Origin of the sequence: Bacteroides difficilis (assembly GCF_048319815.1) — a bacterium.
In the GTDB taxonomy this organism is placed as follows: Bacteria; Bacteroidota; Bacteroidia; order Bacteroidales; family Bacteroidaceae; genus Bacteroides; species Bacteroides zhangwenhongii.
This window is the reverse complement of sequence record NZ_CP182814.1, coordinates 1,499,456-1,557,126: the sequence shown is the minus strand read 5'-3', so window position 1 is coordinate 1,557,126 and position 57,671 is coordinate 1,499,456. Positions and strand designations below refer to the sequence as shown.

Here is a 57,671-nt window from a genome sequence, read left to right as displayed (position 1 = left end):
CTTCATTGATGTAAAGTAGAAAGGGTTGGTTATCATTCGGAAAACATCTTCCGGGATGATGGCAGCTACTTCACTATCATACTCCTTTTTGGTAGCCAACTTAACACCGTTCAAATAGAACTCTGTTGCATGATTCTTTAGGCTTTCTTCCGTAGTTCCACGTGGCTTGACCCAGTTTTCCACATAGCAGCGTTGCAGTGTTACCGTCTTGCCATCCACTGATAGTACACCAGTAACGGAGTGTTCAAGGTGCAAAATAGGCTTGCCGTCCGAATCCAACGTTTTAATGTTGAAATTACTATCCGACCGTCCCGTACTGTCTTTTCCAAAAAGAAGCCAAAGGAATGAATCGAACACAGTTGTTTTGCCCGTACCATTTTCTCCAGCAACCAGCGTTTCCGCATCGGAGAAACCGATATTTAGGCTTCTGATTCCCTTAAAATTCACAAGGGATAATGATTTTAATTTGATTGTTCGCATATCACTTATTAATTATAGAGTTGATTTTCTCTGATTTATCTACTGCCATAAGTTCGGCACGTGAATACAATACTTTGGAATGTATAGAGCTACCGCCACGGATAGTAGAAACTCTGCCGTCTTTTTGCCAGCGTTTCACCCGGCACTCTTGAAACAATCTGTATGCTTCACGTTGTGAAATGAGGTCTTTTGCCGGGATAGTCTGTTTTACATAGTTGGCAGCACCCAAAGAAGCCATTTCCATACAGAGATTCTTTAACTCGTATAGTTCCATCTGAATTGCCATAAGTCAGTCCTTTTTGTAGCGGTTCTTAAAATATTCTCTAACACTTACTATCCCATACTCATTGTCGGTATAGAAAACCCATGCCAGCCAAAAACAAGCCATAGCGGTAAAGAAGTGAAATGAGGCATTACAGAACAATGCCCCAGCAAGGGCAATAATGCCAAGAAGTAGCGTAACGCCACATTGGATAAGGTTTGCTAAAGTTTCTCCTTTCATCGGTGTTGCATTTGTTATTTGAAAAGATTGTTAGTCATAGCATACCGCATAAATTCAGCCATTGAATGTACTCCAACCTTTCGGAAACTGTTTTTTCTATGGTTGTTCACGGTATTTAAAGAGATAAACAGCTTTTCGGCTATTTCTGAATCGTTTTTCCCATCATAGAGCATTCGCATAACTTCTATTTGCCTATCGGACAACTTAGAGTTGAATTTAGGAGCGCAAATAACTTTATCATGTTTGCATTCTCCACGTAATGGACAACCTACAAACTCAAAATTAAAGTTCCAATTCTCATCTACATCAATCATGTTGTCATACAGACCGAAGTTGCATTTAATGAATCTACGCACCGCTATGAAATCCCGATACCTCTTGTTGTTTGAATTTTTAGAGTATATATCCATAAGCGCATCGTATGCTTCGGGATAAAACTCCCTCAGTATAGCCAAGAAAGCTTGGATAAAGTCGGTATCAGTTTCTTTCAACTGCCTTTCGGCTTCTCCGATAGGGCGCATAGTAACTTCACCCTCCGGGGTTGTGTAGAACTCTATAGCTTTCATTCTGTAACAGGAAATAAAATATCGGCTGGAACGCCCAGTTTATCACTAATCATCTTTTGTTTGAGGGCATCCGGCTTTTGTACGCCATGAATCCACATTCGTACCGTCTTGGTACTACACATACACAGAGCCGCTATTTCCTCCACAAACTCAGTTTTTGGAGCTTTTACAGCACTCCTTTCAGGCAATCCTTTGTAAATCTGAATAAAAGACTGATAGTCTTTTGGGGTTACTTTTTTCATTTTCTCTAATTTATATGTTCTACAAACACGCTTTTTGGCTATATTTGTAATGTCATTTATTTAATTACGCAACAAATATAGGCTATATATCCGAATATAACAAAACTTTTTGGATATATTTTCTATTAAAAATATTCCATTTATATGCAACGATTTGATTTAAAGAGTTTTAGAATTGATAGAAAACTTACTCAAAAGGAGTTAGCAGAGCTATTAATGTGCAAACAGAACTATATTTCAAATATAGAAAACGGAATTAAACCAATCTCAAAAGAGAAATTGGATATATTGCAGTCTAAATTCGGTGATATTTCAAAGTATTATTCGGATATATCACCAAAGCAAAATACGATATTAAAAGAAGTCACTCCCGAAGATTTCATGTTTGCTGGTGCTGACGCTTTTTCAAGACAAGTCGTAAAGATGATGAATGACAAGCTAATTGCACCTTATGGAATGTTAGTAGAAAAAGATAAGGAAATAGAACGGTTGAATAGATTGATAGGCAGATTGCAAAACGAAATAGAGGAACTTAAAAAGGGAAGTGCCCAAACGGAGAATCCTGCCGAATGTGCCAATGCCGTATAGTGTTTGGTTTAAAGCAAAGGAAGTATTGATATGGAAAAGTATTATAGAATGGTTATAGACCTCTACAAAGAAGTCCTTTTAATTAACCGGGTAAACCCTGATAGGGTATTAGATGCGCAAAGGGAAATATCCAACGCTATTACTACGGCTATAATAACCAATGAGCCTACAGGTGAATTGGAGTTGCTAAAATCCGATATAGAGAACTTGAAGAGCCATATATCGCAATGAATACCGTCATAAGCAAGCAAATAATGGAAAGGTTCTATAGTGCGCTGGATGCCATTATAGCCATGAAGAAAATAAGAGGAGTAAATACATACTGTAGGCTCAACAACATAGATAGAAGAAATTTTATTGCGCAAAGAAAAGACTTGGAGCGTGGATGGTTTCAATTATCTTGGTTGTATCCTATGGTTAAGGAGTATGGAGTAAGTGCCAAATGGCTGCTTACTGGATTTGGAAGAATGTTTGAAGAACAAAAATAGCCCCATGCAAACATTATTAGTCTGCATGGGGCTATTTCTTACAAATATTCCATATCACAAATTAGCAAGCCATTTCTTGCCAGATTTTGTTCTTAGCCAAATCATAAATGCACCCGTCACAACTATTCCAACGGTAAAGATAGCTCCTAACATTTCCATATCTATTATTTTAAAATTGTATTTCCTACTTTAGCAAGCATTATAGTCCAAACACTCCCTGCTGTCAAAACATACCAGTTTATACCAGCTTCCACATTGGCATATATCGGAGTTATTCCACCAAGAACCAAACCCGCAAATGTGAGTTGCGCCAAGTTAAAAAAGAATCCAGCAAGTTTTTCACGCCTCACTTTATCTTTCTCCTTGACTTCTTTCTTAGCTTCTTGTTGTACGCTCCAATTACCCATATAAACTACTATTTTCTACAAAGGTACAAAATCCCCGCTTATTTGGAAACAAAAACCTATATATTTTTGATACGTCATTATAAATATAACACTGCAAGACTATTTTTATAACAAATAATACACTATATTTGCTGCTGAATTAAAATATCACTAAATAGCATTGGCTATTGTTGTAGGGATTAAGAAAACGACCAAATTTCAGAAACAGCCCTCAGACAATTTGCTAATGCCTGCGCTTTGCGTGGGCATTACTCTTGTATGGGCTGTTAGGTGCTTGGTCGTACCTCTTAATCCTCGGAGTAATCCCACGCTTTCGTGTGTATTACAGTAGCTTGCTAAGTACAACCGTTAAATACACACTTATGAAAACTTTGCTAATGCTTTGCCTGATAGCTTTGATAACAGGAAATTCCTTTGCTCAAAACACGTATAGTGAAATTGGGGCTAAAACTGAATACATAACAGAGGTTAAGGGTTCAAAAGATTATTTGTTTTTAAATGCCCAACAGTGGGCGAGTACTAACACCACAGAGTGGGATTCGTCTATTGACACAAGCGATAAAGAAAGCGGGACAACCATTCTAAAAGTATCTTCATACCTATCTAAAAAAAATGGAGTAAACAGCTACTCTAAAATCAGAGTTAACATGAATGTGAAAATTGATTGTCGGGAAAACAAATACCGCATTATATTCTCAAACTTCACATCAAGTGTACAGCCTGATAGAAATGTCGAAACTGAATATCTTCCCACAAGTTCTTTAGAAAGTATGATTGAAGAGTTAGAGATGATTACCAAATTATCTGAATATGATTTTAAAAAAGAAACTTCATGGGGTTATGATAACATCATAAGCGTACGAGAAAAATACATTAGCCAAAATAAAGAGTACAAAGAAAAGATACTGACATTTGACAGTAATTCAAAAAAGGGGAAAAAAGAAATTAAATACCGGGAGAAGTGGATAAAAGAAAATGAGATTATTATTTCTTATTTAGATTACATCCTAAAAGGATTTGGTGATAAAGTCACTGAAATAAATAGTTCCATCAACAAGGTAATGAATGTAAGTGATGATTTTTGATACATAGAGGCGGTGCAATCAGCATCGCCTTTTTTTGTTCTTCCCCCACACCCCTATTTCATATATTTACTCTTAATTAACTATATAATATTATATATTAGTATATATTATCCCTTATAACTTGCATAAAATTTTGCCTAAGCAAAAATAGGCTTGTAAATCACTGAACTATAACAGCTTACAAATTTTGCTTAGGCAAACGCAAAAAGGCTATATTTTTGCTTAGGCAAAATAACGCTTATAACACACTGTATTTCAATCATTTGCAAATTTTGCTTAGGCAAAACACTATTTTTAGGCTTAAAAACAACTATTTATTTGATTATCAGAATATTATAATTTTTGCTTAGGCAAAATCATTTTGCTTAGGCAATTTGCTTAGGCAAAATTTGCAACTATCTGATTATCAGAGATAATACAGATTTAGAGGATAGATAAACACCTATTAAAATTTTGCCTAAGCAAAAATAGGCTTGTAAATCACTGAACTATAACAGCTTACAAATTTTGCTTAGGCAAACGCAAAAAGGCTATATTTTTGCTTAGGCAAAATAACGCTTATAACACACTGTATTTCAATCATTTGCAAATTTTGCTTAGGCAAAACACTATTTTTAGGCTTAAAAACAACTATTTATTTGATTATCAGAATATTATAATTTTTGCTTAGGCAAAATCATTTTGCTTAGGCAATTTGCTTAGGCAAAATTTGCAACTATCTGATTATCAGAGATAATACAGATTTAGAGGATAGATAAACACCTATTAAAATTTTGCCTAAGCAAAAATAGGCTTGTAAATCACTGAACTATAACAGCTTACAAATTTTGCTTAGGCAAAACACGCTTATTTTTGGGTATATACTTCTTTTCTGTTACATCATCCAAAGATAGCTTGACATAATCCAATACCTTACGGTTGGCAGCATCTATGCTGTCCCACGATTTCGCAATATAAATATCCGTCACTCTCATATTTTCGTCCACGTGGTTAAGAGCTGTGTGAACGGTGTATTTATCTACTCCGGCTTCATTGCTTGCAATGGTTGCCCATGTATGGCGGGCTGCGTAAAACTCCAAATCATCTATTCCCAAATCATCACCAATCTTTTTCAAACCCTTGTTAATTGCAGCCGTAAAGCTATCCACGCTTGAATACAGCTTGTAGAAATTAAAGACCCTTTGCCCGGTATGGTCTTTATATTTTTTCATAAGGGCTTTTAGTTCCGGCTCTATCCTCACAGATATTTCCGCTTTGTCGGCTCTCCGATTCTTTGTTTTTGTCCGTTGGTATGTAATTCGTCCTTTCTTCAAATCCGTACAAGTGTACAAATCTACCGCATTCATTCCGATTAGGCAGAAACTCAAAAGAAAGACATCCTTTGCGAGATTGTACCTGTTTGTCCCCGGTTGCATAATCAAAGAATAAGGCAGCTCCGAAAATTTACGAAGTAAATCCGTAGAAATAGCCCTTTTTCTTGTAACTGGAACTTTTGGAATTTCCACCCTCTTAAAAGGAGAATAGGGAATGCGTATCAGCCCGGCATCCTCATCGTTAAACTCTTTCTTTGCTCGGTTGTGTATGGCTCTTAGCTGGGATATATATAGGCTCTGTGCCCTTTCTCCGTGATTGGCTTCGGGTTTGGAACGTGCCGGATTCTCTTTTATCCACTTTATCCAATCATTGATAAACTTAACCGTGATTTCTTTTATGCTCACGCTATCCCTGCCAACAAAGCGTACAAGGTTGTTAATAGCTACTTGGTAAGAAAGCGCATTGCCTGTATGCCCGGTTTCCTTTAAGTGCAATATGTATTGACGGGCATAAGCCACTATATCCAAATCGAAGTGTTCCCCATTGTCGTTAGTGATTGCATCTACCACCTGCTCAACGGTCATGGATTTAAGCCGTTCCCCCATGCGGTCACAAATGGAACGGTATTTCTTTATCATATCATCGGTGGCATCTATGTACTTTTGGTTTTTCAATTTGAAAGTCGTGCGTGTCAAATCATCCTTTGTCACGTAGTAAGTGGTCGGGATGTACTTTTTCCTCTTTTGGTGTATAACCCTTATCTTTATATTATATGTGCCGTCAGCCCTTTTTTGGTGAGCGTACACCTCTGCTTTGAATGTAGCCATAATCTTTGTAGAACTATAGTAGAACTTTTATCCGCAAATATACCTATTTTTTGCTGTAAATGCTGTAAAAAAAGAAGTCCACCCCGTAATGGAATGGACTTGAAAAGTAGCTCCGAGGGGAATCGAACCCCTATCTAAAATTTAGGAAATTCTTGTTCTATCCGTTGAACTACAGAGCCTTATGTAATAATTATCGTTATAACTTCCTTTTCTTATTTACTATAAATCTAAATTTTACTACCTTTGCCATTGTTTGGAAGAACATACGTTTAGGAAACTTCTATTCTATCCGTTGAACTACAAGGCCGTTCCTATTTTGATTGCAAAGATAACGGTTTCTGTTGATTTAACAAGAATAAAAATACAGGTTCCTTCCAGATATTTCAAATATTTTGCGTCAATAGGACAATAAAGTAGGTTTTATTTTGATAATTCGATTAACTTTCCGACCTTTGCGCTCACAAATTGAAAGTAAAAACAGTTTTTAAATTAAATATAGTAATTAAAGTTATGGCAGACGAAATGATGGTTAAAGAATTGGAGGAAGTAGTAGTACGTTTCTCCGGCGACTCCGGCGACGGTATGCAGTTGGCCGGCAACATCTTCTCGACCGTGTCGGCTACGATTGGCAATGACATCAGTACATTCCCCGACTATCCGGCAGACATCCGCGCACCGCAAGGTTCGCTAACCGGTGTTTCCGGTTTTCAGGTACACATCGGTGCAGAAAAAGTTTATACTCCGGGAGACAAATGCGACGTATTGGTAGCTATGAATGCCGCCGCATTGAAAACACAATATAAATTTGCAAAATCCACCGCCTGTATCATCATCGACACAGACGCCTTTCAAAAATCAGATTTAGATAAAGCGGCATTCACCACCGATAATCCTATTGAAGAAATGGGTATCAAGCAGGACGTAATCGCAGCACCTATCTCGCAGATGGTAAAAGACTGTCTGGCAGATACGGGAATGGATAATAAGTCCATGCTGAAATGCCGTAATATGTTTGCCGTAGGACTGGTATGCTGGTTGTTCAACCGCGACCTTAACATAGCGGAAGACTTTATCCGCGAGAAATTCTCCAAGAAACCGGAAATAGCGGAAGCAAATATCAAAGTAGTTCGTGCCGGATATGACTACGGACACAACACACACGCTTCCGTAGCACATACATATAAGATTGAAAGTAAAGCAGCCATTCCCGGGAAATATATGGATATCACCGGAAATAAGGCGACTGCATACGGATTCATCGCAGCTGCAGAGAAAGCCGGACTGAAACTCTATTTAGGGTCTTACCCTATTACTCCTGCAACAGATGTGTTGCATGAACTCTCAAAACATAAATCATTGGGCGTGACCACCGTGCAATGTGAAGATGAGATTGCCGGTTGTGCTTCTGCTATCGGTGCTTCATACGCCGGTGCATTAGCTGTTACTTCCACCTCAGGCCCTGGTATCTGTTTGAAATCAGAAGCCATGAACTTGGCCGTTATCATGGAATTGCCATTGGTCGTATTGGATGTACAACGTGGCGGCCCCGCTACCGGTCTACCGACCAAATCGGAACAAACAGACCTGTTGCAAGTTCTCTTCGGCCGTAACGGTGAAAGCCCTATGCCTGTCATTGCCGCGACATCACCTACGGACTGTTTTGACTCAGCCTATATGGCTGCTAAGATCGCTTTGGAACACATGACTCCGGTCGTGTTGTTGACAGACGCATTTGTTGCCAATGGTTCAGGTGCATGGAAATTACCTAAATTGGCTAATTATCCTGCTATCAACCCTCCTTACGTACGTCCGGAAATGTCGGAAACCTGGACACCGTATCAACGGGACCCGCAGACAGGCGTTCGCTATTGGGCAGTTCCGGGTACAGAAGGATTCACTCATGTATTAGGAGGTCTTGAAAAAGACAACAAGACAGGAGCTATCTCAACTGATCCGGAAAACCATGACTTGATGACGCGATTACGCCAGCAGAAAATTGCCAATATCGAAGTACCTGACGTAGAAGTTGAAGGCGACAAGGAAGATGCCGAATTGCTGATTGTAGGTTTCGGAGGTACTTACGGACATTTACATGCCGCTATGGACGAACTCCGTGCTAATGGTAAGAAAGTAGCATTAGCACACTTTAAGTTCATCAATCCTCTTCCAAAGAATACGGCAGCCTTGATGAAGAAATACAAAAAAGTGGTGGTAGCCGAGCAAAATATGGGACAGTTTGCCGGATATCTCCGTATGAAGGTGGACGGTTTCGTTCCTTATCAGTTCAACCAAGTGAAAGGACAGCCCTTTGTCGTCAATGAGCTGGTCAATGCATTCACTGAGATTATCAACAAGTAAAATCAAGAAATTATGAGCGAATATACAGCTAAAGACTTTAAAAAAGGACAGCCACGCTGGTGTCCGGGATGTGGTGACCACTTTTTCCTGGCTTCGTTACACAAGGCTATGGCAGAAATCGGTGTCGCTCCATGGGATACGGCAGTAATTTCCGGTATCGGTTGTTCCAGCCGCCTTCCTCACTATATGAATACATACGGTATGAATACAATTCACGGCCGTGCCGCCGCTATCGCGACAGGGTGCAAAGTCGCTAACCCCAAACTAACCGTATGGCAGGTAAGCGGTGACGGTGACGGTCTTGCTATCGGAGGTAACCATTTCATTCATGCCAACCGACGCAATATCGACATCAACATGATCTTGCTCAACAACCGTATCTATGGTCTGACTAAAGGACAATACTCACCCACTTCACCGCGTGGTTTTGTCAGCAAGTCTTCTCCCTACGGCACCGTAGAAGACCCGTTCAATCCGGCAGAACTATGCTTTGGCGCACGCGGACATTTTTTCGCACGTGCTGTTGCCACAGATGCTCCCGGTACGATAGACATATTGAAAGCTGCCTATAATCATAAGGGCACTGCTGTCTGCGAGATTTTACAGAACTGCGTCATCTTCAATGATGGTACACACAACTCCGTATATAACAAGGAAGGGCGTGCCAAGAACGCGATTTATCTGGAACATGGCAAACCGATGTTATTCGGTGAAAACAAGGAGTTTGGATTAATGCAGGAAGGTTTTGGGCTGAAAGTAGTGAAACTAGGCGAGAACGGTATCACAGAAAAAGATATTTTGATACATGATGCACACTGCCCGGACAACACACTCCAGTTAAAACTTGCCTTGATGGAAGGCCCTGACTTCCCCATCGCACTTGGTGTCATCCGCGATGTAGACGCTCCGACCTATAATGATGCGGTAGAAGCACAAATCGAAGAAGTAAAAAGCAAAAAGAAATACCATAATTTCGAGGAGCTTTTGATGACTAATGATATTTGGGAAGTGAAATAATCACACTATCCGTAGAAAGATAAAGGCGTAGATCGAGAAGTAATTCTCTTTCTACGCCTTTGTCATTCTCCAGGATAACCCATTTTTTTTTGGGGGGATGAGGTTCTATTATTGTCCTCTTTTGTTTTTCTTATCAAATAAGCCTGGTTTAAGACTGGTCAAATGTGACTTTACGAGGAAATTAGAACGAGTATGAACCGGAAAGTTCAACCGTAGCTTTCAAAGGTAATTGATTGGAAGCCGGGCCGACAAGAATTTCAAAAGCTCCTTTCTCTACCACAAAACGGTGCTGATTCATATCATAAAAAGAAAATGCATCCTCATTCAACACTACAGAAATCCGCTTCTTCTCACCTTTCTTCAAGAATACCTTTTCATATCCTTTCAGTTCTTTCAGAGGACGAGGTACAGAGGACTGTACATCATGCACATACACCTGCACCACTTCCGAGGCGTCCATCTTACCTGTATTCTCTATATCAAAGCTAACTGTAACTTGATGTTCACCCGTTTTCTCCGCAGACATATTGCTATAAGCAAAAGTGGTATAGGACAATCCGTAACCAAACGGATAGAAAGGTTCTTTTCCCGAACGGTCGTATCCACGATAACCGACAAAGACACCCTCGGAATAATCTACACGTTTAATCTCTGCCTTCAAGTTCTCGTAATAACTACCATACACCGGATTATCTTCCCATTTCTTTTCGATAGAAATCGGTAGCTTTCCGCTTGGAGAAATCTTGCCGGTCAGGATTTCAGCTATCGCCTGTCCGCCTTCCTGTCCCGGATACCAGGCCATAAGAATAGCTTTTGCGGCATCATGCCAGTTGGTGAAATCCACACCGCCACCGGCGTTCAGCACAACCACGACATTGGGATGCATGGAGGCAATCTTTTTGATAAACAATTCCTGATAGCGAAGCAAGGCAAACGGACGGTCAAAACCTTCGCCTTCCGTGTTACTGTTGAAGCCTGTGCAGAACACTACATTGTCCACTTTCGCCAATCCTTGACGAAGTTTCGCCTCATTAAGGCTATAAGCGTTGAAGCGGATAATTGCTGAAGATATATTATCAAAGAATTCAATCCGGAAACGATATTCCTTACCGCCCTCAACCGGAAGTTCAACTTCACGGCTGGAGTAAGAATGATTTCCCCAGTCGCCTGTAATGTGCTTGTCGTTCACAAACAAACGATAACCGTCATCACCACCTATGTGAAGTTTCAACTGACCGTCTGCCTGTGGAACATAGCAGGCCGTCCAACGGACTGAAAAGCCATCTGTGAGAAAACCATCCAACGGTGCACCATATCCCCAGTCATAATCAACAGAGGACTCCGTACGTACAACTTCCGGCTGTCCCGAAAGCGTCTTGTTCTTAAAGTATTCAGCCTTGAAGCCTTTCACCTGACGATTAGCATCTGTATAAAACTCATTGACAATATTTTCATAAATCACATCATCCGTCAATAATACCAGATTCTTTTTCTTCAGTTCTTTCAAGCCTTGAGCCACTGAAACGGTAGAAAAAGGAGTGACAAAACCACTGCCGCCACCGGTAGGAATCAAATCTGCATTAGGCCCCATTACAGCTGTTTTTCCTTTCAATGGAAGCAGGTTTGCTTCATTCTTCAACAATACCACCCCTTCGCGTGCCAGCTCCAAAGCTGTCTGGCGAGAGAATGGATTATCCTCTGCGATGCTGCTGTCTTTCTGTTCCTTATCAAGCATACCATAAGCAATCAGCGTTTGCAGGATATGCTGTACTTTAAGGTTGATGGTTTCTTCGGTCACTATACCGGTTTTGATGGCGGGGATGAGGTTATCGGCATTCATGAAACGTCCTTTCGGCATTTCAAGGTCAAGTCCGGCATTGGCAGCGCCTACGGCGGAATATACGGAAGTCCAGTCAGACATCAGGATACCTTTGAAGCCCCAAAGATTGCGCAGGACATCAATATTCAGCCATTTATGCTCGGTAGCATGAACGCCGTTCAGGAGATTGTAGCTGTTCATCACTGCACTCACATTGGCTTCCTGTACGGCCTTGCGGAAAGCCGGAAAATAAATCTCATGCAAAGTACGCTCGTCTATGTCCGAACTCGCATGGTGGCGGCTCCATTCCTGGTTGTTGGCGGCAAAGTGCTTGATGGTGGCAATCACTCCTTCCGATTGCACGCCTAGGATATATTGCTTGGCTATTTCACCCGTCAAGTAAGGGTCTTCACCAAAGTATTCAAAATTGCGGCCACACAGGGGAGCACGATAGATATTCACCCCTGGTCCCAACAGAATGCTGACTCCACGGGCTTTTGCATCTTGCCCTAATCCCTGCCCCAATTTATAAAGCAAGCTCCGATTCCAAGTAGAAGCGGAAAGAATACCAGATGGATAAAGAGTACTTTTCGGTGCATGATTGCGGATCCCCTGCGGTCCATCTGCCAGTCTTATTTCAGGGATTCCCAAACGAGGAATTGCACGCAAAGAAAAGCTCGTAAATCCGGAGATATACTCTATTTTCTCTTGCAGAGTCATTTTAGATACAATCTCCTTCGCACGTTGCTCGGCTTGGGGAGTAATGGTTTGTGCATAGGTCAGAATGCTGCAGGTGAACATACAAAGACCAATAATGCCTGTTTTCTTTTTCATGGTAATCATGTGTTTAATATGGAATGTGCAAAAAACTATATCTTTCAGTTCTACTTTAACAGTTTGGTCCTGTAGTAGAATATTCTCCGGCCTTGACAGGTTGTTTTTCAAGGTGCTTCAACTCTTCTACAGGGTACAGAACATAAGTCAGTCACTTTATACGGGTGTTTTACTGCCGCATGGGCAGCCTTTTGAGCAACAGTTTTCCGCGCCTCATCCAACCCTTCCGGTCCATAAGGGTTCCCGACTACATTGTGTTTGAAGATGCGTTCAAACCAAGTGCAAGCAGCGGTATAACGTCCAACCTTCACATCCAGATGATAGCCATCCCTATTCAGATGATCACCGATGAAAGAGGTACGCGCATTTTGTATAGCAGTGCCCGAAGGGATGATAATCTTTACCTTATTCGCCTTAGCCGCTTTCTTCACCGCGTCGACAATGGCCTGATACATGGTCAGTTGGTCACGGTTATAGTTCTTAAATCCACTATGCTTGGAAGTAGACGCATATGCCCAGGTCTGGTGCAACATCAGCTTTGTTTTCTTCGGAAGGCGTACTTTTACATATTCTATAAGTTCTGGCAGAGAGGCTTCATACGTCTCATACATTCCCGAAAAAGGACTTGCCTGTTGCAAACTGACATAATCCCAGTCTTCATCTGCCAGTACCGTTTCCAAAGACATCTTGCTCTTTTCCCGCTTCTTTCCATCCGTGCCAATTTTCCGGTAGGCATAGGCAGAAGCATTGTCACGGGCATTTTTCACATGACGTTCCAAGGAACAACCACCAATATACATATTACCGATTATGGTTGAAATGCCTTCGGCTTCTGCAAGTTCATGCAAATATTGCTCCACCGCATCTTGCGAAAAGCTATTGCCAATCGCCAATATCTTAACCACTTTCCGCTGTCCGTACGCTCCCACTGCCAAAATGAGTAGCATAAACATACAAATCGCTACAATTCTATATTTCTTCATCACAATCAACTATAACTATACTTATTGGTTATTCCTCCTTTTCATATAATAATCTCTCATCAGATACCACGCTTTCTTACGCATACCCTGATCGGATATGAGTCCCTTACGGTTCCAGCCATCCTGATTGGTAGGGTGAAAACGGAACGGAGAACGGAAATCGAACAAAATCCAGGGCGATACTCCACGCAGGTTCGGGATATTGTCGAACATACGGATATTGTCTCTATATAAACGTGCCTGATACTCTTCACTCCAAGAGCTGACTACGTTCTCATCACCGGATTGACCATACAATGCTTCACCGCCAAATTCTGAGATAATCAACGGTTTGTCTGTCACAACCTCCCATATAGCGTCTTTCGGTTCAACGGGCCACGGATGGTACCAACCCATATATTTATTGATAGCAACAACATCTAGTTGGGAAGTAAAAGAATCTTCCATCACAAAACGCTGTTTTCCGCTATCAAAGCGCACAAGATCAAAAGCGGCAACATATAGGCGGGTAGTGTCCAGCTGTTTGCCTGTTTCGAGCAAGGAAGTAAGGAATTTATTCCGCTCCTCGGAAGGCTGTGTTTCATTGGCAACACCCCAGTAACCCACCGCACAGCGGTTCTGGTCGCGCCGAATCATTTCAGAGAGCATTCTCTGCGCTTTCTTACGGGTTTCATTGTCTGTAAAGTCAATGCCTTGCCAAATGGGAATCTCCTGCCAGAGAAGGAAGCCCATCTTTTCTGCCAGGCGTACCGTGTATTCATTCTGCGGATAATGAGCCAGGCGAATCATGTTCACACCAAGCGCTTTCGCTTCGTTTAGCAGCATAGCAGCATCGGCTTCCGAGAAAGCACGCCCCATACGCTGCGGAATTTCTTCGTGGAAAGAGATACAGCACATAAATGTAGGTTTCCCGTTCAGGTAAATATCTGTACCTTTCACTGTGATGTTGCGGAAGCCTATTTGCTCTTCTACGCGGTCGGTACTTGAAGATATGGTTACTCCATAGAGTTTCGGTTCCTCCGGCGACCAGCGTTGCAGCTTCTTTGCGTTCAATACAGTTTCTGCTTTCCCTGCCGCATCGGTGGTAAGCTCCACATTGATTTTAAGTTCGGGGATGGCAACTGCTACTTTCTCACCTGCTTTTTTATCAGAAAGACGAACACGGACGATGATACGGTCGGGAACATTCTTATCCAGTTGGATGAAATAATCTTCTATAAATGTCCGGGGAGTTTTCACCAACAGCACATCTCTTGTGATACCACCATAGTTCCACCAGTCAAATGCCATAGCGGGAATGGCGTCTTTGGTACGGCGATTGTTCACTTCTACCGTCAGAAAGTTATCACCGTCTTTCACCAGGTCTGTTACTTCTACCTGAAAAGGGGTGAAACCACCTTCGTGCTCCGCTATCTCTTTTCCGTTCAAGTAGACTTTACAACGATAGCTGACAGCACTGAAATAAAGGAACTGGCGTTTGTCTACCAAACGTTTGGCAGCAAAGTGACGGCCATACCATACAGTGCCTTCGTAATATTTTAATTCGGGCAATTGGGAGTTCCAATCTCCCGGTACATTAAGACGCAATCCGCCTTCGAATGCGTATTCGTAGAAATCAGTATTTCCTTTCGGTTGCTGATTCTCATAGATTTTCATTCGTTGCCCCTGGTCGTACAGGTCGATGATAGCATTCCATTTACCATTCAATGAATGGATATCACGACCGTATACATTTGTCATCAGTTCTTGTGCCATAGCACTTCCTGCAAAAGCGGTCAGCAACAAGAGAGATAGGCTTAATTTCTTAGCTATTTTCATTTATCTATCAGTTTGTGGTATTAGTATATTATTCTTTTCTCGATTCATTCTTCAAGAAGTTCATTATCCAGTTCCAGGCTGCGCTCGACTGTTCCGCATAAGCATAATGGGCGGTTGTTTCAGCAACGAACAGTTCTTTCGGAGCATTAATCACGTTATACGCCGAGTAAGTAGTGGTAGGCGGACAAACCCTGTCATTATAACCGAAGGTATAGAATCCCGGGACTTTAACTTGACGGGCAAAGTTGACTACGTCAAAATACTGGATGGTTTTAATCTTTTCCGGTGTCCGGTTTTTCTCATCCTTAAACATATGCGGCCAACCGCCTGCACGACCGTGGGCATAACCTGCCATATCACACAAGGCGGGATAGAAAGAAACTAGTCCCTTAACACGATTGTCCAATCCTGCAATCACTATGGAAAGTGCTCCGCCCTGACTTCCGCCAAAGGTCGCCAGCTTACCATTAAACTCGGGAAGCGTATATATGAAATCAATGGCTCTCACACAACCTGTATAAACCCGTTTGTAATAATACTTATCCCGATTGTCCATATTGAATGAGTGGTAATTCTTCAAAGCTCCGTTATAAAGGCGGTGATATACCTCTCCTGTCAGGTTGACCGGAATACCGTGAATACCTATTTCCAATATGATGAAACCTTTTCCGGCACGTTCGGCTTCTCCGTTATAAGAACGTATACCTGCACCCGGCACCTTCAGAATCGCCGGATATTTCCCGGCAACCTTCGGGACACAAAGGATGCCGTACATACGGGACGCGTAGTCATTGTTCGCAAACGAGACATGATATACGTTCACTTTATCCGTACACCTTTCCGGCAATAAAGTCATTATAGGTTCCAATGCCCACTTTTCTGCGGCTTCTTTGGTACTCTTCCAAAATTCAAGAAAGTCAGCGGGCAACGGAGTAACCGGTTGCAGTTTCTCAGGAGAAAAGCCGACAGTAGCCACGCCTTCATACTCACGCCCTTGACAACTGACGAAAGCACGGCAACGCAGAAACCCTTCTTTTTGCATAGTACCTGCGTTAATCTCAAGCTTTTCATTCTTCAATGGCTGTTTGCCTGTCTGATGAGGTTTCATCATGTCTTCCGAAATCTCATAGCGTACTTCCAGATTATCTTGTGGGATATTGCATTTCAATACCGCCACTTTAAATTTCACTTTTTCTCCCGGTTTATACAGCCAATTGGTATGGTCGGGAGTGACCTGCACTTGAACCAGTCTTTCTTGTGGCTGTGCCCATACGCCTAACGGCATGGACACAAACAAGATCAGAAGAAAGATGTGTACTATCTTTATCATATTCATTCTTTTATTTGACGTATCATTGCTTTAATTCATATTCCGTTTCTCAACCATTAATGTTCCGTTTTTCAACTATTAATATCCCCTGTCTCAGCTATTAATACTTAAGTTATCAACTATTAATACCTACCGACTCAACTATTAACAGTTGACAACCTTAACTGTTAACATCCAACAACTGAGGAATTAACGCTTCTCACACTACATATTAACTACCTATATATCAACACTTAGCATATTTCGCATTGATTGGCAAGACACATACGGAAAGCCGTTTTCCCACTACTTTATCCGATATTGATAAAGTGCGAAAGAGTTCTTATCCTTCAGCTCGAAACTTACTTTGCCCTGTGCGCCGACTTTAGCGGTAGACTTCCTGCCACTTCCCATCACAGGGGTAAAGGTGACTTTCTTACCCTTCGGAAGCCAAGTGTCAATGGTTCCTTCGGCCTGTCCGTTGTCTTCGCGGTAAACGATAAGATAGCCTTCCGTGTCGGAGACAATCGATTGGAATCCGGTCCACGAGCGTCCCGAAGGTTCTTCACCAATGGGCAAAATGACGCCCTTATGAAACCGGAGTTGAAGGGATTGGTATGCTTTAAGCAGAGATGCCGTAGCATAAGCCTCTCCGGGCAGGTTTGAAGCCTCCATCCACGCCAACGGCTGTGCCGCCAAGGTAATGGCAAAGAGGTAATCGAAACTGTAACGAGCGGGGGCAAAAGGGTCGGTAGCGTCATACTTGTCAGCATTGCGCCATTTGTTAAGGAACTCTATCTGCATCTTTTCCGCCGGTACATAGCGAGACAGCATCCAAAGATTACGCAAGGTGCGATAGGGATAGTAATTGCCCCAATCAGTATAGCGGTTTTCCAGGAAGATGTTGCCGTATTCATTCATATAGTGATAACCGCCGCGACGACCGGCAGTGGCATCGAGATTGAAAATCACTTCATGGTTGGTTTGTTCCAACACGGTATCAAACAGTCGGCGCAAGTTCTGTTCGGCTGTCTTGGTAGGTATTTGCAAGCCGTCTATCTTGAAACAACAGATGCCATATTTCTTATAAAGTCCGATAATGACTTGCGCATCTTTTTGCCAATCGGCAAAATCATTCTGTATGCTGGGATTGAACCATAATCCGATGCGAATACCTAATTTCTTTCCTTTCTCTACAATAGGTTTCAGTCCGTGAGGAAATTTCATGGGGTTGGGCGTCCAATAATCGGTGTTCTTCCAAATATCCTTAAAACTACCTCCGGCGGTCTTCGAGTTAGGACTTTTTCCGCTCTGCCAGCCATCATCCAATTGAAAGAGGGTGATGCCCATGCGTGCGGCACGATCCAATTCTGCGAGACAGAAAGCCTCATCTATTTTGGCATCCTGGCTGCGGTCACCCCAAGTATTGAGCATAATCATCTCATCCTGTGCAGCGGTATGGTGGCGCAGTTGTTTCTGGTAAAGACGCAAGGCAGTAAGTGCTTCTTGCTCATCGCCGGTATAGATACCGGTAACACATCCATAGATACGAATCCAGCTATCCGGCTTTACATCATTAGACACAATGCCCAGCCCCACTACCATAAAATCGCTAAAGTCCGCCACGAAGTCAGAACCATTATAATGTAACTGGGTACTACTGCAAGGAGCTTCTTTCAAAAAAAAGAAGCCTTGACGGGTAGCCACATCGTGAGCAAAAAGCAGATTACCACGATATGTATTACGACGGTAAGGAAGCCAGGTACGCTCGGTTATCAGGTTGTCATTCCAATCAGTATAGTCGAAAAACTCTACCGTACGGGCACTCCAATGATTGCCCTTGAGTTGCAGCCTGTCCAGCGTAGGAGTTTTCACCCCCGTAGCCATATCAGCCGTGTGCTCTATATTTTTGCGATCGGCATTAGAACGATTATCCTCTTTATTCTGATAAAGTTCCACTTGTCCTTTCAGATAGGTATCACAAGCAATGGCGGGACAGTCTGCATAAATGCGATAGCGACGTTCTATATTCAGCGAACCGATAGTACAAGCCACAGTAGCCTGCAGATAACTGGCGTGAATGCCGTTCGTCAGTATCTCGCCCACGGTGAGCGTAGCATTCGTAGGGATACCTTTCACTATCGAGAAATCGGGTTGTTTACCCTGTGTCGGAATGGTTTTTCCGTGTTGCTTGTCTGTAAGGCTGACAGTAACAGGCGCACCGTTATTCCACAGCATGGTGCGTTCCATATAGTCATTGCCCATACGTAGCGTGTCACCTTTTAAAAAAGCGTAATACTGTTGTCCTCCCCAAAGCGGCAATGTCCATATTGCCGATAGAAATATCGTGATAATACTTTTTTTGCTCATAGTTTGTCTACGGTTTGATGTAAGCTCCCGGAACTTCCAACAATTCGTTGGGCTCGTTGAAACGTTGGTTATCAGGCACATTGTGTTTACCCAAGCCCACTTTCATCAGTTGCTTCAATTCGGGCAGATAATGATGATAGATGTCACGCGGCTCCACGCCATGCTTATGGCAGAGTCCGGCTGCCATGCCTACTACTTCGCCCATCATGCCGGTAGTACGCATTACACGCACCGTCCCCAAGGCTACGTGTGTACAACTCATATTACGACCAGCCATAAAGAGGTTATCCACATTGCGCGAATAAAGGCAGCGATAAGGTACAGCATAAGGATGAATCCAACGATGCACCGTAGCCGACTTAAATTCATTACCGGGAAAACGTACACTGTTCACACTATCAGGGAAATGAAGGTCTATACTCCAAGTAGTAGTAAACGAAGCATCCTCATGTGCCACATTCTTGTCTATGTCATCCTGTGCCAATACATAGTCGCCCAAGAGACGGCGTGATTCACGCCTGCCTGAGATGTAAGCCACCCAATCGAGCGAACGGTTAGCGTACTTCTTATGGTCTTTATAGTGATTCTTCAGATAGCTCCAGTTGGAATATATCACCAAAAGCCCATAATCGCGTATACGTTCAGCTTCACTGATTTGATTGCGGTTCATGCCTGTTTCCCATTTCCATTCGCCCATGGTTACGGGTTCACAGTTCTCAGCATCAAAGCGCACACCATATTCAAAGTGAGGGAAAGATGTTTTCTTCTTCATATCCTTGCTGTACCATTGTATCGAGGCACCCATCACCAATGAGTCGGGCTGTTCGGGAGCAAGACTTTCGCCATATTCATCGCGACCTTCACGCCCCATAGTCCAATCAGCACCGGCTAAATAGCCTATGGTAGCATCGCCTGTACAATCACTAAAAAGAGGAGCGATAAGTTCGGTTCGTTCGCCCGTCTCGATATGCTGGATAGTGACTGATGCAATGCGGTCTCCTTCCATCTTCACGGCTACTGCACGCTGAGAGGCATAAAGGGTAATATTCTTTTCATCAACTATAAAATCTTCTTTCTTCCAGTCTTCATAGTAGTCACCCGGTTGGGCATTGCCGGAACGTTCATGACCGAACTCACGTATCATACGACCCAATCCTTTGTTGGGGGCCATTTCGATGATACCGCCAAGGTGCACACGAATTTCCGACGAGTTATTGCCCCCCAGCACAGGACGGTCGTTCACTAACGCTACCTTACAGCCCAATCGGGAAGCAGATGCAGCGGCACACATACCGGCTATTCCCCCTCCTACTACCACAAAATCGTATTGATGCGTGGGCACCGTCTGTTGTTGTCGCAAGCGAGTACGAAGTGCGGCTGTCTCTGCCTCACTCCAAGTAGCGGGTTGCGTATTGGCATCAGTCGTAAGGTAAATGGCATCACAACGGCCGTCGAAACCGGTGAGGTCTTTCAATGCAAGGGTGGTAATCCCTGCTTTCAATACTACCTTTCCGGCAAATTGCCATTGCCAGGAATTACCTGTATGACCCAATGTCGTTTTCAGCAATTTATCGCCTAAAGCCAGGCGGAATCTTCCGGGACCTTCCGCACCAGTCCACGGTGAAGTCCAGTTATAGGTACGAGCATATACATAATATGTACCTGCCTGAGAAATGTTAATCTCTGCCGTAGCGTCCGCCACAGGGATACCCATGCCATGTGCCATGAGATAAGGCGACCCCATTTGATCCATGAACTGCTGGTCGAGCACCCAACCACCTCTCCGGCTGAAGCTTTCTGCTTCGATAAGCAGTTCCTCGGCTACAGCCATAAGACTACAGGCTACGGCTATGCATATCAATAAGATTTTTTTCATCACAACACAGCGTTTTTAGGATTATTGAATACTAATAGCATTCTTTTTAATAGTAGTCAACAAACACATTGACAAAACTTTGATATCAGTTTTTATTATTTTGTTCATAGAATATATGTTTTAATTGTTGTTGTTCAAGGTAGTGGCTCCTTATAATCATCAGTACATTCATTACGTGACAATATAACCATCTTCAAAAAAAAGCGCAAATTATCTTGCCATTTTATAGACTTCATTACCCGCCATCAAAAAAGCGCCAACCCCATAAACTTCTGTCATATTGCGAGTCACTTTCTTCGGATCAGCACCGATTTGTTGCACATAACCTAGTTTGCCATCCGGTTCGACTGCTGAAACCAATGCATTCCACCCTTTTATCATTACAGGAAGATAAACCTCCTTATCCAATAAACCTTCATTGATACCATAAGCTATGGAATACACTATAAAAGTAGTACAACTGGTTTCCGGCGACGGATAAGAAGAAGGGTCTAACAGACTAGCGTGCCAAAAGCCATCAGGATGCTGCAATCCGGCAACCCGTGTAGCCAGTTTTACAAACAGCTCTTCATAGAATCTGCGGTTCTTATCTTTCTTGGGTAACTCCTTCAATATTTCAACCAAGCCACCGAGTACCCAACCATTACCACGTCCCCAAAAGACTTTCTTTCCATTAGCTTCGCGCTTATCAAAATAGCGCCAGTCACGGTAGAATAGATTTTCTTCTTTATCGAACAAGTAATCATAAGTCGCTTTATACTCACGATTCATGAATCTGATGTATTTCTTGTCTCCTGTCAACATATACAGTTTAGCATATACAGGGGGAGCCATGAAGAGAGCGTCACACCAAGTCCAGCGTTCCAAAGTTTTCAAATCCCCCTCCACCAATCTGAAATTACCTTTAGAAGGGTGATCAATAATCCATTCCGTGCGAGCCAGTGTGGGGATAATCATCGCTTCATCTTTATATTTGCGATATAAATCCAAGAAGGATTGGGACACGGCAATGTCATCAGCATGATAAAATCGCTTGTCCGGTTGCCAGCAGTTCCGGTGACCTATACAGGTCAACCATTTATAGTAGGTATCATCACCGTCTTCTTTCTCTGCCAGTTCAGCCCAATCGACCATACCGACATAGAGAGCACCTTGCGGCCAGTTCAGGTCGTCATGTTCCGGAGCAGGATGTGGATTGGCAATTTGCCAATCCGCAACTTTTCGCATGATAGACTTAATTTCTGCTTTTTGAAAAGGAACTTCTGTTGCTTTTATAAAAGTAGCACATAACAGAAAAACTCCTGGTAAAAGTATTTTCTTCATTATATATTCATTTATTAATCACTCGGTAATTCAAATCAACCGTAATTTTCTTAACCGGTTGGCAACCAAGCCTGTAAAAGATTCAAATTAATCCGTTAATTCTATCTTCACTTTCTGGTCTTTTACCTGAATATAGTACTCTCCAGTTTCCAGAAAACGTTTACCATTTCCGTCTACAAAGCCCAAATCACGTTCCAAATCTATGTCGAAACGGAAGGTTTTCGTTTCTCCGGCTTTGATAGATTGTTTTTCAAAGTACTTCAACTCTTTTACAGGACGTGTAATCGAGCAATATGGATCGGAGATGAACCAGTGTACCGTTTCCAAACCATCACGTTTCCCTGTATTAGTAACGGCTATCTCAGCCGACAATTTCTCGCCGCGTTTTACTTTAGAAGCGGAAAGAGTGACAACACCATACTTGAACTCAGTATAGCTCAGACCGTACCCGAAAGGATACAAAGGATCACTTGTTATATCTTTATAGAATCCCTGATGACCACGCCCACTTTTACGACGATTATAATAGATAGGGATCTGACCTGTTGAATAAGGGAAAGTCATAGCTAATTTACCCGAAGGATTGATACGTCCTGACAATATCCCCGCCATCGGGAGAGCACCATTTACACCCGGTTGCCAGATTTCCAGTATCGCATCTGAAATTGGCTCCAACCGATTCAGTTCCAACGGACGACCGTTAACGAGTACCAATACAACTGGCTTGCCGGCTTTTTTTACTTCTTTTGCCAGTTCTTCCTGAATCTGAGGCAGGGCAATGGAAGAACGGGAAGCGTTTTCACCACTCCAGGTCATCATCTCACCCAAACAAAGAACGACTACATCAGACCAGCGTGCAGCTTCCAGTGCTTCTGCAAATCCTTCACGGTTATCTCCTTGAGTACTGCAACCTAACGCATAACGTAGTTCGGCTCTTCCGGCGAACTCAGTTTCCACCCCTTTATAAAGCATTGCTACATCCGTATCTTTTCCATGCCCACACCAGGAGCCTAACAAATCCCAGCCATTCTTTGCCATTGGACCTACTACGGCAATCCTTTTTTTATCTGTCAGTGGTAATATCTGATTCTCATTTTTCAATAATACCATGGATTCAGCCGCAAGCTGAGCGGCAATATCCATACTTTGCGGACGGAAAAAACGTTCTTTCTCACTTGTAATCGGAGTATAGGGACGTTCAAACAAACCTAAACGGAATTTCACTCGCAAAACACGACGGACTGATTCATCCACTTGAGTCATCGTTATTTTTCCTTCTTCAACCAACTCTTTCATATGGCGGTCGTAAGCATGAGACATCATATCCATCTCAAGACCTGCATTGAAGGCATACACTGCTGCCTCTTTTTTATTAGCTGCCAGTCCCTGATTTTTCAGTTGCTCGATTGCCCCCCAATCGGAAACGATGAAACCATCGTGTCCCCAACGTTCTTTCAGAATTTCCGTCATCGTATAGTGATTGGCAGATCCAGGGACACCACTGATATCATTAAAAGAACTCATCAGAGTCGCTGCACCCGCTTTCACGCCCATTTCATAAGGGAGCAGATAAGTATCCCAAAGAGTTTGTCTAGAGATTTCGGTATAAACATAATCACGTCCGGCTTCGGAAGCGCCATAACCGATATAATGTTTCAAACAAGCTGCTATGCGGTCTTCGGCAGACATATCATCTCCTTGATAACCACGCACCGATGCAGCAGCAAATACCCCATTCGTATACGGGTCTTCACCGTATCCTTCGGCAACACGTCCCCAGCGGGGATCGCGCGCTACGTCAATCATCGGTGAGAATGTCCAGTCCACCCCCGACATACGGGCTTCTTGTGCTGTGACTGCACACGCTTTTTCTACCAGTTCAGGATTCCAAGAGCAAGCCTGTCCCAGAGAAATAGGATACACAGTACGGAATCCGTGAATGGCATCGTAACCAAAAATAATAGGAATGCCCAAACGGGATTCTTCCATAGCCTTCTTTTGCACATTATTACGCAAAGTAGGATTGGTATCGTAATAAATCAACGAACCAATTTCCGCCGGAACTTTTTTAACCTCTTCTCCTATATTATTCACATTGTTATTCCGCCCCATGGTATATTGATTCAGTTGCAGAATTTTTTCTTCCAAAGTCATACGTGACAACAAATCATCGACTCTTTTTTCAATCGGTGCTTCTGCATCCTTATACAAAGGAAGATTCTTTTTATCTTTTGCCAAAAGGGTACATACTACTCCCCACAGGCATAAACCGAAAATTAATGCTTTTCTTCTCATTACGTTTTCGTCAGTTAGTTATTTTTATTAATCCAAATAGCTCTTCAGACAAACACATTGCCTGTCACTGATTCTCATACAAATTTATAGGAAAACAAGGTCATCAATCCGATGACCTCGTTCTATCTAAATCTGTCTCATTTTATATCATTCTACCTGACTGATACGCATAGCATTAATATGCCCATCTGCTGCAAGCCCTGTATCTTTGCCAACAACTTCTATTATAATCTTTCCGTTACTATCAGGTTCAATATTCTCAAAATTAGTAACATACTCGGCAAATGGAACAGCATCAAAAGAAGGATAAACTCCCTCACCAGAGGTTGCAATCTTCAAACCTGTTTTAATGACTTTCGTCTCACTCTCAATCTTACCTTTCAATTTATAAGCAGAAACTCGTGCATCCTTACTACCCGCATAGCGCACAGCCAAAATCGTAAAATTATATTTTTTAGCGGGATCTAATTCTGAAATTTCAATCTGCCCGGCTCCTGTATCACCTTCGCCTTTGGTTCCAGTTAGCATCAATCCATCTTTCCATGCTGAGATAGGAAAATCCATTCCATCTACGGATATAGCTTTTTGACTATCTTCACCACCAACTCCCGCATAATTTCCAGTAAATCCTCCAAGAACTTTCAAACCTATATTCGTATAATCTCCATCGGCATTTTTCAACCATACAGGAGTGGAAGATGCAACGTATGATATTACATTATTCCATGGAAGAGACGATAAAGAGTTCGAACCGAAATCTACATAAATAGGTGTTTTCAATCCTCCCGATATAATATCCGGTTTTTTAAAATCAATCATATCAGTAACTGCATCTGGTTTCATTACTGCCAAATGTGCGGCATTCTGAGCAATCTTGACTATTTGCGGATCAATAGTTTGAGGCGCATATGAATTTCCAACTACTGTTTGTCTAAATATAGCCTCAAACCAAGTACATGCTGCCGTATAACGCCCATAAGTTACTTCCAAATGATAACCATCCCGGTTGAAAGCATCTCCCAAGAAAGAAGTGCGTCCATTCTGAATAGCTGTTCCTGAAGGAATCAATATGTTGAGTTCCGTATTATCCTCCATTGCCTGGTTGGCTGCCGACACAATCGCATTGTACATAGTCATCTGATCCTTATTATACTCCGGAAAACTTTCATGTGTTGACGTAGAAGCATAAGCCCATGTCTGATGCCACATCAGCTTTGCTTTAGGACGAAATGTCTGCACTTCGGCTATCAAGTCCGCTAATGCGGCATAAGTTTCATACTTACCTGATTTTCCACTTGCCTGCTGCAAACTAATGTAATCCCATTTCTCATCAATTAAGGCATCAGACAAGCGGTAACCACTTTTATTAACCTTCTTACCATCTTTCACCTTTCTATATTCATAAGCAGCATTATCACCTCTCATATTATTCAGATGTTTATCCAAGTCACATCCGCCTATGTACATATTACCAATGACAACCTCAATACCAGCCGCCTGAGCCAGTTCGTACAAATATTGTTCTACCGCATCCTGAGAAAAGCTATTACCTATTGCCAATATTCTTGTCGGGCTTTGATTAACCGTCACAGAAATAAAAGCTGAAAGACGTTTTGTTTCCCCCGGGCATTCTATCTTTATAGAAGCCTTTCCAGACGAAACACCCGCTATGGTAATACTTTTATCATAGTTCATAATAGCAGTAGCCACATCTGGATTAGAAGAAGTACAAACATACTCCAATTCACGTTCTTCATCTGAGCTAAATGTAATATTTACATTAGTTTCCTCACCTGTCATCACAGTCACCTGCTCAGAGGCTACTATCATCCATTTATTGCTCAAATAAGGATAAGGCTTTTCATCATCTGAGCATGAAGTAAAAACATTTCCAAACGACAGAAATATATATAATAGAAGTAAACCACCCCAAAGTGATTTGCTTTTCCAAAACAAATTTCTCATAATAATTAATTTTAGTTACTATGTCCAATGAAATTCAAGAAATGAATAAGACTACTCAGTAAATCACTTTACAGTAACCTGCAGCAATCTCACCCAACCAGAATCTGTCAGGTTCTTTGTTACAGCCATTTGCAAACCAATCTCATTATCCTTGGTCGTATCAACAAGCCCTACAGCCCAATTGTAAACTCCAACAGAAACTCCTTTCATTGTTAAATCAAAGTTATATGTAGTCGGTTTGCCCTTTAACCAGGTAGATAAGTCAGTTTGCTCATCAACAAATACTTTTACCGCTTTATCGTTATTATCTAACAATGCAAATGCAACTTTGTATTTTTGATTCCACTGTGGTATATTCGTAGGACAATATCCCCATCCCATATTATTCCAACGATGAACAATTGACACTTTCTGTCCACTTGTCACATCTTTCGGCAAAGAAATCATATCGGGATATAAACGATATCCACCTTCAGTAACAAAACGCTGTACCAAAGAAAAGCATTTGGTAAACCATGAATTTGTTTCATCTCCCACACGAAAATCCATCATATTTACATGTGCTTCGGCAGAAGCGTCAAATTCCCCCTGACGAACATCTTCCGGATGGCCTTCTCTATATTTTTCACTCGGGTCAATCCAATAACGGTGTGTTCCTCCAGTAATCCAACCACCTTCCATTATTATAGGACGTTTATAATTCCATCTTTCAGCAAACTGTTTTTCCCAGTCTTGATAATAACCTGTCATACCAAAAGCATCATGGCGTAGACTATAACCCTTATTTATCGCACTATTCAAAAGTTTTTCTGTGTCTGAGGCTACTGCCCCCCAACCAGAAGTATTATTAGCACCTACCAATCTATGGTAATTGATGACCAAAGGAACTTTCTTAAAACAACGCGAATACAAACTTGTAATCCATTCAAAAACTTTTTCCTTATTTGCATAATCTTTATAAACCATAGTATGCGCCTCTCCCCATTTACCTAGTCCATAGGCATCAATAAAATCGACTTTATCCGGATCATCAAACTCTTTGGCAAATGCTTCAATAAAAGCAGCATATTTTTGCTGAAATATTTCATCATCAGGATAAGGAGATTTACGGCTTTCGCCATTATTTCCATTAGGATCCGGATAGGAGGCAGCACCTGCATCGAATACATACTGTGGGGTATTCAGACCTTGGTCACGCCCATCTACAACTATACGAAAAGATAATCGCATATTTCTATCTAGCGCACTTTTGAACAATTTTGTCAGTCGAGCGTTCGGATCATTCCAAACATACACACCCTCACTCGGATTTAAGGAACTCCAACTAGTACGAATATAACAAGTACTTGCATAATCGGAAACCTTAACCGGTGTTGCCAATTCCGGCACTTTCATGTTATCGTATCCCATAGTGGTCCAGAAGTTCTCATCCCAACCACGTCCCATATACATAACCCATCCATTTAACGGATTACGAAGAACTGTCTTTTTATCTCCAATAACCTTAACTGTTACATTCCCGGCAGGAAGTCCTTTATCTCCCTCATCAATCGCTCCATCATCGCCACCTGAACATGCAGATAAAGTCCCCGAACAAGAAAGTAAACAAGCCAAACTCCATAATCTTACAACCGATAACATTTTCTCTATTTTCATATATTCCAATCTTATTTAATTAAAAAATATTGCCGTATCTATCAAGAGATTCCTTTTGTATCTGAATCGCTATTCCGATACGGCAATAATTAATATATCATTCGCCACAAATATTTACTATTTCTTATCAAAACGCACTTCCATAGTTCGTAAGTTCACAACTATAAAATTGATACCTGCAGTCGTTAAGTTATAATAAGCATTACGCTGAACTCCATCACCTCCCATCAATTGCATATTAGAACCAATAGTTACAGGTAACGTCTGTGCGGCTCCACTACTTGTCAACGGACAGCTATACGCATAAGCTTTAGTTGTATTAGCATCACCTGCCGCATATACCACAAACTTAATTGTGCCAGACTTCAGTGCTGCCCCTTTGTACACAAATATCAACGGATCTGCCAAACTAGGTGTAAGAATTGTAGTACAAGTATTGCTCCAACTATTTATACCACCATAAGCATACAATTTCGTAACAGTAGTTTGAACAGTCTTATCTTTATATTCTCCGGCATTACCAGTCCATTCTACACTTATAGGTTCTAACGGTTTATCAGGAGAATTAATCGTCACAGTCTTTTTCTCCATATTAACTACGATACGATATTCACCATCTTTCGGAATATTCCATGCAATAGGTTCTGCCTTCATCATAACATTTTCAGCTTCACCATCTTGCAAAGTACCTTCCCCATCTGCCGGACAGATATAATTAGTTTCCCCTTCAAATTCTACGGGAATCTCCAATTCTCCTTGTTTCAAATCGCCCAAGAAAGCATATTGATACTCATTCTCCACCGTCTTACTCATCGTGATTCTACCTCCGGTCATTGCAGTTCCATCAAGATAAACTCTATCTGCATCGAAAACAATTGGTTTATAAGGTCGAACGTTTACTGATACCGTACGAACTTCCGGTTTTGCCCAACGGGTTCCACCATCCCATTTAGCTATGACACGAAATTGAATCGTTGCAGATTTATTACTGGACTGCCCCCATTTTTCTGTCAGCAAGTTCTGTAATTCTGCCGTTGTGTAGCTTTTACTAAACACACCTTCTTCTTCATCATTACGCACACAGGAATTAAAATTGCTTCCTTCAATATCTATCTTCGTCACATAAGAAATCATGTATTCCTCTGGCATTTCCCGGGCTGGGGTCCATTCAAAAGTCAGCACTACATCATCCAGTCTGTCGCCATCCAATTCTATATCCGTAGTCGAAGCAGTCAGCTCAAGACACTCTACAGCATCAGATTGATTATTATTCTTGTCATCATCATTACATGCACTCAGGCATATTACAGCAGCCATCGGCAACCACTTATATAATGATCCTATTTTACTCATACTTATTGTTTTTAAGGTAAAACATTATTTCCACCATCCGGGCAGTTGTCTCAAATTTATATTCACATCCATCTCATCTTGAGGTATAGGCCACCAATAGCTGATGAACTTTCTTGTTTGGTAAACAGTACGCTTGTAATAAGAGTCCCTATCCTCCTTCTTCGCCAACATATTCATTCCCCAAAACTTTCCGTCCAACGCAGTTTCAGCTTCCTTCCAACGGCGTAAATCATCAAAACGTAATCCTGCTTCACAATTCATTTCTACCCGTCTCTCTCTACGAATTAACTGACGCATCTCTTTCGGATCAGTCGGAGCTGTTATCTTTCCAGCTTCCGTACCCTCACTATACTGAGGAATACCCGCTCTTTCACGAATCTTATTGATATATTTCAATATTTCCTTTTTATTAGAATCATAAGTTCCCATATCAATACTATATTCATTCAAAGATTCAGCATAACTCAGATAAGCTTCAGCCAAACGATAAAGACATCCTTGACGATTCTTATAATTACCACTACTTTCTGTAGGAATTGCAGAAGGGTCTACACGCTTACGAATCAAATAACCAGCACATGGTGAATCATGAGAGGGACCTCCATCCTCACCACCATTAAAAAAGTTTGTTGCTTTCTTTTTACCCCAATGATATTCTTCATTGTATAAGACAGATATATAGAAACGGGGTTCACGTCCACAATACATTTTATATGTATTAGCCGGTACAATTACATTCTGATCCTTTGCTGCATCTCCTTTCGCTGTCCCATACATCCATCTTGTATTAAAAGATTCATCTGCCGTTGAGTATCCATCTTCACTATAGCCTGAAGCCTCGTTTTTAATAGGAGTGCCACCATCATTCGTATATCCAGTAATAGGAACCAACCCATTCCTCATAAAGAAAGCATCAACCAATGACTGGGTAACCCCAATGGCACCAGCCCCACCCATACTACGCGGGTTTGCCTGACGATCGAAATACCCTGCATCGTCATAAGTTCTAGGATATATTATTTCTAAATTACCTTGATTACGCCGAAGCATCAATGCATTCTGATAAGAAAGGAACGGATCGATATCTTCTCCATTACTCAAATATTCAATATGTAATTTATGCCCCGATTTCTCAGCCTCATCAATCACCAGTTTATTAGCTTCAACTGCTTGTTTCCAACGATTTGGGTCATGTTCTGAATTAAAAATCGGCGTACCATCACAGTTCTTCATATTTTTCATGTCTGTATCCTGATTTCCATTCACCAAATCACTAGCGGCAAACGTAAGTAGACGGGCACGTATAGCCAAACAGGTAAGAGAAGTAATACGACCATATTTATTATCATCGTCATAGAACGGAGGTAATTCTTTTGAGGCCTCAAGCATTTCATTTGCAGCCCAATCTACTACTGTATAGAAAGGCTCTTGTTTTAATAATAAACTTTCTCCTGTAGTTTCCTCAGCAGCTTCACGAATAATAGGAATAGCTCCATAAGTCATAACCATCATCGCATGAAATTGTGCAATAAGGAAGCGACATTCGGCTTTCATATAATTAACCTCTTTCTCCGAAACATCTGCAATTGCATGTGCATACTTTATAAAAGTATATGCCGAACGAATAGCCTTTGGAAAAGTTGTCCAATAGCTAATTACCCCTTCATTATTCGCCGTCCAGTTTCCGTTCTGATAGAAAATAGCTTTAAAGCCTTGAGACTCCCATCCTACAGAAGGCGCTAATTCATCAGCAACAGCATCTGCACCATCATATGTATAAAATTTAGGAACTAAGCTATAAATATATGCTAACCAACGTTCCATATTATTCTTATTTTCAAATACAGATTCCAATGTCAACTGATCATCCGGCTCTTTGTCCAAATAATCAGAACAAGAAGACATAGGAACTAAAGCTATTAAGCCTAATGCAATAAATACTATTATTTTATTTTTCATACTATTATATCTTTAGAATCTGATTTCAAAACCTGCAGATAATGATTTCATTACAGGATAAGCAGCACCCGTTTTATCTTTTACTTCAGGATCCCATAATTTAAAATTCGAGAAAGTTAACAAATTAGTACCTCTGACAAAGACACGCGCACCAGAAATAAATATATTCTGCATCCATTTTTTAGGAAATGAATATCCTAATTCAATATTTTTCAGACGCATAAAGCTCATATTTCGCAACCACCATGTAGAAGGCTGACTATTGTTTGAGTTAGTTCCATAATCCAAACGAGGATAAAAGACATCCTGGCTAGGATTATCTACAGTCCAACGATCATTATAATTAGTGAATATATTATAAGTAGTACCTTTGTTGGAAGCCGGTATAATGTTTCCTGAAAGAATATTCCAACTTCTTCCAATTCCCTGGAACAATACACCAAAATCAAGGTCTTTCCATTTCATATTCAGTCCAAAACCATATACAATCTCGGGATCAACTGTACCTCCTATCGGTGATTGGTCGAATGCATCAATCGCTCCATCCTTATTCACATCTACATATTTGATATCACCCGGTCGTACCTTAGCAGTAAAGCTTTGTACTGGAATTCCTTCTTTTAATGTTCCTGTTGCCACATCTGCAAAATCATCTTCAGTAAAAAGCCTATCAGCCACATATCCGAACAACTGATTGACCGGGTGCCCCGTTTCAGCTCTATTTGTACCAATTACAGCCTGAGGTTCATCTTTCTCTATTATTTCATTATGAGCATAAGTAAAAGTACCCATTAAACTTATATATAAGTTCTTATTAAACTGTTTGTTGACATTCAATGACAATTCAACACCACGGTTAGTTACTTTACCATAATTACTCCACGGCTTTTTAATAAAGCCGGCTGTTGCCGGAACCGAAGCACGTTCCATAAAAATGTTATGACGCCGTTCCTCGAAAACATCAACCTGTAAGTCAACCAGCCCTTTCAATAAACCTAATTCTAAACCGATATTGGCTTTATTTACAATTTCCCATGTTAAATCAGGAACTGCAAATTCTCCTTCTGCCATACCATTTTTTGAATATCCAGACTCTACTCCCCATTTATACATTTTCAAAGTCTCATAATCATCCAAAATAGTAGAAAGATAAGCAAAACGACGTCCTGACAAGTTTGCGTTACCTGTCTGTCCATAAGAAGCACGTAATTTCAACTTTGAAATAATATTTCTCATTGGTTGCATAAATGATTCTTCAGATACAATCCAGCCAATTGCCCCTGATGGGAAAAAACCGTATCGCTTACCTTTTGCAAAATTTTCAGAACCATTATAACCAAAATTAAATTCAGCTATATATTTTCCACCGTAAGTGTAAGAAGCACGCCCAGCCAATCCTTGAGTACGATATGGTAACTTTTCACCTTTATCATAATTACGGCGATTAAATAAAAGCAAACCAGAAACTGCATGTTTCTCTGCAAATGTATGATCATACATCAGACTTGCCTCCATATACACACTCTTATTCCCATAATCAGCAGATTTATCATAACCCAAAAAATTACTACCGTTTTGCTTTTTTGTCAAAACAAGTTCTCCCTCTTCATTTCGAGATGTAGCAGCATTATAATATTCCGGTGTTTTTGAACGTTTCACTGTACCGCTTGAATAACGGTCAAAAGAAAATACACCTTTAACTTTTAAACCCGGTGTTATAAATTTCAAGTCCTGTTCCAATGAAAATAATGTTTCAATTTTACTCGCACTAGTACGTTGATAACCACTTTGAGTAGCCATTGCCCAAACATTACCTTCTTCCGTTCCAGCCATTTCTCCTGAAGAATACTGCGCAGGAAAGGTAAAAGGAACAGCTCGGAATGCACGACTAAAAATCAAGCTAACATCCTGAGTAGTAGAATTACGGTCCTGCAAATAACCACCAATGTTAAAACGTAATTGAGTGGTCGGAGAAAGTTTTAAATCAACATTTGAACGAACATTATATCGCTGTAACTTGATCGAAGGATCCCATTCTTGCTTCTTATCTCGTTGCAAGATACCTTGCTCATTGAACACAGCCGCAACAAACGAATAGCGCAGACGCTCTGTACCTCCTGAGATATCAACACTCACTCGCTGATTAGATGCATTATCTTTAGAGATTACATCAATCCAATCAACATCCGGATATAAATCAGGGTCATATCCTGAACGAGTCTTTGCAATTCTATCAGCATACATAGGAGACTGTCCAGTATCAATCAGAGCATCATCCAATACTTGCATATAATCAGCTGCTCCAATATATTCAGGCAATCTAACCGGTTGAGTAAATGAGAATTCACTCTTTACTACAACACGCGGCTTACCGACCTGCCCACGTTTCGTATTAATAAGCACTACGCCATTAGCACCGCGAACACCGTAGACAGCACTTGCAGCAGCATCCTTCAATACAGAAAAAGATTCAATCTCCTCTGGATCAATATTATTCAAATCACGTTCAATTCCATCCACCAAGACCAAAGGATCCCCACCGGCTTTTCCAAATGTACTGATACCACGAATCCAAAAGGTGGAGTTATCATAGCCCGGCTCACCGGAACGCTGTACCGCAAGTACACCTGAAACAACACCGGCCAAATTATTACTCAATGAACGGCTTGTAGATACTTTCAATTTCTCAGGCGCCAACGTAGTAATAGAACCGACTACCGACTCTTTCTTTTGTGCACCGTAAGCAACAACCACGACCTCATCCAACTGACCTACATCCTCTACCATCTGCACGTTAACAACTTTCCGGTTATCAACAATTTCTTCTTTAGGCACAAAGCCAATATAACGGAAAGAAAGTACAGACTTTCTCGTAGGAACCATAATGCTATAATTACCATTCATATCCGTTAATGAATGCACTGTAGAATCATTCTTCAAAATGATTGTTACACCAATTAGCGGCTCCCCTTTTTCATCTGATACGTTACCTGTTACCTTAATACCCTTTTGCTGTGTAGTTTGCTGCACTTTAGGAGCTTCTGGGACCGAAATCGTAATTTGCCTTCCCGACATCTTATAATTCAGCCCTGTCTCTGAAAACAATTCTTTCAACACAGCATCTATTTTCTTATTGGAAACTGAAATGGAGACTTTATTATTCAGATTTTTTTGAACATTCGCTGAATAAATAAAAATGTACTTACTATGTTTTTCGATATAATCTAAGATATCTTTAACTGTGGTATTCTCATATTGTACCGAGAACAAATCTTCTTCGGAATTCCATCGGATAGAATTAGTACCGAACGAAGAACTAGGAATCATAAAAAAGACGTTTATAATGCAAAAAAGCTTAAGTCTTTTTTTTAAGTGTAAAAAAATACTTTTCTTTACCATAAAAATTTCTTTTTAGGTTAACAATTTTGGATTTATTGATTTAACTAAGGAATTACTATCGGGTAAATACGGCAATATTTATCCGATTTTTTGTGTCATGATGATAATCTGTTCTTCATAGGCAAGCATATTTAAAAGATTAATTAAAAAATTATTATTTATTCAAGTATATACTAGTATCTCTTTTTTCTATCGTAAATGGCAATGTTTGCTGAATACATTCAATCACCTCATCTATATCATCTTTCAAATCTAGTTTTCCATAGACCTTCTCACTACCTACCAATGGATCACATTGTATGGATACACCATAATAAATGCTTAACTTCTGAATAATCTGCGATAAAGTATTGCCATTCAACAGCATAATTCCATCTATCCAACTAATATATTCAGCTACATCCACTTGCTTCTGACAGACAATTGAACCATCTGCTATATTCAATAAATCATGTGGAGCCAATTGTGCCTTCTTCTCATTCTTATCAGTTACTTCTACTGATCCTTCTACCAATACAATATTGGTCGCACTTCCCCGATAATTGGTAATATTAAACTTTGTACCAAGTACCCGTAATTTAAAATCCTCAGATTCAACAATAAAAGGACGTTTCTTATCATGAGCAACCTCTAGAAAAACTTCCCCTTGAGTATATATCTTACGAATGTCACCTTTAAAACGACGAGGATAAACAACTTTAGACTGGGAGTTTACCACTAGACGAGTCCCATCTGACAACTCTATTCTAGCCCTCTTACCTGAGGGAACGATCAACTGATTATATTCTTGTTCATCTTTTACCTTTTCTTCTTTAATAACCTGAGAATTAACCGCAACTTTTCCTTCCTTTGAATACTTAATAAAGGCATCTTCATCTAAGTTCAATTGTTCTTTAGCAGTTATCAGAGTTACTTCATCAACAGTCTGGCTGTCTAGACCTTCCGCAATAGCTTGTAAGTCTAAATCAACTGCAGTTTCTAGATTCATAAAATAAATAGTTGATATACAAACTAGAATAGAAGCAGCAATAGAAGCGGAAGTTATTAACAAATAGTTCCGTTTGCGCTTCTTTTCGCTTTTTTGTATTTTCATACGAGTTCTCTCTATAATGGAAGAAGCATCAATTTTCTCTTGTTCGCAGCTTTCCCAAAAGAACCTCAACGTCTCACCTTCAGGCATAGTGGTAAAATCATCCTCAAGTTTTTCCTGAGAATTCAACTTACCAAATAAATTTGCAAGGCGAAAGTATTCTTTCAAGTTCATAATCTTTTTTAATGTTGTTCTATAATTAAAGACGCAATTAAAAAAAGAATCTCCTAGTTAAAAATGAACTTTTTTCTCATTTCATGTAAAAAAAATATATAAGACAGATTTGTTTCACGAATAGGCTATTGATAATCAAACAAATAAGGCAAGAATAAAAATATTATTCTCAAAAGCGAATATTTAGTTTCTTAGCAATTTCTTCCAATGCAAAAGCTATATGATTATTTATAGTCTTCACGGATATATCTAATAATGCCGCAATATCTTTATAAGGTAGGCCTTCTATTTTCGCCAAGAAAAAAACATGTTTACATTTCGGTGGTAACTGTTGAATAGCATTGTTTATTTTCTCCATTTCTTCTCTGCTAATCATAGCCTCATCCGGAGATTGGATTGGGGCAAATATAAAATCTCCTATATCATCAAGCAATAAGTCTGCCTTTCCCTTTTCTTTTCTCAGATAAGAAAGAGCCTTCCGATAGGTTATTGTTTGTATCCAAGCATTCATATTTTCTATGCCAGCCAAAGTTCTTCTATTTTTCCAAACTTCAAAGAAAACATCACTTACAACCTCTTCAGATGGCTCCTTCTGACCAATCAAAGCATAAACATAGTGGTATAAACGTGAGGAATAATGTTCCATAAAGCGGCAAAAAGCCACTTCATCACTGTTTACAATCCTGTCTATGTCATTACTTTCAAGTTTCACGGAAGTGTTTTACAGATTACTTCTAATTAACAAAATTGTGTCAAATATAGTAGTATATTAGGAAATATAAAAATAAAAACCGAATTAAAAGTTATCAATTATAGAAAAGTATATACAATAAATATTACAAAAGTCTTTTACTCAAATATCGCACCGGATACCATACAGAAAGAAAGCCGACCGTTAGAACTGTCACAAAGATAAGTAACACATCCCAAGCGTGAACACTCACAGGATAGGCATCCACAACAAAAGTACCACCTCCACCACCTAATGAGATAATCCCGAATTCCTGCTGGATGAAACACAAAAGCAACCCTAAAGCAATCCCGGAAACGGCACCGAAAAGAGAAATAAGACGACCTTCGAATAAAAAGATACGAGAGATCAGTTTATCATCCGCTCCTAAGCTACGTAATGTTACAACATCATCCTTCTTGTCCAAAATCAACATAGAAAGAGAACCGATTACATTGAAGCAAGCAATCATCAAGATAAAAGTAAGGAATAAATAAGAGATCAATTTCTCGATCTCCATGATACGGAAAACATCCGCTTGCTGCTGATAGCGGTTCTGAACGATAAAATCATTACCTAGTATTTTCTCAATTTTGGCTTGTACAGATGAAACATTTGCACCAGGCTTCAATTTCAATTCTATAGCGGAAACCTCTGTTGTATAATCCAGCAGTTGACGAAGAAAATCAAGAGAGGTAAGAATATACTTTCCGTCATATTCCTGCTGATTAACAACGAAGACAACTCCGGGAGAATAAAGATAATCACGATTAAAGGAAGCACCCGGATTTGCCATATTTACTTTAGCATTCCGTTTGGGTAAATACACTTGAAGAGGATCAACAAATTGAAGTCCCGTACCCAAGGTTGCCACCAACTCTACCCCCATCACACCGTAATTCACAATAGAATCATGAAGAAGAAAATCACCGGCTCCATAGAGAATACTATCAATGGCTGTCAATTCTTCAAAATTATCCTCTACCCCCTTTAAAACAACCATAGCTTGACGGTCTTTATATTGTACCATCGCATTCTCTTCGAGAGTTTCTGTAAATACATCTACTTCAGGAAGCAGGCAAACTGCACCAATCCGTTTATCCTGACCATCAAAGACTTTCCCCTCACGAACAGTAATTTTTAGTTGCGGGTCGAATGCAGTAAAAAAACTGGCTACCATATCCTGAAATCCATTAAAAACAGAAAGCGTACAGACCAATGCAAGCGTAGCAAGAGCTACTCCGCACACAGAAATGCCGGATATGATATTAATGGCATTATGTTTCTTCTTCGAAAAAAGATAACGCCGGGCTATATAAAAAGGAAAATTCACCTCTGCAACAAGTTATTTCATTTCAGCAAAGAATCAATCTTCTCAATATAATCCAATGAATCATCCACAAAAAACTTCAGTTCCGGAATAATACGTAACTGATGGCGTACACGGGTTCCAAGCTCATAGCGAATGGTCTTCATATTATCATTGACATTCTTCACTATTTCTTCTGCCTTCTCGGACGGAAAGACACTAAGATAAACACGGGCTATACTCATATCCGGGCTGATACGAACAGCACTTACAGATACCAGAACACCCGGCATTGCTTTTGTCTGAAGCAGAAATATCTCACTAAGCTCTTTTTGCAACAGTCGAGATATCTTATTCTGTCTAGTTGTTTCCATAAATCTACTCCTTTATTTCTTTCTTATAATCGTTAACCCATCGCGTAAGGGCAATATCACTTTCTCCACCCGCTCATCTTTTGCTACGAAATCATTGAATGCCTTAATCCCGATCGTCTGAGTATCAGCACTACGAGGCTGTTCCAACACATGACCATCCCACAACGTATTATCGGCAATGATATATCCTCCTTGTGAGAGATGCGCCAGCGTCATTTCGTAATATTCAATATACTTGCGTTTATCTCCATCTATAAAAGCCATATCAAAAATAATCCCCAAATCGGGAACCAAGCTCAACGCATCACCTATATAAAAAAGGATTTTATCCGCAAACGGTGATTCCTCAAGCCACGGACGGGTAAAATCTTCTTGTTCATCATTTATCTCAAACGTATGTAACATTCCGCCCTTCTGAAGCCCTTCAGCCAAACAAAGAGCGGAATACCCGCTATACGTTCCAATTTCCAATATCTGGCGAGGCCGAATCATCTCCACAAACATTTTCAACATCCGCCCTTGCAAATGCCCGGAAGCCATACGGGGACGGAGTAACTTTACGTGCGTATCCCGATAGAGTGCTTTCAGATAGTCACTCTCGGGATCAATATGCTGCAAAATATATTCGTCTATAGATTCAGTCTCTTGCATATAGCTTTTTACAAATAGCGGTTATTATTCGGCAAAACAGTCTCTTCCGCATGCTTCAAAGCATCTTCCACCACATTGATTTCGAGGAATGAAGTCTGCGTACCTTCTTTACCACTACTCAAATATCCTACCATGTCGGAAGGTTGCAAGCGACCTTCCTTCAACAGACGGCGTAAAGCAGCGAAATAGTATTCCTGTCCATTTGCCAATTCCGGCATATAGATTGCCTCTACCCCATAAGAAAGAGCTAGATGACGCATGGTCTTTTCCTTATAACATATAGCCAATACCGGATATTTACCACGGAAGGCAGCCAGATTACGAGCAGTACGTCCACTGTAACTGTCCGTAATGATAGCACGTATTTTCAGTTTAGATGTAGCCTTAACAGCTTGTTTAGCAAGAAATGCCGTAACATCATTACTGTTTTCATCCAAAGGAATGCGAATATCGTTTTCCTCCAACTTATCCTTCTCAGCCTGAGCTGCAATCTTAGTCATCGTTTTCACAGCTTCTACCGGATACTTGCCATAAGCAGTCTCCCCACTCAACATCAAAGCATCCGTACGATAATAGATAGCATTGGCAATATCCGTAACCTCCGCACGAGTCGGACGAGGATTATTGATCATCGTATGAAGCATCTGAGTCGCAACAATTACCGGTTTCTTAGCCAAAATACATTTACGAATCAACACACGCTGAATACCCGGAATACGTTCCTGAGGCACTTCTATACCTAAGTCACCACGAGCGACCATAACACCGTCAGCCACTTCCAGAATTTCGTCGATATTATCCACTCCCTCCTGATTCTCTATCTTAGCGATAATTCTGATATCGCTATTGTGAGCATCCAGAATTTCACGAATATCAAGCACATCCTGACGATTACGCACAAAAGAGTGGGCTATAAAATCGATATCTTTTTCAATAGCATAAAGAATATTATTGCGGTCTTTCTCCGTCAAAGAAGGAAGATTGATACGGACACCCGGCACATTCACACTCTTGCGACTTCCTAAAGTAGCTTCATTTTTCACCTCACAAAGCAGATAATCGGCAGTCTTATCAATAACCTCCAATTCCAGATCACCATCATCAATCAAAATGGTACCACCGATATTCAAGTCATGCACAAAGTTGGGATAAGAGACAGCGATACATTCGCGGGTCGTTTCAAGTTCCGGATTACCAACTATTTTCACTTTCTCCCCTATCTTATATGGAATTGGTTCCGCATTAGCAGTCGTGCGAACCTCCGGTCCTTTAGTATCCATCAGAATCGCAATACGGTTGGACACCGCACGCACATTTGCAATCAAAGCTTCAAAACCTTCACGGCTGGCATGCGCAGTATTCATACGCACCACATTCATTCCGGCATCAAATAATTGTTTGATAAAATCCACATCACAACGTCTATCCGAAATGGAAGCTACAATTTTAGTCTGTTTCAATAACATAGTCTTTCTACCTATTTATATATTATAATCTTTATTTATTCTCTAACAATGCCTCCAGAGCCAAACGATACGAGTGCAATCCGAACCCGCAAATAACCCCTTTACAAGCACAAGCAATCATGGATATATGCCGGAAACCCTCACGGCTATGCACATTAGATATATGCACTTCAATCACGGGAGATGTCACAGAACGAATTGCATCCTGCAAAGCAATAGAAGTATGCGTATATGCACCGGCATTCAATATAATGCCATCCACGTCAAATCCGACCTGCTGGATGCAGTCTATCATTTCTCCCTCAATGTTCGATTGAAAATAGTCGATCTCCAAGTCAGCATATCTTTTGCGAAGCTCAGCAAGATAATCTTCAAATGTAACGCTTCCATAAATAGAAGGTTCACGCTTACCCAACAGATTAATATTCGGGCCATTAATAATTTGTATCTTCATCGCACAATCCTGTTTTTTTATACCTTTGTATCCAAAGAACAATATTTCAAGGTGCAAAGATAGAGAAAAGAAATGGAAATCAACGAAAAAAAACAGAAGAAGGAACAACAAGCGCTGATAATCAGAAAGTATCAGCAGTATCTTAAACTGGAAAAGTCCTTATCTCCTAACACACTGGAAGCTTATCTTACAGATTTGGACAAGCTATTAAGTTTCCTGACCTTAGAAGGGATTGATATCTTGGATGTATGCTTGGCTGACCTCCAACGTTTTGCGGCAGGCCTGCACGACATCGGCATTCATCCACGCTCACAAGCACGCATTCTGTCGGGTATCAAATCATTTTTCCGCTTTCTGATCATGGCAGACTATCTGGAAGCAGATCCCAGCGAGCTGTTGGAAAGCCCTAATATAGGCCTCAAACTCCCGGAAGTACTGACTGTAGAGGAAATCGATCGGATCATTGCCACTGTAGACCGCAGCAAAGCCGAAGGACAGCGGAACAGAGCTATTCTGGAAACCCTATATAGCTGCGGGCTCCGCGTTTCGGAACTTGTCAATCTTAAACTATCCGACCTTTATTTTGATGAAGGGTTCATCAAGGTAGAAGGAAAAGGAAACAAACAACGTCTTGTTCCGATTTCCCCCAAAGCCATTAATGAGATAAAGCTCTATTTTACAGACCGGAATCAGATAGAAGTCAAGAGCGGACATGAAGATTTTGTTTTTATCAGCCCACGAAGAGGTAAAAGACTCTCGCGAATTATGATTTTCCACATGATAAAAGAACTAGCACAGCAAGCAGGTATTACCAAAAACATCAGCCCGCACACCTTCCGCCATTCTTTTGCGACTCATTTACTGGAAGGCGGAGCCAATTTACGGGCAATCCAATGTATGCTCGGACATGAATCAATCGCAACAACTGAAATCTACACCCACATCGACCGCAATGTGCTTCGCAGTGAGATAGTTGAACATCATCCCCGAAATATTAAGTATCGGAAAGAAAAAGAGTCATTATTTCATTAAATTATGATAAAATCGCCCCCTTATCCATATATTTATATTAAGAATTAATATCTTTGCGTTACTTTTTCTGCGTAAAGTAGAAGAAGATTTGTGAATAGACGATATTTCAATTACAAACATTTAATTTATACCTAAAATGACTAAGAAGTTGTACTTGCCTTTACTCATGGCAATGGTTGTTGCATTATTCTCTTCTTGCAGCAAAAAAATGGGTCCGCTGTCAGCTGATTACTTCACTGTTACTCCGCAAGTGCTGGAAGCAGTAGGTGGTAAAGTTCCTGCTACCATCAATGGTAAATTCCCTGAAAAGTATTTCAACAAGAAAGCGGTTGTAGAAGTTACTCCGGTATTGAAATGGAATGGCGGTGAAGCTAAAGGCCAACCGGCTACTTTCCAAGGTGAAAAGGTGGAAGGTAACGACCAATCTATCTCTTATAAGATGGGTGGTAGCTACACAATGAAAACCTCTTTTGACTATGTTCCGGAAATGGCTAAGTCCGAGTTATACCTCGAATTCAAAGCTACTATCGGTAAAAAAGAAGTTACTATTCCTGCTGTGAAAATAGCTGATGGTGTAATTTCTACTTCAGAATTAGTTAACAATACTTTAGGTAATGCTAATCCTGCATTGGGCGAAGACGCTTTCCAACGTATCATCAAAGAAAAGCACGATGCCAACATCATGTTCTTGATCCAACAAGCTAACATCCGTTCAAGCGAGTTGAAGACTGCTAAAGAATTCAACAAAGAAGTTGCTAACGTAAACGAAGCAGCTAACAAGAAGATCAGCAACATCGAAGTATCTGCATACGCTTCTCCAGATGGTGGTGTAAGCTTGAATACTACACTGGCTGAAAACCGTGAGAACAACACTACTAAGATGTTGAACAAAGACCTGAAGAAAGCAAAAATCGATGCTCCGATTGATGCAAAATATACAGCACAGGACTGGGAAGGTTTCCAAGAACTGGTTTCTAAGTCTAACATTCAAGACAAAGAGTTGATCCTTCGCGTTATTGCAATGTACCAAGATCCTGCTCAAAGAGAAAGCGAAATCAAAAACATCTCTGCTGTATACAAAGAATTGGCTAACACTATTCTTCCGCAGTTGCGTCGTTCTCGTTTGACTTTGAACTACGAAATCATCGGTAAGTCTGACGAAGAAATCGCTAAGCTGGCTTCTTCCAATCCTTCTGAATTGAATATCGAAGAATTGCTGTACGCAGCTACACTGACTAACGATCCTGCTAAACAAGAAGCTATCTATACTCAAGCTACAAAACAATTCCCGAACGATTACCGTGCTTACAATAACTTGGGTAAATTAGCTTATCAAGCTGGCAACATCGATAAAGCTGAATCTTATTTCAAGAAAGCAGCTAACGTAAACGCTTCTCCTGAAGTGAACATGAACTTAGGTTTGGTTTCTTTGATGAAGGGTGACAAAGCAGCTGCAGAAGCTTACTTCGGTAAAGCTGCCGGTACTAAAGAACTTGGCGAATCTATGGGTAACCTGTACATCGCTCAAGGTCAATATGAAAGAGCTGTAAACTCATTCGGTGACTCTAAGACTAATAGTGCCGCATTGGCTCAGATCTTGGCAAAAGACTACAACAAAGCTAAAAACACTTTGGCTAACGTAGAAAGACCGGATGCTTACACAGACTACTTGATGGCTGTTTTAGGCGCTAGAACTAACAATTCTTCTATGGTAACAAGCAGCTTGAAGAGCGCAGTTGCTAAAGATTCTTCATTGGCTAAGAAAGCAGCTACAGACTTGGAATTTGCAAAATACTTCACAAATGCAGATTTCATGAACATCGTTAAATAATAGAATTACCACTCTATTTTAAATATTAAGAATTGCCTGTCATTACAAATGACAGGCAATTCTTTTTTTTATCTGCAAAAAACCGTACTTTCGCAGAAAAGAAATAAAAGCAATGAAAAAGAGTAGCATTTTAATCCTCATAGCCATCTGTCTGTTCGGTTGCAGCAAGTCTTCTAAGGAAGTAAGCATAACCGGAGAAATCGAAGGATTGGGAACAGATACACTTTATCTATATGGTATGGACGAATTGCGCGACCAAATAGATACTATTTTCACCAAAGACGACAAGTTCTCTTATTCAACCCCAATAGACACTATTACCTCCGCTTTTCTGCTCATTAAGAATCAGATAGAATATCCTATTTTCCTTGATAAAGGGAATAAAATCAAAATAAAGGGAGATACCGGTAATTTGGAAGCCCTAACCATCGATGGCAATACATACAATGAAGAATTTACAGCTTTCCAAAAAGAACTGAGCGGTTTAAATAACCCGTCCGAAAAAGATGTGGAACAAAAAGCTGAAGAATTCATACAGCAACATCATTCATCTTTCGTAAGCCTCTATTTACTAGATAGATATTTTGTCCAAAAAGAATCTCCGGACTTCAATAAGATAAAAAAACTAATTGAAGTCATGACAGGAATATTGCAAGATAAATTATATATTGAGAAGTTGAACGAAACCATATCCCAAGCCGAAAAAAACGAAATAGGGAAATATGCCCCCTTCTTTAGTTTGCCTAATGCCAAAGGAGAAAAAATTACCCGCACATCAGAAGACTTCAAAAAGAAAAACCTTTTAATCAACTTCTGGGCTTCTTGGGGAGATAGTATATCCAAGCGTCGTAACAACAATGAACTAAAGGAACTTTATAAGAAATACAAAAAGAGTAAATATATAGGTATGCTCGGTGTCTCCTTCGACGTGGACAAAAAAGAATGGAAAGACGCAATAAAACGCGATACGTTAGATTGGGAGCAAGTTTGTGATTTCAGCGGACTCAATTCAGAGATTGCCAAACAATATACCATCAAGCAAATTCCCGCAAACATTCTTCTGTCGGCAGACGGAAAAATCCTGGCTAAAAATCTTAGTGGAGAAGAGTTGAAGAAGAAAATTGAAGAAGTCGTCTCCGCAGCAGAAGAAAGAGATAAGAAAGACAACAAAAAGAAAAAATAATCAGTAACCAAACGTGTTAATCAAAGTATTCGGAGCGGCTGTTCAAGGTATTGATGCAACACTCATCACAATCGAAGTCAACAGCTCGCGTGGCTGTATGTTCTATCTTGTCGGCCTTCCGGATTCTGCGGTCAAAGAAAGCCATCAACGCATAATTTCCGCTCTCCAAGTTAACGGTTATAAGATACCGACCAGTAATCTGGTAGTCAACATGGCACCCGCAGATATTCGTAAAGAAGGCTCAGCCTATGATTTACCGCTTGCCATCGGTCTTCTAGGAGCCAACGGCACTATATCTTCTGAAAAATTTCCCCGCTATCTATTAATGGGAGAGCTAAGTCTCGACGGAAGCATACAACCTATCAAGGGAGCTCTTCCTATTGCGATTAAAGCTCGTGAAGATGGCTTCGAAGGATTAATCATTCCCCAACAAAATGCCCGAGAAGCTGCCGTAGTCAATCAATTGAAAGTTTATGGTGTCAGCAATATTAAAGAAGTCATCCAATTTTTCAATAATGAGCGAGAATTAGCGCCAACCATAGTTAATACTCGGGAAGAGTTCTATGCCCAACAAAGTAACTTTGAATTTGACTTTGCCGATGTAAAAGGACAAGAGAATGTGAAAAGAGCCCTCGAAGTGGCAGCAGCCGGTGGTCACAACTTGATTATGGTAGGTGCGCCCGGAAGTGGAAAGTCAATGATGGCAAAAAGATTACCCTCCATCCTCCCTCCACTTTCTTTAGGAGAAAGTCTCGAAACAACCAAAATACACTCCGTAGCTGGAAAGCTAAACCGCAATTCATCACTAATAACCCAGCGCCCCTTTCGAGATCCACACCACACCATCTCACAAACCGCCATGGTAGGAGGAGGGAGTTTTCCCCAGCCCGGAGAGATAAGCTTAGCGCACAACGGGATCTTATTTCTTGACGAATTGCCAGAGTTTAGTAGAAACGTACTCGAAGTACTACGACAACCGTTGGAAGATAGGCGCATCACCATTTCCCGTGTAAAAAGCAGTATAGATTATCCTGCCAGCTTCACATTAGTAGCCTCCATGAACCCTTGCCCTTGTGGTTATTACAATCACCCGACCAAAGCGTGTGTATGCAGTCCCGGACAAGTGCAGAAATACTTGAATAAAATTTCAGGCCCCTTACTTGACCGGATAGATATACAAATTGAAATAATTCCTGTCCCTTTTGATAAGATCTCCGACCAACGGAGAGGAGAATCCAGTGCCGCTATTCGTGAACGTGTCATCCAAGCACGTCAAATACAAGAAAAACGCTATACTGAGTATTCAGGAATCTACTGCAATGCTCAAATGAATAGCAAATTGCTGTCACTATACGCCCAACCGGATGGACAAGGTCTCTCTTTATTAAAGAATGCAATGGACCGTCTAAATCTTTCCGCCCGCGCCTACGACCGGATATTGAAAGTCGCACGTACCATTGCCGATCTGGAAGGAAGTGAACAGATACTTTCCGTTCATTTGGCGGAAGCCATAAGTTATCGGAATCTGGATAGAGAAAATTGGGCAGGATAACGCACTGAAATGAATCAAACAGTTGTCTGACACCCGGGTCTCAGATGGTACAACACCCGGGTGTCAGCATACCCAACACCCGGGTGTCGGTATGCCTGAGACCCGGGTGTCGTACAACTTAATGCAATAGAAAATTTTCGGCACGCCCCGGAGTGAATAATTCCCACAAAGAAGCAACAGTCCATCCAGGTGCAAAGATATCATTATAGTATCCTTTTCCATTCCTTCCGTAATCCCAATTAGTATGTTGAACCACTTCCGGATAATAACCAGCTTTAGCAATACCGCACATATGCGCCTCGTAAGGCAACAACTGCCTCATGGATGTTGAAATCACTTCTGCAAAATTTGAGAAACGGGGTTCTTTATATTCTACCGATAACCAACGTAATACATCTGCAAATTCAAAAACAAATACATCTATATGGTTATTTTCTACCGACACATTACCCCAGCCTCTGGTTTTCAGCCCTATATCACCCAACATCTGCCCCGGTGCAAAAGGAACATCCCAAAGATAATACCAAGACAAGGCAAAATAAGCCGCTTTCTTTGTCAAATCTGCATAATGTTTGTGCTCCTCCCCTTTAGTAATCAACGAAAGATAGTAAGTAGCAGTGGCAGCGTAAAGAGAGGCCTCCTTATCTTCACAATTCGCATCAAGAGTAGATGAGAAATAATCCGCCTTGGATATCAATTCTTTCTCCAGGTAATCAGCAGTCCGCTTAGCACTAGCCAAATAACGTTTATCTTTGAAATATTTATACCCCATTACCAAGGGTAGTGTAGCCGAGGGAGTACTACCTCCACTCTTGTCCACAATAGAGAAATCATCATGAAACTTCCGAGAAAAGCTACCGTCAGCATTCTGCAACTGCAAAAACATATCCAACATCTTCTTCACCCGTTGCTCCCATTCTATATGTCGACGTCCACGCTCTTTTTCGTAAGCCAGAAAATGAAATATCGCATAAAGTCCTTCTGACTGGCGGCGGATACTATGAACCGGATCCACAAACTTCTTATCATAGTTCACAGACTCCTTAAAAAAACCCGCCTCAGTAAATCCATTCTTCAAATAGCTATCAAATATTTTTCTACTATTTACTTCTAACTCTTCCCGGCTACATTCTTCGCCATATTCCAAAGCATTAAATGCGTTAAGGAGTACACGCCCGATAAAACCGACTTCTGCCTGCCCATTAGAAGCACATTTATCTGTACGCAGATGTATACCGGAATTATACACCAACGGATATTTATCTACTAAACTACTCACAAAGAAACGGCTAAGTGTTTGCTTTACATCCGATATTGAATAAGGAGTATCTACAGGTTTGGGTTGGAAAGTATCATAACAATATTCCCATGCGCGACGAACAAAGTCTGAATAATCTTCTGCTTCACTTTCCATTATTTCCCATGTCAACAGAATCGTTTCTCCTTTTCTCAGATGCTGAAAAGCCGTCACAGCCGGTGCCAAAGTCAATTTACGAAGATAGCTTTTAGGAGCCTCCTGATAAGGAAAGCCAAAAGACAACGTAGACGTTCCATTCTTATTCTCAAATCCGGTAAATCCTAAAGAGGTCTTTCCTGAAAGAATTACTTCTCCTGCCTTATGTGTAGTAAGCGTCTCATTATTAAGTTTATCCAAACGATTTACTGTCACAAAACGCTTATCTTTCTCGCTAAAAATCCCCGTAAGAGGTGCGCTCAACCTATCCTCGCGAACAATCCAGCTATCTGACGTATGAAATGAAGGAGCTTCCTTAGGTGAACGTAAATTACGACGATACCAGAATCCCGGCATATAGAACTGACAATTATCATGATGAAAATTTGTTGAAAACTGTTGACTATAACTAAAATACGTATCTTCCAAGGCAGTGATACAAACCGTTATTTGCAGTTTATCACTTTTCTCCTCCATAGTTTGAAATATTGTCAATGGTATTTTTTCCGAAGCTTCCAAATAGAAATCGGAGCCTTTATCCTTTGATTGCTGAAAAGTTAATGGATACCGTTTGGCTTCATTTCCCGGTGCTTTCAGGGAAATAGCCGCAGAGACACGTTCTAATCTATTGTCTATTGCTTTTACGTGTCCAACGTATGCCATGAGAGCCACTCCAAAAAGTAAACATTTTAAGTTCATACAAATTAAATTATGCAAATCAGAAACACGAATTCTGATTCTTGTTAAGTAACTAATTAAAATTAAGCAGCATTATGTTTAAGTTTAATACCCAAGGTATCCCCGACAGCCGCCAATGCCCTATTGACGGTGTAAAAGAGGTTGTCGCTACTTGCATAATCCTGCGGTCTGATCCATTTAGTTTTCATTATTCTCCACAAGGTTTCTGCAAGATTCAGGTGAGGGGAATACGGTGGAAGGTAAAAGAGAAAAAGTCCGCGTTTCTCCCACAGTTCTCTCAATTCCTTTATTTTCTTGTTTCGATGTACGCTCGCATTGTCAAGCACGATGAACGTATCTTTCTTTATGTTCAAGGAAAAGGTGTCAAGGTATTCAACGACCTTGTCCGCGTCAATACTTTCAGTCGTGGTGAACCCATGATAGCGGTTGTTCCTGTCTATCATGCCGAAGATGTTGACCCTTTGTGCCTTTTGGGATGGGATATACACGTCTTCGTTACGGAATTGCCAGCCGTAAGGCACATAGCCTTCGGTGCACACATGGCTTTCATCGGCGTAATAGAGGTCTATCTTGCCGTTTATGTTCAGATGTTCAAGTTCTTGCAACTTCTCGGTCTTATACGCATAGAGTTGCGGCGAGGGGACTCCCCTTGGGCGTTTTCTTATTCGCTTATATCTTGCGCCAAGGCTGATAAAAAACGCTTGAATGTCAGGTCGCTCGCTTCCTTGCCAGTGGCCTTCTGCCAGGCTTCCCGAGCTTTGCTGACGCTCTGCCTGTCCTGTTCTATGGCCTTGCGAACAACTTCCTCGTCCGTACAGTCCATGATAGGTTTTCGCCCACGGCCGGGACGGGTCTGCAAGCCGTCGATGCCTTCCGACAAGAAACGTTTTACCCAAGAGTTGACAGATACATGTGACATCTCCGTCTGCAAACCTATGGCCTTGCTGGAAAGTCCAGTCGATTTGAGCAGTACGGCACGACAGCGCATCCGAAAGCAATGGCTGTCTCCCTGTCGGAAACCCGTTTCCAACGCCAAGCGTTCGGAATCCTTTAATATGATTGATTTGATTTTGCCCATAAGTGCATATTTGAATTTTATGAGGCAAAGGTATCAAAACCTTATGATATAAACCAATTATGAACATCTACTTAGTATTAATTTTTATTATTTCCCAATTCAAGTGCTTTTTTACGGAACATTGTTTCTATCCCTTGACCTCATTTCCAATATTCAATAAAATATTACTCAATGACTACAATTGGAATATCTAAAAGAAATGCTAATTTCTTGAGTTCCGAGACTTTATGTCCAACACCAATCGCACAATGGTGTGAAGGACCGGCTTTGCTCCATCGATTCATAAACTCACGTGTACCACATGCAAAGCGATAACGACTATTAGTATTGCCAATATGTAATGTTTCTCCACGTACAGCTTCCCCTTCAGCAGCTAATAGAAATACCCCATTTTTTCCCTCACAAACGGACAATAAAGTCACATCACCAGGCTTTACACTCATTTGGATAGACAGGCCTTTACCAGGTTTTCCATGATATAACGGAAGCGGTACAAGTCTCACTTTTTCTTCAGCAATCGCAAAATGAGCCGGTCCATCGTGTCCTAGCAAAACTACATCATCCTCAAAATCCATGGCATAAAATTCCGAGAAGGAGCCACCAGCCTTTAAGAGTGACATAATCTTCATTGCTTGTGCGTTTTTCACTTCACATTCTCCAGCTATGGGGATTCCATATCCTGTCAACAATGTATTTCCAGCAATAACAGATGTAACAATGTTCTCATAATCATTTCCGCGGAACCCTTCATAATAATAAGCCATTGCTCCCAACTGATGAACTTCCACTAATTTATCTAAAGCTACAGAAGTACGTGCCGCTCTTATCAGTTCTTCTGATTCACAGGATGCTTCAACATTAAATTTATCATGGAACTCTTCCAACTTACAATTCAAATTCTGCTCTGTCACCTCTTCTATATATGCTTTCAATTCACACATCTCCAGCAACTCCACATGAGTACCAAAAGCTGCGCTTTGCTGCATTACATCAGTATAAACATCTAACATTCCACAATAATAATGCCCCAATATTCCCAAACGGTTCGTTCGCATACCATGCATTGCGCAAGTAGCATCTACCCAAGAAGCAATCTCTTTCCAAACATATTCTTCTGATAAATATCCGGTAACAATATCATATCTCACTCCAGCTCTGTTGAAAACACCTGCAAACTCAGGCACAGAACAAGCCTGACAATGCGCTAACCATTCGCCTGTCATCTTTCCCCTATCTCCCATTGAATTAACCTTCTGATAATCTATTGCAGGAACAGGTTGTATATTCAAAATGATTATAGGCTTTCCTACCTGCTGTGCCACAGGCAACACCGTAGAAGAAAGGGCATAAGTGGAAATAAATAGAAAAACCAATTCCACATCAGACTGTTTTAATTGTCGGGCGCATTCGGTCGCTTTCAAAGGCGAATCTATCATACCTGTATTGATGACTGTCACTCCCATCGTATCTATTCTAGCCGCAATTTCGTCTTGATAAGTTAATAAACGGGGAAGAAGACCTTCAAATTGTTCCCAATAGGTATCTAATCCGACTCCTAAAAGTCCAACTCTAATTTTTTGTTGTATCATAACATCATATTTAATAGACATACTTTTCATAATTGCCAGCATTTAAGGAAATAAGATACCAAAAACCAACAAAATTTTCAATAACTTATCGGCCAATAAATCGCATAACGCTCAAAATGTATCTTATAAAACGGTTCTATAACTATTTTCTCAAACCCTTTCAGATTTATTTTAAACTTTAACGGAGCTGCAGAAACCGATTCGACACAAGTAGGAATTTGTTCAGCAGGAACAGTAAAGACAGGAACAGTCGCTAAATCCACCTTATTCATTGCAGTATTATTCATCTTTCCCCAAAAGGTAACAGGTAAATTTTCTTTTCCCAAATGTCCTGCTAGTACATACGGACCGTACAACAAAGCAATATATCGACCTGAACCAACCAAGTGCTCTGTATATATACGCATTGGGAGATTCAATGTTATTGTATTTTTCCTTTCCCACACATTATTGATCACCCAATAACCGTCTCTATCAAGAAAAGGCCGTACAACTTTCCCATTTATGGCAATAGTAGCTTTATCAGTCCATTCCGGTTTACGTATACGGAGTACCAATCTTCGTTTTTCTTTTAAATTCAGTATGAAGTTTACTTGTTCCGATTCCGGTATACAATTTTGCTGGATAAGCTCAACCCCTTCTTCTTTCCAAGAAAGAATAGAAGGAATAAACAGATTCACTCTGATCTCATTTTCTTGCTCCGCATTCTTCTTTTTATGGCTATAAATAAACTTTCCCAATTTAGCCGGGCTTTCTAACCCCGTATGTCCACAACACCAAAAAGAACTATCACGTGATGCGTAAATACGATAATGACTGGGACGCATAGAAGTAAAATAGCAGCACATTCCCTTCTCTGGGTCATAGGCAGAAAGTATATGATTAAATAATACACGCTCATAATATGCAGCTTTAGCGGCATCGGGGTGCTGACAGAAAAGAGTTTCGGTCAAACGTAGCATATTCACCGAATTACATGTTTCCGGACCTCCTACCAAAAGAAGCCTTTCTGCAAACTCCTCTTTTGGAAAAAAATGTTCTCCTGTGCTATTCCCACCAATAACCCATGTATGATTTTGTGTGACAATATTCCAGAAATTGGTTGCCGCAGTCAAGAAACGCTGATCACCCGTAAATAAATAATACTTATGAAATCCGGTAAACTTCGGTATCTGCGTATTTGCATGCCATCCAAAAAGTATATCCTTACCTTCGGAAAGAGGAGGCCACATCGCACGATCATTCAATCGACATGCCCAATCAAGAAAACGTTTTTCTCCAGTCAGTTCATAGGCCTCTACATAAGACTCATTGATAGAGCCATGCTCACAGACAAGTAACTGCTGAATCTGGTCATTCGTCAACTTATCCAAAACCTGATAGCCAAACCAGTCTGCTAATCGTACCAACATAGGCAACGCCTCTTTCTGTTCGCATTGCGTATATGCAGCAGACAATCCAAGAAGCATCTTATTTATCAGATATACGGGTGCCCATACCCCATTCACTGTAGGATTATTTGTCTTTATCTTCCCATCTGCAACCTCCTTAAATAGCTTTCTCCCATCTTTAATACCCAAAAGAAAACCATCCTTTCCAGCTTTCTGACATAACTGTAATTCTTTCAACACATATTTTAACCTCTTCAACAATTCCGCATCACCTGTAGATTGATACATCATAGACACTGAAGATAGATAGAACCCGAGGAAACCTCCCCTTAAGGGACCGGCTCCCCAGACTTCTTGTGACTCCCATCCTGCATAAGGTGCCGCTTTGGATGGAAGTCCCGCCTCAATACGATAAAAATGAAGTAAAGAATCGGGATTTAACCAAAGAAGGTACTCCTTTCCTTTTTGTTGAAGAGACAAAAAGGGACTCTCCAACAAACGTACCTCATTTAGCGAGAAATAAGCTTCCAAAGAATCATTTAATATCGATTCTTTTCGAAACGAGGCTATAGCTTGATTATTCAAAACAACAAGCAGTAATAGAGTCAGAGTAATTTTCATCAGTATATTATTTTCCCTTTTCCCGTACATGATATATACAACTTCTACTTTAACATAATCTTCATTGCAGGAATCAACCTAACAGGTCCTAACAGGCCGGCTTCCATTAGTGGAGAATCCTTACGATAATGCTTCCAGGTAGTAAATGTTACTCTACCGCCTTCCGGCTTATTTTCTCCATTTTTGTACCACTCAGGCAATTTCTTAATAGCTCCACGACTCAATGCTGCAATTCCATTGATACCTCCCCCAGGTACATATTCATTTTCCTCCGGCAGCTGTTCATCGCCAATCAAACGGTTGGTCCATTGATTAGTTACTCTAACTTCCAATGTGTTTTCTCCGGACTTCAACACATCCGTAACATCAACCACATAAGGACGAGACCATAAAATTCCTTTATTCACTCCATTGACAATTACCTCTGCCATCACTTCAACCGCACCCAAATCAAGTAAAACGACCTTATCTTCGGTAAGCATAGATGACTTTACGCTAAAGCTTGTCTTATAAGTAGCAGTACCGGAGAAATATTTCACTCCTTCATCTTTATGGAGATGCAAAGAAACCAACTTTGGCAAGTTTATCTTTGCCGGTGCACCCAATCCCTTCGGAAAACGTACTTCCCATTTTTGATCTATCTCTACCATACGTCCTACTTTTTCTACTTTCAATTGTTTCTTGCTTCCATCTTCCATGACAAACATATAAATGCCATCCCTCCAAGCCAATAAAGATCGAGAATTATCATAAGGCATCCAACTCAGCGTCCGCTTATCCTCTTCTCTCTTATAACCCTTAGCTACCATCTGTCCTATCTCCTTTTCAGACAAGACGCTACGGAACAATATAGGAGTAGACATATCCCCATTATAATAGGATGCCCCTTCCTGCAAATTGGTAAGATTCAATCCTGGATGAATTGTTTGTAAAGATCTCGTTTTATAAGAAACAGGTTCTCCATTTATATAAATAGACGGAGCTCCATTCTCGTACACCAAGCAAACATGACTCCAACCCGAAATCGGTTTCTCTGCAGCCATCTTGAACTCCGGATATCCTTTTTCATTCTCCCAAACAGCAACCCCATTCCGACCGATTGCCAGTCCACAAGTAGCATGTCCTGCTCCATATAGCCGTTCACCGGATGATGGATAAATGGTATAATATTCCGTCCAAGGATTCGGAATATACCCCATTGGATTGTCAATATTCAACATAGCATCCGACTCCGGTTTTACCCATAAGGCTATTGAGAAATTATCTTTAATGTCAGTATATATCGCCTGATTATACTGCGTAGCAGACATTGTAGAAACATCGACCAAACAATCTCCATTTCTATGGATAGACCGAATAGCAGGTGACTCAGGGAGGTCAGAACGGAATATCACAAAAACAGAGCCATACTCATCCAATCGGATAGGAACTGAAACCGTTTCTTCATTAACACGATATACCATAGCACGAGACCTTACGCCCGTTACCGGATTCCAAAACTCCGGTATTTTTCCTTTTACGCGGAAATTACATATTACCTCTTCTGAAGTCCTCCGTTGGTTAGCTACAAAATAGGCCTCCGTATCCCCGATCTGTCGATGAATATAACGTATTGGAGCACTATTAGGATTAGATATCACCTCAAAGTCCGGTCTGAGCTGGATTTTAGCAAATATCTGTTCCAATTGCAGGGAAGTATCCCAAAAGAGCTTTCCTTTTCCTATACTGCGATCCACCACTGCTGTAGGGTTCTTTCCCCATAATTCATCACAAAGATCCTCAAACACTTTCGTATCAACAACAGAATGAGATTGTAATCCCACCGTCTGCTTTGGACGTGCACCAATGATAATCAATCCCTGTTCCGCCATACATTGAAGTTTTCTCAGTAAACTTAATGTAATATGCGATTGTTCCTGCAAAACCAATACACGATAGCTCATTCCATCTGGGAGCCTCAAACGTCCTTGTTCCATCCAAGCCTTATGTAACAAAGTTTCCGTATTTATCAAATCGTAATCATATCCTTCGGGGGGAACTGGAGTCAAATCCTTTCGATGTACTTTAGTATATCCTACTATATTATCACTTGTAAAGTAAGCCAAATCAGCAACAAATAGCCCCTCTTGTAATACGGTTTGACAACGATTCAAATAATCCATCCAAGCACGTCCCGGCTCCCACCAAGTATTGGTTCGGTCAAAATGTACCCCCCAAGGCCCCAAAGTCATAGCAGGAACAGCATTCGGATGAGGTTGCATAGCGTAACGATGTACGACCATCCTATTAATACCCTCTGTAAATGCCTTATCGCCAACAGCTTTCAATGCAAATGGATACTCTTGCCACCTTCCAGATTCCGGTTCCGAGGTATAAGCCTCAGCACCTACTATTTTCTGTCCATTAATATGAGCAATGGAAGAAGCTAATTTAGTAGTACGCCGCATCATCAGATTATTTTGGAAAATAGCAGATAATCCATTCCAAAATTCTCCCATCACTCCATCTACCCGCGAACCAATCTGCAATTCCTCCATCGGACCGCGATCATAAGGCTCACAATAAGACACCAAACCATATCGATTACACAAGGTACGGAATTCACCATAGTAATTGTCTGCCAACAAATCTGCTTGTACACGACGAATATCCCATAAAAAACGTTCTGTCAGATCTTTACTTCCCACAATCTTACCTGTCATTGCCGGCAGATATTTAATTAAATCATATCCTGCTCTTTCATAGAACTCTTCTTCAAATCCCGACGTCCAGTTTTGCATACCGACTTCCCAACTGTCTATCTCCAATCCTATCTGAATCTGATGAACATACGGTTTGATCAGCGGATAAAGTAAATCCATCATTTTATTAAAATGAAGCTGAATAGCCTGTTTACTGAATTTATCACATTCAAGTCCCACACCCGTATCAGGAGCTGCGCAATTCTTTCTTCCGGTAGAAGTATGTCCCAAACGGATAATCGTCCAATTTCCCAAAGGTGCTTTCCACTTTAAGTTCCCTTTAGAATCAACAAATTCCGTCAAATCAATAATTTCTTTCGGATCAATGACTTGTTCTTTATCATATTCCCGGATATCGATTAATCCTTTATGATTGAAAACACTGTTATTCAAAAGCTGCCAATCTGAGAAGCCTACAGGTTTTCCATTTTTAAACGAAGGAAAAGCAAGCACTGCTATGTCTTTATAATATCCCAATTCAGTAACAGGTCGAGGTAACAGAGTATCAACCTGTACATTACCTCTGACTTCTATTTCGCTCCAGGTAAGCTTTTGCATTGAATATTCAGGAGTTATCCAAGGACCACCACTAGAAGACCATCCCGGACAATTATGCATCACATAATCAATACCCAAACGAGCGGCTTCTTTTATAGCGTGCGCTTTTAGTTCCGACCATTCCGGACTCAAATAGGTGACCGGTCCTTTAGGAATGCCTGTACCTCCTTCCAGATTAAAGACACCTCCTACACCGATACGATGCATCGCTTCTAAGTCCTTTGTAATTCCCTCCTTCGTTATATTTCCATTCATCCAAAACCAATAAGTATAAGGACGTGCAGATGGAGATAATTGCGTAAAATCTGTCTCCAATTCTGCAATTGGTTTTACCTGCACTGCACGAGCGGTTCCCGATGGTAAAGGCAACTTCTCATCTATGGAGACCGGCTTACCAAAATACGGAGCCCCAGAGTCATCAAACGTGAACTTCTGTAAACGGACATCACGTTTCCAACCTGGTTTCCTTTCCTTTTTTGTATGATAATAAATATAATATTCTTTACCGTCAGGAGAAGTAGTAAAACTAGCATGGCCTACACCAAATACACTATCCGTGCCTTCGAATACAGGTTTCTCACTTTTTATCCAGCTTTCAGGACTCAATAAATCAGCATCCAAATCTTTTAGCCGGAGATAAGACAGTTTATAAGTATCCAACCACGACTGCCCACAAGAATAGACAATAAATATATCTTTTCCATGTTTCAATACCTGTGGCCCTTCATTCAATGGTAGTATCCCTTGCTCATAATAGCGATCCGGAGAAGAAATTTTCACTCTCCCGGAAGATATAGTCCAAGGATTTTCCATTTTAGCAATATACAAATGCTGTTGAGTTTTATCAGTTGGTTCGGCCGTT

At 40.8% G+C, this 57,671-nt stretch carries 43 protein-coding genes and 1 tRNA gene (2 of these 44 running past the window's edge); 10 read left to right on the top strand and 34 right to left on the bottom strand.

The annotated features are described in order from the left end of the window. The 5 genes in view from ACNOGP_RS05640 to ACNOGP_RS05620 are tightly spaced (at most 14 nt apart) and all read right to left on the bottom strand, a layout consistent with a single transcriptional unit that may run on beyond the window. A protein-coding gene (locus ACNOGP_RS05640) for a hypothetical protein (protein WP_032530963.1) crosses the window boundary here: on the bottom strand, window positions 1-480 show its beginning. It extends 1,482 nt beyond the left edge of the window; the window shows 480 of its 1,962 coding nt (coding positions 1-480); it begins with the start codon at window positions 478-480; its stop codon lies beyond the left edge, outside the window. Between the two features lies 1 nt (window position 481). Further along, the gene (locus ACNOGP_RS05635; protein WP_005655479.1) at window positions 482-766 is read right to left on the bottom strand and encodes a hypothetical protein; all 285 of its coding nucleotides are present in this window, start codon (window positions 764-766) and stop codon (window positions 482-484) included. Between the two features lie 3 nt (window positions 767-769). Further along, window positions 770-982: a hypothetical protein gene (locus ACNOGP_RS05630; RefSeq protein ID WP_008642482.1), complete on the bottom strand. Its 213-nt coding sequence runs from the start codon at window positions 980-982 to the stop codon at window positions 770-772. Between the two features lie 14 nt (window positions 983-996). Then, a complete protein-coding gene (locus ACNOGP_RS05625; protein ID WP_005655483.1) occupies window positions 997-1,548 on the bottom strand; it encodes a helix-turn-helix domain-containing protein in 552 nt (183 codons plus the stop codon). Next, window positions 1,545-1,790, bottom strand: a complete 246-nt coding sequence (locus ACNOGP_RS05620) for a hypothetical protein (RefSeq protein WP_024986373.1) — start codon at window positions 1,788-1,790, stop codon at window positions 1,545-1,547. Before ACNOGP_RS05620 ends, ACNOGP_RS05625 begins: the two co-directional genes overlap by 4 nt. Before the next feature lie 144 nt (window positions 1,791-1,934). Between ACNOGP_RS05620 and ACNOGP_RS05615 the strand changes: the two genes are divergently transcribed. The 3 genes from ACNOGP_RS05615 to ACNOGP_RS05605 all read left to right on the top strand — a co-directional run bounded on the left by ACNOGP_RS05615 (window position 1,935) and on the right by ACNOGP_RS05605 (window position 2,866). Then, window positions 1,935-2,378 (top strand): helix-turn-helix domain-containing protein, encoded by a 444-nt coding sequence (locus ACNOGP_RS05615; protein ID WP_418214303.1) that lies wholly within the window; start codon window positions 1,935-1,937, stop codon window positions 2,376-2,378. Between the two features lie 30 nt (window positions 2,379-2,408). Next, the gene (locus ACNOGP_RS05610; protein WP_032592282.1) at window positions 2,409-2,609 is read left to right on the top strand and encodes a hypothetical protein; all 201 of its coding nucleotides are present in this window, start codon (window positions 2,409-2,411) and stop codon (window positions 2,607-2,609) included. A gap of 62 nt (window positions 2,610-2,671) precedes the next feature. Further along, window positions 2,672-2,866, top strand: a complete 195-nt coding sequence (locus tag ACNOGP_RS05605) for a hypothetical protein (protein ID WP_225982644.1) — start codon at window positions 2,672-2,674, stop codon at window positions 2,864-2,866. A gap of 164 nt (window positions 2,867-3,030) precedes the next feature. Here ACNOGP_RS05605 and ACNOGP_RS05600 read toward each other — a convergent pair whose 3' ends face one another. Then, on the bottom strand, window positions 3,031-3,273 hold the full coding sequence (locus tag ACNOGP_RS05600; RefSeq protein WP_005655492.1) for a hypothetical protein: 243 nt from the start codon (window positions 3,271-3,273) through the stop codon (window positions 3,031-3,033). Between the two features lie 362 nt (window positions 3,274-3,635). Between ACNOGP_RS05600 and ACNOGP_RS05595 the strand changes: the two genes are divergently transcribed. Continuing rightward, complete coding sequence (locus ACNOGP_RS05595) at window positions 3,636-4,358, top strand: DUF4468 domain-containing protein (RefSeq protein ID WP_005655493.1); 723 nt, start codon at window positions 3,636-3,638, stop codon at window positions 4,356-4,358. An 818-nt stretch (window positions 4,359-5,176) separates the two neighbouring features. Here the strand turns inward: ACNOGP_RS05595 and ACNOGP_RS05590 are convergent. Continuing rightward, window positions 5,177-6,499 (bottom strand): phage integrase SAM-like domain-containing protein, encoded by a 1,323-nt coding sequence (locus ACNOGP_RS05590; RefSeq protein WP_005655495.1) that lies wholly within the window; start codon window positions 6,497-6,499, stop codon window positions 5,177-5,179. Between the two features lie 107 nt (window positions 6,500-6,606). Beyond that, window positions 6,607-6,678 (bottom strand) — tRNA-Arg (locus ACNOGP_RS05585). Window positions 6,679-7,009: 331 nt separating this feature from the next. Between ACNOGP_RS05585 and ACNOGP_RS05580 the strand changes: the two genes are divergently transcribed. Next, the gene (locus ACNOGP_RS05580; RefSeq protein WP_143866214.1) at window positions 7,010-8,857 is read left to right on the top strand and encodes a 2-oxoacid:acceptor oxidoreductase subunit alpha; all 1,848 of its coding nucleotides are present in this window, start codon (window positions 7,010-7,012) and stop codon (window positions 8,855-8,857) included. A 12-nt stretch (window positions 8,858-8,869) separates the two neighbouring features. After that, window positions 8,870-9,874 carry a 2-oxoacid:ferredoxin oxidoreductase subunit beta gene (locus ACNOGP_RS05575; RefSeq protein WP_195476059.1) on the top strand — a complete coding sequence of 335 codons (1,005 nt, stop codon included), beginning with the start codon at window positions 8,870-8,872 and terminating at the stop codon, window positions 9,872-9,874. A 181-nt stretch (window positions 9,875-10,055) separates the two neighbouring features. Here the strand turns inward: ACNOGP_RS05575 and ACNOGP_RS05570 are convergent, their stop codons facing one another. The 20 genes from ACNOGP_RS05570 to aroQ form a co-directional block, all read right to left on the bottom strand. Next, window positions 10,056-12,527 (bottom strand): beta-glucosidase H, encoded by a 2,472-nt coding sequence (locus ACNOGP_RS05570; protein WP_418214302.1) that lies wholly within the window; start codon window positions 12,525-12,527, stop codon window positions 10,056-10,058. Window positions 12,528-12,634: 107 nt separating this feature from the next. Next, window positions 12,635-13,510: a DUF4886 domain-containing protein gene (locus tag ACNOGP_RS05565; protein WP_195476054.1), complete on the bottom strand. Its 876-nt coding sequence runs from the start codon at window positions 13,508-13,510 to the stop codon at window positions 12,635-12,637. 21 nt (window positions 13,511-13,531) lie between these two features. After that, window positions 13,532-15,328 carry a glycoside hydrolase family 2 protein gene (locus ACNOGP_RS05560; protein ID WP_418214301.1) on the bottom strand — a complete coding sequence of 599 codons (1,797 nt, stop codon included), beginning with the start codon at window positions 15,326-15,328 and terminating at the stop codon, window positions 13,532-13,534. 28 nt (window positions 15,329-15,356) lie between these two features. After that, complete coding sequence (locus ACNOGP_RS05555; protein ID WP_418214300.1) at window positions 15,357-16,658, bottom strand: acetylxylan esterase; 1,302 nt, start codon at window positions 16,656-16,658, stop codon at window positions 15,357-15,359. Window positions 16,659-16,943: 285 nt separating this feature from the next. After that, window positions 16,944-19,007 carry an alpha-galactosidase gene (locus ACNOGP_RS05550; RefSeq protein WP_418214299.1) on the bottom strand — a complete coding sequence of 688 codons (2,064 nt, stop codon included), beginning with the start codon at window positions 19,005-19,007 and terminating at the stop codon, window positions 16,944-16,946. 7 nt (window positions 19,008-19,014) lie between these two features. Then, window positions 19,015-20,883: an FAD-dependent oxidoreductase gene (locus ACNOGP_RS05545; RefSeq protein ID WP_418214298.1), complete on the bottom strand. Its 1,869-nt coding sequence runs from the start codon at window positions 20,881-20,883 to the stop codon at window positions 19,015-19,017. Window positions 20,884-21,093: 210 nt separating this feature from the next. After that, on the bottom strand, window positions 21,094-22,206 hold the full coding sequence (locus ACNOGP_RS05540) for a glycoside hydrolase family 88/105 protein (RefSeq protein WP_418214297.1): 1,113 nt from the start codon (window positions 22,204-22,206) through the stop codon (window positions 21,094-21,096). Between the two features lie 87 nt (window positions 22,207-22,293). Further along, window positions 22,294-24,501: a glycoside hydrolase family 3 N-terminal domain-containing protein gene (locus ACNOGP_RS05535; protein ID WP_418214296.1), complete on the bottom strand. Its 2,208-nt coding sequence runs from the start codon at window positions 24,499-24,501 to the stop codon at window positions 22,294-22,296. Window positions 24,502-24,648: 147 nt separating this feature from the next. Next, the gene (locus ACNOGP_RS05530; RefSeq protein WP_418214295.1) at window positions 24,649-26,466 is read right to left on the bottom strand and encodes a DUF4886 domain-containing protein; all 1,818 of its coding nucleotides are present in this window, start codon (window positions 26,464-26,466) and stop codon (window positions 24,649-24,651) included. Between the two features lie 63 nt (window positions 26,467-26,529). After that, a complete protein-coding gene (locus ACNOGP_RS05525; RefSeq protein ID WP_418214294.1) occupies window positions 26,530-28,122 on the bottom strand; it encodes a DUF4832 domain-containing protein in 1,593 nt (530 codons plus the stop codon). 117 nt (window positions 28,123-28,239) lie between these two features. Continuing rightward, window positions 28,240-29,475, bottom strand: coding sequence for a SusE domain-containing protein (locus tag ACNOGP_RS05520; RefSeq protein WP_418214293.1), 1,236 nt, complete (start codon window positions 29,473-29,475; stop codon window positions 28,240-28,242). A gap of 24 nt (window positions 29,476-29,499) precedes the next feature. Further along, complete coding sequence (locus ACNOGP_RS05515; RefSeq protein ID WP_143866238.1) at window positions 29,500-31,434, bottom strand: RagB/SusD family nutrient uptake outer membrane protein; 1,935 nt, start codon at window positions 31,432-31,434, stop codon at window positions 29,500-29,502. Window positions 31,435-31,446: 12 nt separating this feature from the next. Beyond that, a complete protein-coding gene (locus ACNOGP_RS05510; RefSeq protein WP_418214292.1) occupies window positions 31,447-34,833 on the bottom strand; it encodes a TonB-dependent receptor in 3,387 nt (1,128 codons plus the stop codon). A 154-nt stretch (window positions 34,834-34,987) separates the two neighbouring features. Beyond that, complete coding sequence (locus tag ACNOGP_RS05505; protein WP_418214291.1) at window positions 34,988-36,097, bottom strand: FecR family protein; 1,110 nt, start codon at window positions 36,095-36,097, stop codon at window positions 34,988-34,990. A 169-nt stretch (window positions 36,098-36,266) separates the two neighbouring features. Then, window positions 36,267-36,809 (bottom strand): RNA polymerase sigma factor, encoded by a 543-nt coding sequence (locus ACNOGP_RS05500; protein WP_418214290.1) that lies wholly within the window; start codon window positions 36,807-36,809, stop codon window positions 36,267-36,269. Between the two features lie 124 nt (window positions 36,810-36,933). Then, complete coding sequence (locus tag ACNOGP_RS05495) at window positions 36,934-38,160, bottom strand: FtsX-like permease family protein (RefSeq protein WP_186966008.1); 1,227 nt, start codon at window positions 38,158-38,160, stop codon at window positions 36,934-36,936. 17 nt (window positions 38,161-38,177) lie between these two features. Next, window positions 38,178-38,510, bottom strand: a complete 333-nt coding sequence (rbfA, locus tag ACNOGP_RS05490; protein ID WP_007747761.1) for a 30S ribosome-binding factor RbfA — start codon at window positions 38,508-38,510, stop codon at window positions 38,178-38,180. A gap of 12 nt (window positions 38,511-38,522) precedes the next feature. Continuing rightward, entirely contained in the window at window positions 38,523-39,161 is a 639-nt protein-coding gene (locus ACNOGP_RS05485; protein WP_418214289.1) for an O-methyltransferase, read from the bottom strand. An 8-nt stretch (window positions 39,162-39,169) separates the two neighbouring features. Next, window positions 39,170-40,627 carry a pyruvate kinase gene (pyk, locus tag ACNOGP_RS05480; RefSeq protein WP_007762152.1) on the bottom strand — a complete coding sequence of 486 codons (1,458 nt, stop codon included), beginning with the start codon at window positions 40,625-40,627 and terminating at the stop codon, window positions 39,170-39,172. A gap of 31 nt (window positions 40,628-40,658) precedes the next feature. Further along, window positions 40,659-41,081 carry a type II 3-dehydroquinate dehydratase gene (gene aroQ / locus ACNOGP_RS05475; protein WP_272720708.1) on the bottom strand — a complete coding sequence of 141 codons (423 nt, stop codon included), beginning with the start codon at window positions 41,079-41,081 and terminating at the stop codon, window positions 40,659-40,661. Window positions 41,082-41,153: 72 nt separating this feature from the next. On the opposite strand from aroQ, the gene xerD reads away from it, so the two are divergent. From xerD to ACNOGP_RS05455, 4 genes are all read left to right on the top strand, one after another. Beyond that, entirely contained in the window at window positions 41,154-42,113 is a 960-nt protein-coding gene (xerD, locus tag ACNOGP_RS05470; protein WP_418214288.1) for a site-specific tyrosine recombinase XerD, read from the top strand. A 136-nt stretch (window positions 42,114-42,249) separates the two neighbouring features. Beyond that, window positions 42,250-43,944 carry a tetratricopeptide repeat protein gene (locus ACNOGP_RS05465; protein WP_195476021.1) on the top strand — a complete coding sequence of 565 codons (1,695 nt, stop codon included), beginning with the start codon at window positions 42,250-42,252 and terminating at the stop codon, window positions 43,942-43,944. A 112-nt stretch (window positions 43,945-44,056) separates the two neighbouring features. Next, a complete protein-coding gene (locus tag ACNOGP_RS05460; protein WP_418214287.1) occupies window positions 44,057-45,127 on the top strand; it encodes a DUF4369 domain-containing protein in 1,071 nt (356 codons plus the stop codon). Between the two features lie 13 nt (window positions 45,128-45,140). Then, on the top strand, window positions 45,141-46,679 hold the full coding sequence (locus ACNOGP_RS05455; protein ID WP_143866254.1) for a YifB family Mg chelatase-like AAA ATPase: 1,539 nt from the start codon (window positions 45,141-45,143) through the stop codon (window positions 46,677-46,679). A gap of 118 nt (window positions 46,680-46,797) precedes the next feature. On the opposite strand, the gene ACNOGP_RS05450 is transcribed toward ACNOGP_RS05455, so the two are convergent. From ACNOGP_RS05450 to ACNOGP_RS05425, 6 genes are all read right to left on the bottom strand, one after another. After that, window positions 46,798-48,831 (bottom strand): hypothetical protein, encoded by a 2,034-nt coding sequence (locus ACNOGP_RS05450; protein WP_418214286.1) that lies wholly within the window; start codon window positions 48,829-48,831, stop codon window positions 46,798-46,800. A 62-nt stretch (window positions 48,832-48,893) separates the two neighbouring features. Further along, window positions 48,894-49,496: an IS630 family transposase gene (locus ACNOGP_RS05445; RefSeq protein ID WP_232305450.1), complete on the bottom strand. Its 603-nt coding sequence runs from the start codon at window positions 49,494-49,496 to the stop codon at window positions 48,894-48,896. Continuing rightward, window positions 49,493-49,909, bottom strand: coding sequence for a helix-turn-helix domain-containing protein (locus tag ACNOGP_RS05440; protein WP_024988925.1), 417 nt, complete (start codon window positions 49,907-49,909; stop codon window positions 49,493-49,495). Before ACNOGP_RS05440 ends, ACNOGP_RS05445 begins: the two co-directional genes overlap by 4 nt. Window positions 49,910-50,073: 164 nt before the next feature. After that, window positions 50,074-51,498 carry an arabinose isomerase gene (locus tag ACNOGP_RS05435; RefSeq protein WP_418214285.1) on the bottom strand — a complete coding sequence of 475 codons (1,425 nt, stop codon included), beginning with the start codon at window positions 51,496-51,498 and terminating at the stop codon, window positions 50,074-50,076. Window positions 51,499-51,575: 77 nt separating this feature from the next. Continuing rightward, window positions 51,576-53,510 carry a beta-L-arabinofuranosidase domain-containing protein gene (locus ACNOGP_RS05430; RefSeq protein WP_418214284.1) on the bottom strand — a complete coding sequence of 645 codons (1,935 nt, stop codon included), beginning with the start codon at window positions 53,508-53,510 and terminating at the stop codon, window positions 51,576-51,578. A gap of 44 nt (window positions 53,511-53,554) precedes the next feature. Further along, a protein-coding gene (locus ACNOGP_RS05425) for a glycosyl hydrolase (protein WP_418214283.1) crosses the window boundary here: on the bottom strand, window positions 53,555-57,671 show its 3' portion. The gene runs 518 nt beyond the window's last position; only the last 4,117 of its 4,635 coding nucleotides appear in the window; its start codon lies off the right edge, out of view; its stop codon occupies window positions 53,555-53,557.

Bases quoted from the DNA above. Each gene is read 5' to 3' on its own strand.
- ACNOGP_RS05510 (WP_418214292.1), bottom strand. From the start codon at position 34,833: ATGGTAAAGAAAAGTATTTTTTTACACTTAAAAAAAAGACTTAAGCTT.
- ACNOGP_RS05520 (WP_418214293.1), bottom strand. From the start codon at position 29,475: ATGAGTAAAATAGGATCATTATATAAGTGGTTGCCGATGGCTGCTGTA.
- ACNOGP_RS05505 (WP_418214291.1), bottom strand. From the start codon at position 36,097: ATGAACTTGAAAGAATACTTTCGCCTTGCAAATTTATTTGGTAAGTTG.
- ACNOGP_RS05590 (WP_005655495.1), bottom strand. From the start codon at position 6,499: ATGGCTACATTCAAAGCAGAGGTGTACGCTCACCAAAAAAGGGCTGAC.
- ACNOGP_RS05615 (WP_418214303.1), top strand. From the start codon at position 1,935: ATGCAACGATTTGATTTAAAGAGTTTTAGAATTGATAGAAAACTTACT.
- ACNOGP_RS05595 (WP_005655493.1), top strand. From the start codon at position 3,636: ATGAAAACTTTGCTAATGCTTTGCCTGATAGCTTTGATAACAGGAAAT.
- ACNOGP_RS05530 (WP_418214295.1), bottom strand. From the start codon at position 26,466: ATGAGAAATTTGTTTTGGAAAAGCAAATCACTTTGGGGTGGTTTACTT.
- ACNOGP_RS05450 (WP_418214286.1), bottom strand. From the start codon at position 48,831: ATGAACTTAAAATGTTTACTTTTTGGAGTGGCTCTCATGGCATACGTT.
- ACNOGP_RS05435 (WP_418214285.1), bottom strand. From the start codon at position 51,498: ATGATACAACAAAAAATTAGAGTTGGACTTTTAGGAGTCGGATTAGAT.
- ACNOGP_RS05550 (WP_418214299.1), bottom strand. From the start codon at position 19,007: ATGAGCAAAAAAAGTATTATCACGATATTTCTATCGGCAATATGGACA.
- ACNOGP_RS05625 (WP_005655483.1), bottom strand. From the start codon at position 1,548: ATGAAAGCTATAGAGTTCTACACAACCCCGGAGGGTGAAGTTACTATG.
- ACNOGP_RS05555 (WP_418214300.1), bottom strand. From the start codon at position 16,658: ATGATAAAGATAGTACACATCTTTCTTCTGATCTTGTTTGTGTCCATG.
- ACNOGP_RS05610 (WP_032592282.1), top strand. From the start codon at position 2,409: ATGGAAAAGTATTATAGAATGGTTATAGACCTCTACAAAGAAGTCCTT.
- ACNOGP_RS05575 (WP_195476059.1), top strand. From the start codon at position 8,870: ATGAGCGAATATACAGCTAAAGACTTTAAAAAAGGACAGCCACGCTGG.
- ACNOGP_RS05525 (WP_418214294.1), bottom strand. From the start codon at position 28,122: ATGAAAATAGAGAAAATGTTATCGGTTGTAAGATTATGGAGTTTGGCT.
- ACNOGP_RS05605 (WP_225982644.1), top strand. From the start codon at position 2,672: ATGAAGAAAATAAGAGGAGTAAATACATACTGTAGGCTCAACAACATA.
- ACNOGP_RS05560 (WP_418214301.1), bottom strand. From the start codon at position 15,328: ATGAAAATAGCTAAGAAATTAAGCCTATCTCTCTTGTTGCTGACCGCT.
- aroQ (WP_272720708.1), bottom strand. From the start codon at position 41,081: ATGAAGATACAAATTATTAATGGCCCGAATATTAATCTGTTGGGTAAG.
- pyk (WP_007762152.1), bottom strand. From the start codon at position 40,627: ATGTTATTGAAACAGACTAAAATTGTAGCTTCCATTTCGGATAGACGT.
- ACNOGP_RS05600 (WP_005655492.1), bottom strand. From the start codon at position 3,273: ATGGGTAATTGGAGCGTACAACAAGAAGCTAAGAAAGAAGTCAAGGAG.
- ACNOGP_RS05430 (WP_418214284.1), bottom strand. From the start codon at position 53,510: ATGAAAATTACTCTGACTCTATTACTGCTTGTTGTTTTGAATAATCAA.
- ACNOGP_RS05535 (WP_418214296.1), bottom strand. From the start codon at position 24,501: ATGAGAAGAAAAGCATTAATTTTCGGTTTATGCCTGTGGGGAGTAGTA.
- ACNOGP_RS05635 (WP_005655479.1), bottom strand. From the start codon at position 766: ATGGCAATTCAGATGGAACTATACGAGTTAAAGAATCTCTGTATGGAA.
- ACNOGP_RS05485 (WP_418214289.1), bottom strand. From the start codon at position 39,161: ATGCAAGAGACTGAATCTATAGACGAATATATTTTGCAGCATATTGAT.
- ACNOGP_RS05630 (WP_008642482.1), bottom strand. From the start codon at position 982: ATGAAAGGAGAAACTTTAGCAAACCTTATCCAATGTGGCGTTACGCTA.
- rbfA (WP_007747761.1), bottom strand. From the start codon at position 38,510: ATGGAAACAACTAGACAGAATAAGATATCTCGACTGTTGCAAAAAGAG.
- ACNOGP_RS05465 (WP_195476021.1), top strand. From the start codon at position 42,250: ATGACTAAGAAGTTGTACTTGCCTTTACTCATGGCAATGGTTGTTGCA.
- ACNOGP_RS05540 (WP_418214297.1), bottom strand. From the start codon at position 22,206: ATGAAGAAAATACTTTTACCAGGAGTTTTTCTGTTATGTGCTACTTTT.
- ACNOGP_RS05545 (WP_418214298.1), bottom strand. From the start codon at position 20,883: ATGAAAAAAATCTTATTGATATGCATAGCCGTAGCCTGTAGTCTTATG.
- ACNOGP_RS05515 (WP_143866238.1), bottom strand. From the start codon at position 31,434: ATGAAAAATAAAATAATAGTATTTATTGCATTAGGCTTAATAGCTTTA.
- ACNOGP_RS05580 (WP_143866214.1), top strand. From the start codon at position 7,010: ATGGCAGACGAAATGATGGTTAAAGAATTGGAGGAAGTAGTAGTACGT.
- ACNOGP_RS05620 (WP_024986373.1), bottom strand. From the start codon at position 1,790: ATGAAAAAAGTAACCCCAAAAGACTATCAGTCTTTTATTCAGATTTAC.
- ACNOGP_RS05570 (WP_418214302.1), bottom strand. From the start codon at position 12,527: ATGAAAAAGAAAACAGGCATTATTGGTCTTTGTATGTTCACCTGCAGC.
- xerD (WP_418214288.1), top strand. From the start codon at position 41,154: ATGGAAATCAACGAAAAAAAACAGAAGAAGGAACAACAAGCGCTGATA.
- ACNOGP_RS05565 (WP_195476054.1), bottom strand. From the start codon at position 13,510: ATGAAGAAATATAGAATTGTAGCGATTTGTATGTTTATGCTACTCATT.
- ACNOGP_RS05460 (WP_418214287.1), top strand. From the start codon at position 44,057: ATGAAAAAGAGTAGCATTTTAATCCTCATAGCCATCTGTCTGTTCGGT.
- ACNOGP_RS05440 (WP_024988925.1), bottom strand. From the start codon at position 49,909: ATGGGCAAAATCAAATCAATCATATTAAAGGATTCCGAACGCTTGGCG.